This window comes from Microbacterium sp. NPDC087591, assembly GCF_044743625.1.
Classification (GTDB): domain Bacteria; phylum Actinomycetota; class Actinomycetes; order Actinomycetales; family Microbacteriaceae; genus Microbacterium.
In genome coordinates, this window is the sequence record NZ_JBIUWU010000004.1 from 114,542 (window position 1) to 170,011 (window position 55,470).

The following is a 55,470-nucleotide window of genomic DNA, read 5'->3' on the forward strand; positions in this document are numbered from 1 at the left end:
CTCGCGCACGCCGGCATCCCCCTGCTCGTGTGGAATCGCACGGGTGCGCGCACGGAGCCGCTGCGCGCCGCCGGTGCGGACGTGGCCGCGTCGATCGAGGACGTGTTCCGCCGCACATCCACGCTGTTCCTGATGCTCGTCAACGAGCGCGTCACCGATGAGGTGCTCGGTCGCGGGACGGATGCCTTCGCCGAACGGGTCGCTGGGCACCTGATCGTCTCCACCGGCTCGACCTCGCCGGAGTACTCGCGTGGCCTCGCGGCCGACATCCGCACTGCGGGTGGGAGATTCGTCGAGTCTCCTGTGTCCGGGTCGCGGATTCCGGCGGAGGCGGGCCGGCTCGTCGCACTCGTCGGGGGCGCCGCAGACGACGCCGCGGAGGTCGCGCCGTTGCTCGAGCCTCTGACGAAGACCGTCATCCACTGCGGTCCGGTCGGTCACGGGCTGCTCATGAAGCTGGCCGTGAACCACTATCTCGTCATCAGCATCGCCGGTCGCGCGGAGGCCGTGCACTTCGCCGATGGGCACGGCCTCGATCTCGACGTGCTGAGCGAGGCGCTGAACTCCGGTCAGCTCGCCAGCGACATCACCCGCGCCAAGCTGCCCAAGCTCTCCGCGCGGGAGTTCAGCGTGCAGGCGGCAACCGAGGACGGCCTGGCCAACGCGCGCCTCGTCTCAGAGGCCGCGCGGGCGCAGGGGGTCGCGAGTCCGCTGCTCGACGTCGCCGAGGAGCTGTATCGCGAGGCCGTCGACCTCGGCAACGCGCGCATCGACATGAGCTCGGTGATCGACGCTGTCGCGGCGCGGGATGCGGCAGGGCACACGGGGTCGTGAGGGTCGAAGGCCGCGCAGCGCTCTGCTCCGGGCGTCGCGAATGGTCGCATCCGCAGCCCTGAAGCGGCGTTCCGCGACGCCTCCCAGACCGTGGGTGGTCGCGAACGGTCGCCTCCGCAGGCTGGTGGCGACCATTCGCGACCACTGCGACACCTGCGCGAGGGAGGATGGATGCATGACGTCCCACCCGTACGACTCCCGCCCGTGGCTCAGCTCCTATGCGGAGGGGGTCCCCGCGGAGATCGAGCAGCCGACACAGACCCTGCCCGAGATGATGGCGGCGAGCGTGCGCACGTTCGGGCGACGCCCCGCTCTCGAGTTCTTCGGCGCCGTCACCACCTATCGGGAGCTCGGCGAGCAGATCGAGCGTGCGGCTGAGGGGTTGCGGCGCCTGGGCGTCGGCGCGGGGGACCGGGTCGCGCTCGTGCTGCCGAACTGCCCGCAGCACGTCGTGGCCTTCTACGCGACGCTGCGCCTGGGGGCGATCGTGGTCGAACACAATCCGCTCTACACCGCCCGCGAGCTGCGGCATCAGTTCGAGGATCACGGCGCTCGGGTCGCCATCGTGTGGGACAAGGTCGCCGATACGGTCTCCGGCTTCCCGTCCGACCTCACCGTCGAGCACATCGTGAGCGTCGACCTCACGGCCGCGATGCCGCTGTCGAAGCGTCTGCTGCTGCGCCTGCCGGTGCCGAAGGCCCGCGAGTCGCGCGCCAAGCTGACCGCTGCTCCGAAGGCGCGGCATCTGGTCGCCTGGAAGAAGCTGGTCGATCACCGCAGGCTCTCGCGCCGCATCCCCGGGCCGACGCTGAGCGACACCGCGCTGCTGCAGTACACGAGCGGCACCACCGGGGTGCCCAAGGGCGCGATCCTGACCCACGCGAACCTGCGCGCCAACGCGATGCAGGGGCGCGCCTGGGTGCCGGGACTGGTCGACGGACAGGAGACGTTCTACGGGGTGCTGCCGCTGTTCCACGCCTACGGCATGACCCTCTGCCTCACCTTCGCGATGAGCATCGGCGCGAAACTGGTGCTGTTCCCGACGTTCGACCTGGGGCTGGTCACCGCTGCGGCGCGGACGAGTCCGCCGACGTTCCTCCCGGCGGTGCCGCCCATCTACGACCAGCTCGCCCGCGCGGCCGCCCGCGGAACCATCGACCTCTCGACCGTCCGGTTCGCGATCTCGGGCGCGATGAGCCTTCCGGTCGCGACGGTGCAGCGCTGGGAGGAGGCGACCGGTGGCCTGCTCGTCGAGGGGTACGGCATGACCGAGAGTTCGCCGGTGGCGCTCGGCAATCCGATCGGGCGGACCCGTCGTCCCGGCACCGTCGGCGTGCCATTCCCAAGCACCGAGATCCGCGTCGTCGATCCGGATGACACCGACATCGACCTGCCGACCGGGGAGCGCGGTGAGCTGCTCATCCGCGGTCCGCAGGTGTTCCAGGGCTACTGGGGGCGGCGCGGTGAGACCGCCGATGTGCTGCTCGCCGACGGATGGCTGCGCACGGGGGACATCGCCGAGGTGTCGGAGGACGGGTTCGTGACGATCGTCGACCGGCTCAAGGAGCTCATCATCACCGGGGGCTTCAACGTGTCGCCGAGCGAGGTGGAGGACGCGCTGGAGGCGCATCCCGACGTCGTCGCTGCGGCCGTCGTCGGGCTGCCGCGATCCAGCGGAGGCGAGGAGGTCGCCGCAGCCGTCGTGCTGCGCGACGGAGCCGAACTCGACGTGAGTGCGCTGCGCGACTTCTGTCGCACCCGGCTCACGCCCTACAAGGTGCCCAAGCGCATCGTCGCGGTCGACGACCTTCCCCGCTCGCTGATCGGCAAGGTCCTGCGGAGGCAGGTGCGGGAGCGGATGCTGGACGGGGAGTGACCTGGTCTGCGGCGCAGGACTCCCGTGGGCGCGAACGGTCGCATCCACGTCCATGAGGCGACCACCTGCGCCCCCTGCCCGAACGCAGTGGGCGCGAATGGTCGCATCCGCAGCGTCGAAGCGGCCATCTGCGACGTCTGCGAGACCAGGGGGAGGAGCCAGAGACCAGGGGGAGGAGCCACCGCGCAGGGAATACTTCACGCCGCCTGTGCCTTACCTCCCACTGTGAGTCTTTACGAGCCCGCCGTCTTCGGCGCCCTGCAGCTGTCCAACCGCGTCGTCATGGCGCCGCTGACCCGCACGCGTGCCGACGCCGACGGTGTGCCGACCGATGTGATGGTCGAGTACTACCGGCAGCGCGCCGGCGTGGGCCTGATCATCACCGAGGGAACGTGGCCCGCTGCCGAGGGCAAGTCGTACCCGGGACAGCCGGGCATCGTCACGCCCGCGCAGATCGAGGGATGGCGGCGCATCGCGGATGCGGTGCACGCAGCCGGCGGCACCGTCGTGATGCAGCTCATGCACGGCGGACGCGTCGGTCACCCGGCGATCTCGGGGGAGCCGCGGGTCGTGGCACCCAGCGCTCTCGCCGCGCCGGGGCAGACCCGCACACCCGAGGGCAAGGCCGACCTGCCCGTCGCGCACGCCCTGACCGCCGAGGAGATCCCCGCCGTGATCGAGCAGTTCGCGCAGGCCGCGCGCAACGCGATCGCCGCCGGACTCGACGGTGTCGAGGTGCACGGCGCGAACGGCTACCTCGTGCACGAGTTCCTGTCGCCGGTGTCGAACGTCCGCGACGACCAGTACGGCGGATCGCCCGAGAACCGCGCGCGCTTCGCGATCGAGGTCACCACGGCGGTCGCCGAGGCCGTGGGGGCGGACCGCACCGGCATCCGCCTCTCGCCGCAGCACAACATCCAAGGCGTGCTCGAAGAGGATGACGCGGATGTCCGCGCGACCTACTCCGCTGTCGCCGAAGGACTCGCCCCGCTCGGCCTCGCGTTCGTCGACGTGCTCCAGGCCGCGCCGACCGGCGAGCTCGTGCAGCACATCCGTCGTACCGCCGGAGCGCCCCTGATCGTCAACACCGGGTTCGCCGTGCCGACCTCCCGTGTCGAGGCGGAGGAGCTCGTTGAGGAGGGCTGGGCGGATGCAGTCGCCGCCGGGCGTCCGGTCATCGCCAACCCCGACCTGGTCGAGCGCTGGCTGCAGGATGCGGAGCTCAACGAGCCCCGCCCCGAGCTGTTCTACGGCTTCACCGCCGAGGGCTACACCGACTACCCGTTCCTCGAGACGGTGCGCGCGGGGGCCTGAGCGCGCGAGGGCCTGAGCTCTCAGCGGGCCGGAGCGCTCAGCGTCGCACGCGGGCGCGGGTCTTCGCGACGCTTCCGAGCGTCGCCCGCACGGGAGTGCCGAGATAGAGACCCAGTGACGCGCCGGAGGCGAGCCCGACGCCGATGATCGCGGCGTAGATGAGCGAGCTGCCGGCGCCGACGACATCCGAGGCGGAACCGTCGGTGTGCACCATCTCGAGCAATCCCTGGAACACCGCGACACCGGGAACCAGGGGCACGATCGCCGCGGTCGTCACGGCCACCGACGGCACATGCAAGTTGTGCGCGATCAGTACGCCGATGAAGCTCGCCAGCAGGGCGCCGATCGCGCTCGCCGCAGCCGGGTGCAGGTTCAGAGCGGTCGCGAGCGTGTAGCCGGCGATCGTGATGGCACTCAGCAGCGCGCTCACCAGGATGATCCGGATACCGGCGCCGTTGAACACGGCGACGGCGACCGCGATGATGATCGCGCCCGCGAACACGCTCGGCAGCGGGCCGAAGGGTGCCGGATCATCCGGCAGTTCCATCGTGAAGCCGAGCACGGTGCCCAGCTCGAGCCCGACCAGGATGCCGATCACCACGCCCAGGGTCTGCATCGTGAGGTCGAGGATGCGGCCCCCGGCGGTCAGCGCGAACCCGTCGATCGCATCCTGCGCCGCACCGACCACGGTGAGCCCCGCGAGCATCAGCACGATGCCCGAGGCGACGATGATCGAGGGCCGGATGTCGACGAACGGTTCGATCCCCGCCGCCCCCAGCGCCGACACGGCGACCGCGACGACGGTGGTGACGAACCCTCCGGCGATCTGGCTGAAGAACAGCGGCACGCGCAGGCGCGCGAGCCCTGCCTGGGTGAGCGCGGCGGCGAGGGCGGCGACGAAGGTCAGGCCCACGATGAGCGGCGAGGCGCCGAGCAGGATGCTCACCCCGACCGCGAGCATGGCGCGCGCGACCACGACGACCGGCTGCTGGTAGCGGAACGGCACGCGGCGGATGACCCGGAACGCGGTGCGGGCGGACTCCAGGTCGAGGCCGCCGCGGATGTCCGAGACCAGCGCCTGCACACGCTGCAGCTTCGCGTGATCCGGCGCCGCCACACGCACCACGCGCACCAGCGTCTCCGGCCACACCTCGCCGCTGAGGTGGAACGACACCGTGATCGAGTTGTACGTGACGTCGACCTGCACGCCGCGGAGCCCGTAGGCATCGCACACGCGCGTGATGGCGAGGGTGACCTCGTGCGCGGAGGCGCCGACCGCGAACATCGACTCGCCGATGCGGGTCGACAGATCCAGCACCTTGGGCACCATGCCCTCGTCGATCACGGGCATCACTTCGGTGAGTGCGACGGACGAGGGGTCGCTGTGCACGATCCTGCCGAGGGAGGCGAGCAGTCGCCGCGGGGACTTCGGGGACATGCTTCCATTGTCTCCCGCGCGTGCTGTCCCGCGTCGGCGCGCGCCGAGTGCACGGGTTCCTGTCCACTGCACGGGGTATCCGCGCGGGGAGGCCGTGCACTCGACGCGAAGTCGTGCACTCGACGGCGCGGGGGCGCGGGCTACCGCGCGAGTGCGGCGAGCTCGGCGCGGTTGCGGGCGCCGGTCTTGCGCAGCAGTTTCGACACGTGGAACTTGACCGTGTGCGGGCTCACGCGCAGCGCGGTGGCGATCTCGGCGTTGCGCGCGCCGGTGCTCAGGTGCCGCAGGATCTCGCGCTCGCGGTCGCTGAGATCCACATCCTCCTCGACCGAGTGCGTGGATGCCGACGGCGGATCCAGCGGCAGGGCGATGGTCAGGTCGCTGCCCCAACCGAACGTGGAGGCGACGCGGAACGTGCCGTCGTTCGCGCTGACCTGTTCCGCGATGCGTCGCAGGGCGTCGTCGTGCGCGTGCAGGTCGCCGCGACCGTCATCCCGGATGCCGATCAGCAGGTTCAGGCCGTCGCAGTCCCACTGGATGCGCACGCGGCGCGCGTCGTCGGCATCCGCGAAGGCCAGCACGGCATTGCGCACGATGGCGCGCGCCGACAGAGCGACCGCGCCGGGGAGTGCGCGTCCGTTGGCCGGCGGCTCCACGAACTGCACGTCGAGCTGCCCGAACCGCACGAGCGGGCGCAGGTCGGTCTTCAACCGCTCGAACGCCCCCACCACGGGTTCGAGGAAGTCGTTCTCGCGCACATCCGATGCCGTGCGCAGGTCGACCAGCGCGGCCGCCGCCACGTCGATCGCGGTCTGCCGCGCGGCCTGATCGCTCAGGCGCGTCGAGCGCAGCACAGCGAGCAGCGACTCGAGAGTGACCGCGTGCCGGTCGGACTGCTCGGCGAGGAGCCGCGCCTGCTCTGACGTGCGCACGCGGGCGGCCTGGGACGTGACGGTGGTGACCATGCCGTGAGACTAGCCGATCGGGCAGTGCTAGCCGAACGGCTAGTTCTTCCAGACGTTCGGCGGAGTCCACGGCGCGGCTGTCGTCTCGATAATCGGAGGATGAGCACCGCCACCCTCCTCGCCGCCGACGCGCTGCGCACCGTGCAGAGCGAGGTGGATGCCGCCCTGCGCTCCCTCGCCGATACCGACTCCGCGGCCATCTCCGCGCTCGCGGATGCCGTGCGCGGCGCCGACCGGGTGTTCCTCCTGGGCGCCGGTCGGTCCGGGCTCGCGCTGCGGATGACGGCGATGCGGCTCATGCACCTCGGGCTCACCGCGTTCGTCGTGGGAGACACCACGACGCCCGCGATCGCACGCGGAGACCTGCTGCTCACCGCGACCGGCTCCGGCACGACGACCGGCATCGTCCGCGCGGCGACCACCGCGCACGGGCTCGGTGCCGCCGTCGCGACGATCACCACCGCGCCCGGATCACCGGTCGCCGCGCTGTCGTCCGTGGTCGTGACCGTGCCAGCCGCCGGCAAGCTCGATCGTTCCGGCGCGGCATCCGCCCAGTACGCCGGCAGCCTCTTCGAGCAGACCGTCGTGCTGCTCGGCGACGCCCTGTTCCATGCTCTCTGGCAGCGCAGCGGCCTCTCCGCCGACGAGCTGTGGCCGCGCCACTCGAACCTCGAATGACCCTGGCTGCCTCGAACGACCCCGCCTCCCTCGAACGGCCCGGCCTCCCTCGAACGGCCCGGCCTCCCTCGAACGGCCCGGCCTCCCTCGAACGACCCCGCCTGCCTCGAACGACCCCGCCTCCCTCGAATGACCCCGCCTCCCTCGAACGACCCGGCCTCCCGGCCGACCCCACATGAAAGCAGGAACATGAAGATCCAGTTCGCCATCGACACCCTCACCACCGCCGCGGCGCTCGACCTCGCCGCCGCTGCGGCCCCGCACGTCGACATCCTCGAGCTCGGCACTCCGCTCATCAAGAGCGAGGGTCTGTCGGTCGTCACTGCGATGAAGGCCGCCCACCCCGACAAGGTCGTGTTCGCCGACCTGAAGACCATGGATGCCGGAGAGCTCGAGGCCGAGATCGCCTTCGCCGCCGGCGCCGACCTCGTCACGGTGCTGGGCTCCGCCGACGACAGCACGATCACCGGCGCCGTGAAGGCGGCGACCACGCACGGCAAGGGCATCGTCGTCGACCTGATCGGCGTCGCCGACAAGGCAGCGCGGGCGAAGGAGGTCGTCGCCCTGGGCGCGGTCTTCGTCGAGATGCACGCCGGACTCGACGAGCAGGCGAAGGAGGGCTACTCGCTCGACGGTCTGCTCGAGGCCGGTCGTGCCGCGGGCGTGCCGTTCTCGGTGGCCGGAGGCGTCAACGCCTCATCGATCGCCGCCGTCCGTGACTCGGGTGCGCAGATCGCCGTCGCGGGTGGGGCCATCTACGGCGCGCCGGATGTCGGTGCCGCGGCCGCCGGTCTGCGGGCAGCCCTGGTCTGACGTTCGACCTCACGACGCCGCCCGCCGGACTCTCGGCGGGCGGCGTCGTCGTCGGTGGCGTCGGTGCCGAGTGCACGGGGTGCTGCCGAGTGCACGGGGTGTCGGCGTCGGGCGGTCGTGCACTCGACGCCAGGTCGTGCACTCGACGCCCGGTCGCGCGAGGTCATTGCTCAATGTATCGCTCGCGGAATACTGCATCCGGGCTCCGTGCGGCAACCCCCTCGCTCCGGCTCGGGTGCAGACCTATGGTCAACGGTGGAGCCGCGGATGCTTCGGGAGGGTGCGGCATCCGCGTGGGTTCCGCCCGCCGGTGGTCCGCCGTCGTCCTCAGGGGGCGACTCGGGCCATCGGCGGTTGCCGGTCGTGGTTGTCCTGGCCGATCCCGGCCGCCCTAGGTCGCGCGACATGCAGGAGATCTCGCGACTTGCAGGGAGGTTTCGCGGGATTCATCCTGCATCCCGCGCTTTCTCCTGCATCCCGCGCTTTCTCCTGCATGTCGCGCGATGGCCCGCGATGGCCCGCGATGGCCCGAGATGGTCCGCGATGCTCCGCGACGGTGCGGCCGGACGGGTCAGTCCGCGTCGTTGCTCAACCCCAGGTCGGGGTCGACGTTCGCCTCGTCACCCTGCTCGAGCGGGTCGAGGCCGTCGCTGTCGTCGTCGGCGCCGTCATCGGCGGTGAAGACCTTCTCGTCATCCGGCGCCTCTGCGGCGGCGTCGAACGGGCCCTGGTCTTCGGGGTAGGAGCGGGGGTCGGACATGGTGTCGCCTTTCTGGGGGGATGCCGCACCGATCGGATGCGGCACCGATCGACGACGGCCGATCGGATGCTCAGCTTCACGCACCAGCCGCAGACCCGCGCGCCCGTTGACAACGTGCGCGTCCCGTGGTCACAGTGCCAGGGGCCGACCCCGCTCACTCCGCGCAGGTCTCGAACACGTACGCCGGGTCGTCCGGCGTGACCAGGTCGCGGTCGCGCAGCACCATCGACGCCGGTGACTCCGCATCCGCGCACATCTCCGCGAAGCTCCGCGGCAGCTCGTCGCTGTACTCGATGTCGATCACATGCTCGCCGTAGACCTCGGCGTAGACGTCGCACTCTGCGAAGACGGCGCACTCCTCTGTCACTGCGAAGTCGAAGCCCGCCTGCTCGTGCAGCTTCACGGCGTCTTCGGCGGCGTTCTTCTGACCGGCCGCGAGACCGGCACCGTGGGCGGCGTCGACGAACAGTGCGGCGAGGGCGAGGTTGTCGTCCAGCGAGAGAGCGTCGTCCGACCGGGTGTAGGAGTCGAGGTTGTCGAACTCGACGGCGGCGAACCCGTCATCCGCGCAGCCTTCGATCCAGGGGATGATCTGAGCGGCGATGCGCTCGCGGCGGTCGGCGGTCGACGTGTCGAGCAGCGCCTCGTCCGGCCAGTCCGGGTCGAAGACGGTCTCGCCGTCGTGCTGCAGCAGCAGATCGGCATCCCAGGTGTCGAGTTCGCCCGGCTGCGTCTGGAACCCGTTCACGTAGCAGATCGAGTAGACGTCGGCTGCGGGCTCCGCCGACCGATCGCGGCCGACGATGCCGACCTCGGCTGCCGGGTCGTAGGCTCCGCCGAGCTGATAGTCGGGCACGGCACCAGCGGGCGGCAGCCCCCAGTCTCCGTCGGCGGACGAGTCAGCGGGGGCGTCCGGGGTATGCCCGGAGTGCGTGACCGTCGCCGCCCCGGAGGTGCAGCCGGTGAGCGCGAGCAGGGTGATGAGCACGGCGACGCTGCCGCGTGCGCCAGGACGGTCTCGTGCGGGCATCGTTCGAGCATACGGCTGCGGTGGCGGCGCAGGTGGTGTCATCGGGCCGCGGGCACCGGTCCGCCCGGGGCGGGCGCAGGCACGTCTGCGGCCTCGACGGGGTTGCGGCGGATGCCGATCCACGACACCACGCCGCCGAGCACGAGCAGAACGGCGGTGACGATGGCGGCGTTGTGGAAGCCGCCGAGATCGAGCGACCCGCCCACGATGGTCGACAGCATCGCGACCACGAGCAGACCGGCGACACGGGAGACGGCGTTGTTCACGGCCGAGGCGATGCCGGAGTGCTTCTCGTCGATCGCACCGAGGATCGCCGCGGTGAGCGGGGCGACGGTGAGCGAGAGGCCGAGACCCATCACGATCATCGCCGGCAGCACCTGCCACCAGTACGAGAACTCGGTCGACACGAACAGCAGGAGCAGCGCGCCCGCCGCCATCAGCAGGGGGCCGACGGTCATGAAGATGCGGGGGCCGAAACGTCCGGCCCACTGGCCGGCGCGGGAGCTGAGCAGGATCATCAGGATCGTCATCGGCAGGCTCGCCAGGCCCGCGGCGGTCGCCGAGAGGCCGGCGCCCTGCTGCAGGTAGACGCCGATCACGAAGCCGCTGAGCGACAGCGCGGCGTAGACGAACAGGGTCGCCAGGTTCCCCCAGCCGAAGTCGCGCACGCGGAACAGCCAGAGCGGCATGAGCGGCTCGGCCGCACCCCGCTGGCGCAGCAGGAACCAGATGAACAGTGCGGCGCCGACTATGCCGGGGATCCAGATCGCGGGGGAGCCCCAGCCGAGGTTGGGCTGCTCGATGAGCGCGAACACGACCGCACCGAGCCCGATCGCGCACAGGGCGCCGCTCCACCAGTCCACCCGCACTCCCCGCGGATGCTCTGGCAGCCGGAGCCGGGCGAGCAGCAGCAGGGTCACGCCGATCGGGATGACGTTGATCAGGAAGACGAAGCGCCAGGAGAGGTAGTCGACGAACAGTCCGCCCAGGAGCGGTCCCACCAGCTGAGCGCCGGTGGTGAACGCCGTCCACACGCCGATCGCCCTGGCCTGCACACCGGCGCGCATGGTGGCGGTGATCAGGGCGAGCGAGCTCGGCACCAGCAGCGCACCGGCCGCCCCCTGCGCGGCGCGCGCGATGATCAGCATGAGCGGATCGATCGAGGCCGCCACCGCGACCGAGGCGATGCCGAACGCGATCAGCCCCACCCGCATCACGACCACCCGGCCGAAGGCGTCGGAGACCGATCCGGCGAGCAGGATCAGCGCGCTCAGCGTGATCAGGTACGAGTCCACGACCCACTGCTGGGTGGTGATGCCGCCGCCGAGTTCTTCGCTGATCGCGGGAAGGGCGACGGTGACCACCGTGCCGTCGAGGAACGTCACGAACGAGGCGAGCACGGCGATCGAGATCACGAGCCGCTGGAGAGGGGCGAAGGAGGCCACAGCCCGACCCTACTCTCGGCCGGCGACCTCGGGGGCGGAAGGGGCGCTGCTCACGCTGAGGTCGCCGCCGTGCTCTGCCGGTAGAGCTCCCTCAGGCCGTCGATCCCTGCGCGGGCGAAGACCCTCCGCTGTCGCTCGGCGCCCGTGCCGTCGGAGCGGATGCGCGCCATCCGCTCTTCCACGAACGCGCGGTCGTCCGACTCGTCCAACGCGGGTCCGACGGCTTCCAGCAGCAGGTTCGCCGCTGTCGCCGTGTCGACGACCTCGTCGGAGGCGGGGCACAGGATCCGTGCTCCCATCCCATGGCGTGCGGCCGTCCACAGCGATGCGTCGACGGCGTCGAGGTCGACGCTCGACCACGAGGGTGCGTCGGTGAGGGCGATCGCCCGCACCAGCGCCGCGGCGAGCACGCTGTCCTCGGGCGCGAGCTGCGCATCGAAGACCCGCACCTCGACGGTCGGGAACCGCTCCGAGAGTCGGACGGCCCACGACAGGGAGGCGGGTTCGCCGATGGCCCCGAGCGCGACGAGCTGGTCGATGTGCGCCCGATAGTCGTCGATGTCGCGGAACGCCGGGGGACACCACGATGACGGGAGGCGCCGGATCAGGATGCTGCGCCAGCTGTCGAAGCCCGAGTCGAGGCCGTCGGCGAACGGGCTGTTCCCGCTGAGGGCGAGCAGAAGAGGAAGCCAGCCCCGGATGCGGTTGAGCACCCGCACGCGTTCCTCGTCGTCCGGCACTTCCACGTGCACGTGCAGTCCGTTGACCTCATGGCCCCTGGTGATGTGGTTCAACAGCGCGGCGACCTCGTCGTAGTGCGGTGAGGCCGAGACCTCGACGGTCCCGGTGGTCGCGAAGGGTGTGCCGGTGGACGCGGCGACGGCGCCGCCGTCTGCCGCGTGGCGGGCGATCGCGCCACGCAGGCTGCGCAACTGGGCGATGGCGTCGGCGCGGTCGCTCGACGGATCCGTCGCGCACTCGACCTGACAGGTGAGGTACTCGGGCGTCACGCGTCCGGCGGTCGGGGAGGTCTCCATGCGGCGCCGCGCCTCCGCATCGATCGAGGTCGGCACGAGCGCCCCGCCATCGAGGAGGATGAACTCCTCTTCGATCCCGAACCGCGCCATCAGGGGCGCCTAGTGGTTCCGGAGCGCGGAGATCAGGTCCGCCTTGCGCAGGCGGCTGTATCCGGTCAGGCCCAGCTCCTTCGCGCGGGTGCGCAGGTCGGCGACCGTCCAGTCCTCGTAGTCGCCGTGCTCGCCGCCGCGCCGGCCGATCGTGCTGCGGCCCTCCTTGGCAGCGGCATTGGAGATGCGCGCGGCCTTCTCCTTCGAGGCTCCGTCCTGGCGGAGTTCCTCGTACAGCTCCGGATCCTTGAGCGAACTGTTCCGGTTTCCTGGCATCTTCTCGGCCTCTCTCGCATCTCGGAGGTGTCCACGTCAACCCCCTCCCAGGATCGGACAGGCGCGATTAGCGTGATGAACCGCAATCGGGGTGCCCAGCCCCGGAAGAAGGGAAGACCGATGAACATCCTCCTCATCATCGTCATCGTCATCGCCGTGATCCTCGCGATCACCGGCGGACTGGTCCAGTCGCTGCAGTTCCTGCTCTGGGTCGGACTGGTCCTGCTGGCGATCGCTGTGATCGCGTGGTTGATCCGGAGCATCTCCGGCAGCCGCAAGGTCTGACCTCAGCTGTGGGTCCGCCGGATGGCGGGCCCCCTCCTGAATCGAGACTCAAGGAGTGAGACCCGCCATCGGCGAAGGTCTCACTCCTTGAATGCGTCTCGGACGTTCTCGCCCGCCTTCTCGGCGGCATCCTTCACATCCTGGCCGGCCTGCTTCGCGGAGGCCTTGACCTGATCCGCTCGGCCTTCGGCCTCGAGCTTCTCGTTGTCGGTGACCTTCCCGACGTTCTCCTTGACCTTGCCCGCTGCCTTCTCGGCGGCGTTCTTGATGTCATCTGCAGCGCTCATGGCGTGTTCCTCTCGTCGAAGCGTCGATGGGACTGCCACCATCGCATCCCCCTCCCGACCCGGCCACGGGATTGACAACCGGCGCTCGCCGTGACACTGCACCGGTGGGACCGGGCGGGGGAGACAGGGATCGATCGCGTCCCACGCCGATCCGGCCCGCCGCTGCGCGCCCGAACGCGCCGTGGCTGCCGTGTGCACAGCACATTCATGTCCCCCTTGTGTGGGTTGTCGACCCATGGCTGCCCGGCGACGGGGATGTCCACACTGAGCTATCGCACACAACAGGACGGAACGGAGTGTCATGGAGACGTTTGAGGTGGCAGTGGTGGGAATGGGCGCGCTGGGCAGCGCGGCCGCGTATCACCTGGCTCGCCGTGGAGCGCGGGTCGTCGCCTTCGAGCAGTACGAGCTCGGCCACGTGCGCGGCGCCTCCCACGACACCTCGCGCATCGTGCGCACTTCCTACGGCGCTCCCGAGTATGTGCGTCTCGCCCAGTCCGCCTACCGCGACTGGGACGACCTCCAGCAGGAATCCGGTGAGCGGCTGCTGACGATCACGGGCGGCGTGATCTTCATCCCGACCGACGGCCCGTACTCCGCCGCCGACTTCACCGCGGCGCTCACGGAGTGCGAGGTGCCGCACGAGCTCCTCACTCCCGCCGAGGTGCACGCCCGCTGGCCGCAGTTCCGCATCCCCGAGAACGTCGAGACCGTCTACACACCTGACTCCGGCATCGCCCACGCCTCTCGCACCGTCGCGACCCTGCAGCTGCGCGCCAGGGCCCTGGGCGCCGACATCCGCGACCGCACCGCCGTCGAGGCGCTGGAGCCGGACGGCGACGGCGTGATCGTCCGCACCGCGAACGGCGCGGTCCGCGCGCAGAAGGTGATCGTCGCCGCCGACGCCTGGACCAACACGCTGCTCGAGCCGCTCGGCGCCGCGATCCCGCTCGACATCATGCAGGAGCAGGTCACGTACTTCCGTCCGGAGGATCCGGAGCCGCTCGGAGCCGACCGCCTCCCGGTATGGATCTGGGAGGACGACGAGTGCTACTACGGCTTCCCCACGTTCGGCGAGCCGACGGTCAAGGCCGCGCGCGACGTCTCGGAGAACCGCATGACGCCGGCCGAGCGCACCTTCGTCCCCTCGCGGAAGCTGGCCGACGAACTGGGCGAGTTCGTGCGCGGCGTGCTCCCGGACGCGGGGCCCGAGCTGCGCACCGTGACCTGCCAGTATGCGCTGACGCCCGACCGCCGGTTCGTGCTCGGACCGCTCTCGGAGCACCCCGACATCATCGTCGCGCTGTCGGCGGGGCACGGCTTCAAGTTCACCCCCGCGTTCGGGCGGATCCTGTCCGAGCTCGCGCTGGACGGCGAGACCTCCGACGACATCTCCGCGTTCGCCGCCCCCGCTCCGACCCGCTGATCCGCCCCGGCTTCCCGACAGCCGCCGATATGGAGGTTTCACCCATGACGCACCTGGTTCGCTGGGTCGACACACCGTTATCGGTGGGCTGGCGTCTCGATAGCGTGACGAGCATGTCACCGAAGACGGGCTGCTGAATGGCGCGCTACATCCTCACGCGGGTCCTGTCCTCCCTGTTCGTGCTGCTCGTGCTGTCGGTTCTCGTGTTCTCGATGGTCCGGATCATCCCGGGCGACCCGCTCGCGGCGTTCGCGGATCCGGCCAACCCGGACCCCGCGGCCCTGGACGCCCTGCGGCACGAACTCGGACTCGACCAGCCCGCCATCACGCAGTACTTCGTCTGGCTGGGCGGGGTGCTCCGCGGTGACTTCGGCGCCGCGATCACCGTGCCGGGCCAGGTGTCGGACATGATCGCGACCCGCCTGCCGCTCAGCCTCACGCTGGCCGTGATGGCGACCCTGTTCGGCGTCATCCTGGGGCTGCCGGCCGGTATCCTCGCCGCGACCCGCTGGCGCCGTCCGAGCGACCACATCGTGCGCGGCACCTCGTTCGTGCTCCTCGCCACCCCGCCGTTCGTGCTCGGCGCCGTGCTGATCCTGGTGAACTCGCTCACCCTGAAGCTGCCGCTGGTGGGGTACTCGGGTGCGGCGGGCAACCCGCTCAGGGCGATCGGGGTGCTGATCCTGCCCGCTCTGCTGATCGGGATCGTGCTGGCGGCGATCATCGCCCGCTACACGCGCGGCACGCTGCTCGACACGCTGGGTCAGGACTTCGTCCGCACGGCCAGGGCGAAGGGGGCTTCCCCGTCGCGGCTGGTCGGTCGGCACGCGCTGCGCAACGCCCTGATCCCGGTCACCACCGTCGTCGGCATCGAGCTGGCGGCGCTGGTCGGCGGCACCGTCGTGATCGAGCAGGTGTTCTCGCTCCCCGGAATGGGGCAGCTGCTGCTCACCGGCATCCGCAGCTCGGACTACCCGATCATCCAGGCGACCGTCCTGCTGATCGGTGCGGTCTACGTCGGCATCAACTTCATCGTCGATCTGCTGTATCCCCTGATCGACCCCCGAGTGAGGGTTCACACGCGATGACTGTCACCCGCGAACTCGCCCTGGCCACGACCGCCGGTCGCCGTCGTCGTCGTGCACGCCTCGGTCCGTCGTTCTGGGCCGGCGCCGGCATCCTCGCCGGCGTGCTCCTGCTGGCGGGATGGATGACGCTGTGGCCGCCGTACGATCCGCTCGGCACGGCCGGCCCGCCGATGTCCGGCCCCTCGGCGACGAACTGGCTCGGAACCGACAACCTCGGCCGCGACACGTTCACCCGTCTCGCGCTCGCCGCCCGCACCAGCCTCATCATCTCGGGCGCCGGCGCCCTGCTCGGCGCGATCGTGGGCACCACGCTGGGGCTCATCGCCGGCTACGTCGGCGGATGGGTGGATGCGGTCATCATGCGCATCGTCGACGCCCTGCTGGCCCTGCCGGCGATCCTGGTCGCCCTGGTCGTCGGCGTCGTGATCGGCAATGGCGCGGGCCCTCTGATCCTGGCGCTCGGTCTGGTGTTCGCCCCCGGCTTCGCCCGGGTGATGCGCGCTCCGGTCATCGCGATGCGCGACCGCGACTTCGTGCTGGCCGCCCGCCTCTCCGGCGTGCGCGGCCCGCGGATCGTCGTGGAGCACCTGCTCCCGAACGTGCTCACCCCGCTGTTCGTGCAGTTCGCGTCCGTCGCCTCGCAGATCGTGCTGATCGAGGCGGCGCTGAGCTACCTCGGCCAGGGCGTGCAGGCTCCTGAGCCCTCCGCCGGCCGCATGATCAGCGAGTTCACCCGATTCATGCAGGTGCAGCCGCTCCTGATCATCCTGCCGTCGCTGGTCATCATCCTGCTCTCCGCCGCGTGGAACCTGCTCGCGGACGGACTGCAGGACTGGCTCGCCCCGCGGCGGGAACCCGCCTTCTCGCTCGGTCGGAAACGGACGGACCGGGCGCGGAAGAACAGCACCACCCGAGAGAACAGCGTCACCCGAGAGAACAGCGTTACCCACACAGAAGAGAGTCAGCTATGAAGAAGCCATACCTCTACGGCGCGGCGGTCGTCGTCGGCGCCTTGGCGCTCACCGGTTGCACGTCCGGGGGCGAGACCCCGAGCAACGGCGCGGAGGGCGAGCCCGTCGCCGGCGGCACCCTGACCTGGGGTGTTCCCGCCGAGCCCTCCGCCGGTGGTCTCGACCCGATGGTCGCCTCTGCGATCGCCGCCGAGATCGTCGACTCCATCGCGTACGACACCCTGCTCACCCGCGAGAGCGACGGCACCGTGAACCCCGCGCTCGCCACCGAGTGGTCGCAGCCCGACGAGCTCACCTGGGTGTTCGAGCTGCGCGACGACGTCACCTTCGCCGACGGCACCCCGTTCGACGCCTCCGATGTCGTGTACTCCTTCGAGACCCGCAAGGACGGCGGCACCAACGCCACCTACCTCGTCAACATGGAGAGCGTCGAGGCCACGGGAGACCACGAGGTCACGTTCCACTTCAGCCAGCCGGACGGCACGTTCCTCGATGCCGTCTCGGCGCGTCAGACCTTCTTCATCGTGAGTGAGGACGGATACGGCAAGGCGTCGGAGGAGGAGCGCCAGACGCAGACCTTCGGCACCGGTGCCTTCCAGGTGTCCGAGTGGTCGCAGGGCGTCAGCATCACCCTCGACAAGAACGAGAACTACTGGGGTGAGGAGCCGAACCTCGACTCGATCGTCTTCGAGCTGTACCCCGACGAGAGCACGCTGCTCGCCGCCGTCCAGCAGGGCAGCGTGCAGGCCGCGTCGTTCATCGACGGCAGCCTCGCCGGGCAGGCCGAGTCGGCCGGATTCACCCTCGGCGACCCGCCCTTCCGCCAGAACCTCGCGATCTACATCAATCCCGAGGCCGGCCCCCTCGCCGACATCGACGTGCGCCGTGCCTTCTCGCTCGCGCTCGACCGTCAGGCGCTGGTCGACACCGCGATGCTCGGAAACGCCGGTATCTCGTTCGTGCCGCCGGCCGGCGACCCCGGTGCCCCGGATGCCGGCGACCTGCCGTACTACACGCGCGACGTCGACGAGGCGAAGAAGCTGCTGGCCGCTGCCGGTCAGCCGAACCCCGAGATCACGCTCAGCTACATGGGCGATGTGGCGCAGTCGCACCACCCGGTCTACGAGATGATGCAGCAGCAGCTCGCCGAGGCGGGCATCACGCTGAACCTCAAGGCGACCCCGCTGTCGGAGATCGCGCCGATCTTCACCACGGGCGAGTCCTGGACCGACCTGGTCGCGATCCCCGGAAGCCCCCGTGCGTCCGCGGCGTTCTACCTGCAGCCCGTGCTGCTCGAGGGCGGCGTCTACAACCACTGGGACGGCAACCCCGACGCCGACAAGGCACGCGACCTGCTCACGAAGGCGATGGCGGCGCCGTCGCCCGAGGAGTACAACGAGCTCATCGGCCAGCTGGCCGAGGAGGCGGCCTCGCAGGTGCTCGAGATCGTCCCGGCCGCGGTGCCGGTGTACTTCGAGGTCTGGGACGCGAACAAGCTGCACGGCTATGAGAGCGACCCGTTCTACTCCCGCTACAAGCTCGACTCGGCCTGGCTGACCGAGTGATCCCTCGCCCCGGCGTCCCCGTCATGGACATCCCCTCACGGTGGGGGATGGGCGGGGACGCCGGGGCCGACAGACAGGAAAGAGCGCGCATGACCGACGCCACCGACGCCCTCTGCGTCGAAGACCTCAGCATCGCCTACGGCAGTGCACCGCCGTCCGTCACCGAGGTGTCGCTCCGCGTGCGTGCGGGGGAGATCGTCGGCGTCATCGGGGAGTCGGGCAGCGGCAAGTCCAGTGTCGCCCTGGCGATGATGGGACTGCTGCCCGACTCCGCGACGGTCACCGCGCAGACGATGACCGTCGCGGGGTCGGAGATGAAGGATGCCGCCGAACGCGACTGGGCCGGAGTGCGCGGCGTGCGCGCCTCGATGGTCTTCCAGGAGCCGATGTCCGCGCTGAACCCGTGCATGCGGATCGGTGCGCAGATCGCCGAGGTGCTCCTCATCCACGGCATCGCCGACAAGAAGGCGGCGCGCGCCAAGGCGCTCGACATCCTCAGGCTCGTGCGCATGCCGGACGCTGAGAAGCGCATGGCCTACTACCCGCACCAGCTCTCGGGCGGTCAGCGGCAGCGTGTGGTCATCGCGATCGCCGTGGCCGCGAATCCGACGCTGCTGGTCGCCGACGAGCCGACCACGGCCCTCGACGTGACGGTGCAGGCGCAGATCCTCGATCTGATCCGCACCCTGCGCGACGAGACCGGGATGGGAGTGCTGTTCATCAGCCACGACCTCGGCGTGATCGGTCAGCTCTGCGAGCGCATCGCGGTCATGTACCGCGGGCGCATCGTGGAGTCCGGCACGACGCAGCGCGTGCTGGAGGATCCGCAGCATCCGTACACGAAGGCCCTGCTGGAGAGCATCCCTCGTCCGTCGGTGCCCGTCCGTTCCGCGCTGGCGGTCATCCCGGCCGACAACGACTTCGACGCGGTCCCGGCCGTCCTGGAGGAGGCATCGTGAGTGAGGGCATCGGGAATGAGGTTCCCATGGACGGCGGAGTCGGGGCGGATGACGTGCTGCGCGTGAAGAACGTGACGCAGCGATTCGGTCACGGCGACAACGCCATGGTCGCGCTGGACGATGTGAGTCTGCACGTCCGGCGCGGCGAGACGCTGGGGCTGGTGGGGGAGTCCGGCTCGGGCAAGAGCACGCTCGCCAGGGCGATCCTGCTGATGCGCAGGCCCACGTCCGGCACGATCGAGTTCGACGGCGCAGACGTCACCGGGCTGCGCGGCTCGGCGCTGCGCCGGCACCGCCGCCGCGTGCAGATGGTGTTCCAGGACCCCAACGACTCGCTCGACCCGCGCTTCGCGATCGGCCGCTCGGTCGCTGAACCGCTGGTCGCGGCCGGCATGGCGCCCAGGGACCGCACGTTGCGCGTGTACGAGTCGCTCGAGCAGGTGGGCATCCCGGCGGATGCCGTGAACCGCTTCCCGCACGAGTTCTCGGGCGGTCAGCGGCAGCGCATCGCGATCGCACGGGCCATGGCCGCCGATCCCGAGTTCATCGTGCTCGACGAGCCGACCTCCGCTCTCGACGTCTCGGTGCAGGCGCAGGTGCTGAACCTGCTCGTGCGCCTGCAGGAGCGCACGGGCGTGACCTATCTGTTCATCACCCACAACCTCGCGGTCGTGCACCACATCGCGCATCGGGTGGCCGTGATGCATCAGGGCAAGGTCGTCGAGCAGGGCACCGGCGAGCAGGTCATGAACGCGCCGCGGCACTCCTATACGCGCACGCTGCTGGAGTCGATGCCGGTGCTCTACCGCTCGTAGAGGCTCGGGGATTCGTCCGAAACGCAGACCGTTCCGGTCGAGCGCGGTGTGTCGCCTCTCGACGGGCATCGTCTCCGCCTCGCGCGGGCCGAGGCGTCAGCGCGCCTGCAGCCGGTCGCGCAGCTCGTCGAGCCGCACGGCGATGCCGATGCGGAACATCCGCTCGTCGTCGCGCCACGACGCCCCCAGCACGTGGTCGAGCCGGTCGAGCCGCTGCAGGATCGTGTTGGTGTGGAAGTTCAGCGCACGGGCCGTGCGCGTGGGGCTGGCGTTGTTGCGCACGAAGGCGCGCAGCGTGCCGAGCAGATCGGCCCCGCGTTCCTCGTCGTAGCGACGGACGGCGCCGATCGTGTCGCGCAGGAACGCGCTGAGCGCCCGCACGTCGGTGTCGAGGATGGCCGAGTAGGGCAGGAAGTCGTCGACCTGGGCGGTGACATCGGTGAGTTCGAGGGCCGTGATCAGGCGGGCCGTGCGCATCGCGGTCTGGAACGCCTCGGGCAGCGCCCCTGAGGCCGGGCGGGGCACCACGACGGAGACCGGATGCTGGATCGCGGAGGCGACATGCGTGCGCAGGCGCTCGACGTCGACCGCACTGCGCTCCGCGTTGTAGGCCGCGACCACGAAGCCGCGGTACTCGCCCACGAGCGAGCGGTCGTCGAGCTGTCGGCTCAGCTCCCGCAGTGCCCCGGTGTGCTGGTCGCCGGGGACCGAGAGCAGGATCAGCGAGTCGAGCACCTGCAGGTCGACGCCCAGTCGGCGCGCGCGTCGCTCGACGTCGGTACGGCGCTCCGGCACATCATCGAGCAGGTCGGCGACCAGCTCGCTGCGAATGCGCAGGTCGGCGCCGGATGCGGCCTCCTGCTGCAGCTCGAGCAGGGCGCCCACCTGTGCCGCACGCTCGATCGTGCGCAGGTCGACGGCGCCGAGCTCGAAGTCGCCGTCGCCGAGCAGCAGCGCGCCGAAATGGCGACTGCCGGCGGACAGGGCGGCGACGGCGCGCACGCCGCCCTCGGGCACCGCGACGCAGTAGCCGGAGCGACGGCTCTCGGCGATCGCCTCGCGCACGGGCTCCGGCAGCGTCAGCATGCTCGGAGCCAGGGGCAGACCGGCTGCGGCGATGATCTGCTCCTGCGCGTCGATGATCGCGACCGCTCTGCCGAGCGCCGAGGCGAGAGTCTCGGCGACGGGGCCGAATCCTCCGCCGGCGAGCACGGCCTGCACGAGTTCCCGGTGCACGGTGTTCGCACGGTCGCGCTCGACGAGGTGCGCCGTGAGGCTCGCCAGGGTGGTGCGGCTCTCGTCCTCCGACTCCTGCAGGTCGCGGAGCGTCTGCGTGGTCTGCAGGATGATCGAGGCGTGGTCGGCGACCGCGGTGAGCAGCGCGACCTGGTCGGGGCTGAAGCTGCGCGCCTCGCGGTTGGCGACGAACAGCACGCCCAGCACGTCGTCCGAGGTCACCATCGGCACCCCGAGGAGCGACACCAGCCCTTCGGACGACACCGCGTCGTCGATCCCCGAATCGTGGCGCTCCTTCGCATACTCCGAGTAGTCCGACACCCACTGCGGCATGCGCGACTCGACCACCACGCTCGCCAGACCCCGACCGGGCGGAACGCGCAGCGTCTGGAACGACGCGCTGACGGAACCGCTGGTCTCGCGCACTCGCAGTTCACGCGTGTCGGGGTCGAACTCCGACAGGTAGGCCAGGTCGACACCCATCATGGTGTGGGCCCGCTGCACGAGCCGGGCGAGCACGGCATCGCTGTCGCGCAGCTCCGCGAGCTCGCGGGCGCTGGAGAACAGGGCCGAGAGCTCGTGCTCGCGCCGGCGCAGTCGCGAGAGCTCACGCTGCGAGCGGTGCACGAGCTCGGCGATCTCGGCCGCGTCCCCCTCCGAGGCACCCAGCTGAGCGAGGGCATCGCTGACCGCGGTGGGGCCGACCAGATCGCTGTCGTGGGCGGCATCGAGCAGGGTGGCGATCGCGTCGGATGCGCGGCTCATGAGAGCTCCTTCGGCGTTCGGGGGCGCGGGAGAGCGTAGGTCTTCAGTGTCGAGCATGGGGGAGATCACGCAGGTGTGTCAATCGCATACACCGGCCTCCGTTCGCTGAGTGATCCGCCCATCGTCGGCGACGGACGCCGCTTCTAGTGTCGTCCTAGAACCGCGGCGCCGAGGATCCGGCGACCGCCCGTCAAGGAAGGTCGCCGATGACGATCAACAGCCGAATCTCAGGTCTGCGCGACCACACCCCGGACGAGCGCCTGACCCTCGTCGCCGGCGGAGCGGGACTCGCTGCGACGGCCCTGGAAGCGCTGCAGCCGCACGCCGGCCTGTCGCTGGCGCAGGCCGACCACATGATCGAGAACGTCGTCGGGCTCATCGGCATCCCGGTCGGCGTCGCCACCAACTTCACGGTCGACGGTGTCGACCGGCTGATCCCGATGGCCACCGAGGAGCCCAGCGTCGTGGCCGCCGCGTCCAACGCGGCCCGGATGGCGCGGGTGCACGGCGGCTTCACCACTTCCTACACCGGCGATGTGATGATCGCCCAGATCCAGGTGCTCGATGCGGTCGACCCGCACGGCACCCGCTTCGCCCTGCTGGAGGCCCGCGAGGAGCTGCTCGCCCTCGCCAACGAGCAGGATCCGGTGCTCGTCTCGCTCGGCGGCGGCGCCTTCGACATCTCGGTGCGCGTTCTCCCCACCCGGGTCGGCGCCCAGGTGATCGTGCACCTGCACGTCGACGTGCGCGACGCGATGGGCGCGAACGCCGTGAACACCATGGCCGAGGCCATCGCTCCCCGCATCGCCGAGCTCGCCGACACCCGCACGCTGCTGCGCATCCTCACCAACAAGGCCGAGCTGCGGCTCACCCGCGCCCGCGCCGTGTTCGACGCCGAGCTGCTGGGCGGCGCGCAGGTGGTGTCCGACATCGTCGCGGCCAGCGCCTTCGCCGAGGCCGACCCGTACCGCGCGGCCACGCACAACAAGGGCATCATGAACGGCATCACGGCCGTCGTGCTCGCCACGGGCAACGACACCAGAGCCGTGGAGTCCGGATGCCACTCGCACGCCGCGCGCCTGGGTGGATACTCGGCGCTGTCGCAGTTCGAGCAGGATGCCGCAGGCAACCTCGTCGGCACCCTCGAGGTCCCGCTCGCCGTGGGGCTCGTGGGAGGAGCGACCAGAGCGCACCCCACCGCGCAGGCCGCGGTGCGCCTGCTGGGTGTGGAGACCGCGCGCGAGCTGGCGAGCATCGTCGCGGCCGTCGGCCTCGCACAGAACCTCGCCGCATGCCGGGCGCTCGCCGCGGAGGGCATCCAGCGTGGACACATGACCCTGCACGCACGCACGATCGCCGCGAGCGCCGGAGCCGAGGTCGACGAGATCGGCGAGGTCGCGGCGCGCATCGTGGCCGAGCGGCGCATCCGCGTCGAGTTCGCGCGAGAGGTGCTGGCCGAGCTGCGCGCGGAGAAGACCGGCGCATGACCTCGAAGCCGTCGCCCCGCGTGCAGCCGGAACCCGGGCTGCCCGCGCGCGTCACCGTGTACGAGGTCGGGCCGCGCGACGGGCTGCAGGCCGAGACCGACATCATCCCCGCCGGCGTCAAAGCCGAGCTCTGCCGCCGACTGTACGCCGCGGGGTCGCGCGACCTCGAGGTGACGAGCTTCGTACCGCCGACCTGGATCCCGCAGCTCGCGGATGCCGCCGAGGTCGTGGCGGCGGTCGAGGTGCCGGAGGGTGCGCGCGCCGTCGCCTTGGTGCCGAACCTGCGCGGACTCCAGCGCGCGATCGATGCGGGCATCCGCGAGGTCGCGGTCGTGGTCAGCGCCACGGAATCGTTCGCGAAGGCGAACCTCAACACCACCAGGACCGGGGCGATCGACCGGGCGACCGAGGTCATCGCGGCGGCCACGGCCGAGAGCATCCCCGTCCGCGGCTACGTGTCGATGGCGTTCGGCGACCCCTGGGAGGGCCAGGTCGACACGGCAGCGGTGACCTCCGCGGCCACCGCGCTGCACGACGCCGGCGCCAGGACCATCGCCCTGGGAGACACGATCGGCGTCGCCACTCCCGGCCTCACGACCCGCGTCGTGACCGAGACCCTCGCCGCCGGCATCCCGCTCTCCGGCGTCGCCCTGCACCTGCACGACACCTACGGCCAGTCGCTCGCGAACGTGCACGCCGCGCTGCTGCTGGGCGTCGCCGAGTTCGACGCCTCGGTCGGCGGCCTGGGTCGCTGCCCCTACGCCAAGGGCGCAACCGGTAACCTCGCGACGGAGGACCTGGTGTGGATGCTGCACGGCCTGGGTATCGAGACCGGCCTCGACCTCGGCGCCCTGGCGGCGACGACCGAATGGCTCGCGCGGGTCCGCGGGATCCGCGCGCCGTCGAACGTGGCGCGGGCGCTCGCCGCCGCAGGACTCGACACCCCCGACACCGCACAGGAGGCCGCGACACCATGACCGATCTCACGCTCCCCGCTCCGGGGTCGCTCGCCGGGGTCACGGTGCTGGACCTGTCGCGCGTGCTCGCCGGCCCCTACGCCGCCCAGATGCTCGCCGATCTCGGAGCCACGGTCATCAAGATCGAGAATCCGCGCGACCCCGACGTGTCGCGCGGCTTCCCGCCCTACCTGACGCACGGCGACGAGGAGTTCAGCGCTTACTACGCGCAGTACAACCGCGGAAAGCTCGGCGTCGGCCTCGACCTCGCCAGCCCGGAGGGCGTGGAAGTGCTCAAGGACCTGGTGCGCTCGGCCGATGTGCTGGTGGAGAACTTCCGTCCCGGCACCATGGCGAAGCTCGGCGTGGGGTGGGACGTGCTGCACGAGATCAACCCGCGCCTGGTCTACACCGCGATCTCCGGCTACGGCCACACGGGCTCCCGCACGCGCCGCCCTGCCTTCGACAACACCGCGCAGGCCGCCGGTGGACTGTGGTCGATGAACGGCTACCCCGACCAGCCGCCGGTGCGCGTGGGCGTCACGATCGGCGACGTGTCCGCGACCCTGTTCGCGGTGATCGGCACGCTCGCAGCACTCCGCCACGCGGAGTCGACCGGCGAGGGGCAGCTGGTCGACGTCGCACAGGTGGACAGCATCCTGGCCCTGACCGAGACCGCCGTCGTGGACTACACGGTGACGGGCACGGTCGCCACGCCGGCCGGCAACGAGCACGCCTGGGTGCGCCCGTACGAGCTGTTCGACTGCGCGGACGGCCAGGTGTTCTTCGGCGCGTACACCGACAAGCTCTGGAACGCGAGCTGCGATCTGTTCGGCACTCCCGAGCACAAGCAAGACCCCGAGATCGACACCATGCGCAAGCGGTTCGACGCCGAGGTCTACGAGCGCAGGGTCAAGCCCATCGTGACCGCCTGGCTGGCCGATCGCACCAAGGCCGAGCTGGAGGAGCTCGCCGGCGACGTCGTGCCGCTGACAGCGGTGAAGACGATCGCCGAGGTCGTCGACGACCCCGGCACCGCCGAGCGCGACATGATCGTGACGGCCGACTACGGCGATCTGGGCGTGCTGCGCATGTTCGGGCAGCCGATCAAGCTCTCGGCGACGCCCGCCACTCCCGGCCGCACCGCGAACCGGCTGGCCGAGCACGCGGACCAGGTGCTCGCCGACCTCGCCGGCTACGACGCCGCGCGCATCGCCGAGCTGCGCGCCGCTGGCGTGCTGCCGTGAGCGCCGACGTGAGCGTCGTGCGCACCGAGACCGTTCTCGCCTCGGTCGTCGAGGGCTACCGCGGCACCTTCGCCGCGCAGGAGCCGGCTCGTGAGGTCGGCGCCGTGCTGCCCGCCGGTTGGGAGGGTGTGCTCTTCGGGTTCGCGGTGCCGCTGGCGGATCTGCGCCCGGATGGAACGCCCGCCCGCGACGGCATCATTCCCGAGATCGATCTGCCGCGACGGATGTACGCGGGCGAGACCACCGAGTTCCTGCGCCCGCTGCACATCGGCGACGAGGTGGTGCAGACCACGCGGCTCGGGTCCGTTGTCGAGAAGCACGGCTCGCGTGGACGACTGGTCTTCGTCGATGTGGAGCGCGAGTACGCGGTCGACGGGGAGCCGGCGATCCGCAGCGTGTGGCACGACGTGTTCCTGGAGGCGGCCGACCCCGATGCCCCGGTGCGGTCGCCGCGCACGGATGCGGATGCCGTCGCCGCTGCCGACTGGTCCGACGAGGTCGCCCTCGATGCCCGGCAGCTGTTCCGCTTCTCCGCGCTGACCTTCAACACGCACCTGATCCACTACGACCGCGCCTGGGCGCGCGATGTCGAGGGCCTGCCCGATCTGCTCGTGCACGGCCCGCTCACCCGTATCCTGCTCATGGACGCCGCGCGCAGACAGCACCCGCAGCGCGAGGCGGCGCGACTCGACGTGCGTGCGATCGCGCCGATCCTGGTCGATCGCTCCGTCCGCGTCGTGGGGCGCGACGAGGGGGATCGCACCGTGGTCACCGCGCTGGATGCCGCCGACGTCGTGCTCGCCACGGCCGACATCACCTGGAGGGACTCATGAGGCACACCCCGGACTACGTGTTCGACGACGTCGAGGGCATCCGCGCGCTCGTGCGCGAGAACCCGTGGGGCACGATCGTCAGCTTCGTGCCCGGCGCGGGTCTCGTCGCCTCGCACTACCCGCTGCTGCTCGAGGAGGATGCCGATGGCATCGTGCTCGTGAGCCATGTCGGTCGTCCGGATGAGCGGCTGCACGAGCTCGGTGCGCACGAGGTGATGGTGATCGTCTACGGGCCGCAGGGGTACGTCTCACCCAGCTGGTACGACACCTCGCCCGCCGTGCCGACCTGGAACTTCGCGGTCGCGCACCTGCACGGCACCCCCGAGATCCTGTCCGACGACGAGAACCTGCGGGTGCTGGACCGGCTGGTCGCGCACTTCGAGAGCCCGCTGCCGGAGCCCTATCTGATGCACCAGACCCTGGAGAACACCGCGTACGCGGAGCGGATCGTGCACGGCACGGTCGGGTTCCGACTGCGGGTCGACCGATTCGAAGCGAAAGAGAAGATGAGTCAGGACAAGCCGGCCGAAGTGGTCGACCGCGTGATCGCCGCACTCGGGGAACCGGGTCCGTACGAGAATCCGCAGCTCGCGGCGCGCATGGCGCGCGTGCACGGACGGGAGACCCGGGCATGACCGCCTTCGTGGGCGTCGCCGACATGGTGACCTGGATCGCGACGCACGGTGCCGAACGGATCATGGCCGAGATGGCCGACACGATCGAGTCCGACTTCCGTCGCTGGGAGTCGTTCGACAAGAGCGAGCGGGTGGCCAACCACACCCCGTTCGGCGTGATCGAGCTGATGCCGATCAGCGATCCCGACCTCTACGCGTTCAAGTACGTCAACGGGCATCCGTTCAACCCGGCGCGCGGCTTCCAGACCGTCACGGCGTTCGGGGTGCTCGCCGACGTGCACAACGGCTACCCGGTGTTCCTGGCCGAGATGACCGTGCTCACCGCACTGCGCACCGCCGCCACGTCGGCGATGGTCGCCCGTGCGCTCGCGCGACCGGATTCCGAGGTGATGGCCATGATCGGCGCGGGCAGTCAGGCGGAGTTCCAGGCGCTCGCGTTCCGCGCGGTGCTCGGCATCCGGCGGCTGCGCGTGTTCGACGTCGACGAGGCGGCCTCCGCCAAGCTGGTGCGTAACCTCGTGCCGCGCGGCTTCGAGGTCGTCGTGTGCTCCTCGGCGTCCGAGGCGACGGCCGGCGCCGACATCGTCACCACGTGCACCGCCGACAAGGCGGTCGCGCAGGTGCTGACGGATGCCGATGTGGCCCCCGGCATGCACATCAACACGATCGGCGGCGACTGCCCCGGCAAGACCGAGCTCGATCCCCGCATCCTCGACCGGGGGCCGGTGTTCGTCGAGTACACCCCGCAGACGCGCGTGGAAGGCGAGATCCAGAACGTCGCTCCCGACTTCCCGGTCACGGAGTTCTGGCGGGTGCTCACGGGCGCAGCGCCCGGTCGCACCTCCGCGGAGCAGGTCACGATCTTCGACTCGGTGGGCTTCGCGATCGAGGACTACTCGGCGCTGCGGCACCTGCGCGACAGCGTCGCCGGCACCGACCTCTCCCGCGAGATCGATCTGGTCGCCGCCCCCGAGGACCCCAAGGACCTGTTCGGGTTCACCACGGTCCCCGTCCCCGCCGCCTGAACACCCCGCCGCCTGAACACCCCGCGTCCGAACGGAACACCATGAGTCACGCCTCCGCCCTGACCCTGCAGTACGTCCGGCCGTACGACGGCGCCGAGCCCGTCGACGTGGCCGTGCGCGACGGGCTGATCGCCGCGATCACCCCGGCGGGCACGACTCCTGCCGAGGGGGAGGCGGTCGACGGCGCCGGCCGCTGGATCGGCCCGGGGTTCTGGGACGCGCACGTGCACTTCACGCAGCACGTCATCCGCCGTCGTCGCGTCGATCTCACCGAGACGCGCAGCGCCGCCGATGTGCTCGACGTCGTGCGTCGGGCGCGCGCAGAGGGATGGCCCCTGGTCGACGGGGTGCTGATGGGCTACGGCTTCCGCGACGGGCTCTGGCCCGTGCCCGCGTCGGCCGCCGCCCTCGACGCCGCGGTGTCGGATGTGCCGGTGGTGCTCGTCAGCGGCGATCTGCACTGCGGATGGATGAACCACGCGGCCCAGGCGCGCTTCGGCGTCGAGCTCGACGACACGGGGCTGCTGCGCGAGGGTCCGTGGATCGCGCTGCTGCACTCCTTCGACGAGGCCAAGGGGCTGTCGCTGTCGGCGTACCGGGAGGCGGCGGATGCGGCGGCGGCCCGCGGCGTGGTCGGCGTGGTCGAGTACGAGAACACCGACAACGTCACCGAGTGGTCGGAGCGGACCGCGCAGGGGCTCGACACGCTCCGCGTCGACATCGCCGTGTGGCCCGACCGGCTGGAGGGGGCGATCGCGCACGGCCTGCGCACGGGCGACATCGTCGACGAGCGCGGGCTGATCGAGTTCGGTCGTCTGAAGGTCGTCGTCGACGGCTCGCTCAACACCCGCACCGCCTGGTGCTGGGACCCGTACCCCGGCATGGATCCGAGCCACCCGCACGCGTGCGGGCTGGAGAGCGTTCCGATCGAGGAGCTGCGACGTCTGCTCGGCATCGCCCGTGCAGGGGGAGTGGAGGCCGCGGTGCACGCGATCGGCGACCGCGCGAACACCGAGGTGCTCGACACCTTCGAGGCGCTCGACATGCGCGGCGTGATCGAGCACGCGCAGCTCGTGCGGGAAGAGGACTTCGCCCGCTTCGCCGCCCTCGGGCTGATCGCCAGCGTGCAGCCCGAGCATGCGATGGACGACCGTGACGTCGCCGACCACCACTGGGCGGGTCGCACGGCGCGGGCGTTCGCGTTCGGCTCGCTGCACCGGGCCGGTGCCGCCCTGCGACTCGGCTCCGACGCTCCGGTCGCGCCGCTGGACCCCTGGGTCTCGCTGAGCGCGGCGACGGCGCGCAGCCGCGGAGACCGCGATGCCTGGCACCCCGAGCAGCGCCTGCCGCTGGACGTCGCGCTGGCGGCATCCGTGCGCAGCAGCCTCGCGGTCGGGCAGCCCGCCGACCTCGTGCTCAGCGACGCAGACCCCTACGCCGCCGACCGCGACGCGCTGCGCGGGATGCCGGTGGCGGCGACGTTGCTCGCCGGCCGCTTCACCTGGCGACGGCTCTGAGGAGCGCACTCTTGGTACGACACGAACGGGTGGGAGATCCGGGATGACCAGCACGCTGTTCACGAACGCCAAGGTGTTCACGGGAGAGTCGGAGACGAGCTTCGCCTCCGCCTTCCGCATCACCGATGGCCTGATCGACTGGGTGGGCGACGCGGGGGAGGTGGCGGACGAAGCCGGCATCGACCTGGGCGGGCGCACGGTGCTGCCCGGGCTCATCGACAGCCACACGCACCCGGCGCTGATCGCCGGGACCGCGCCGGCGGCGGAGTGCTTCCCGCCCGCCGTGACGTCGGCGGACGACCTGGTCGCGGTGCTGCGCGCCCAGGCCGACGGCCTCGCCGACCCCGAGGCCTGGGTGCTCGGCCGCGGATTCGACGACACCAAGTTCCCCGGGCGCCGCATGCCGACCGCGGCAGATCTCGACCGGGTGAGCACCACGCGGCCGGTGCTGGTGTGGCGCTGCGACGCGCACTCCGCGGTGTGCAACACCCGCGCGCTCGAGATCGCCGGCATCACGGCGGACACGGTCGATCCGGAGGGGTCGCGGTTCGAGCGGGACGCGGACGGACGGCCGAACGGTGTGCTCACCGAGATCGCCGCGGTCAATGCGGTGGCCGCCTTCATCCCCGCTCCCTCGCGTGACGCGCAGATCGATGCCGTGGTCGCCCTCGGCGCGGAGCTCGCCTCCCGAGGCATCGTTGCCGTGTGCGACCTGCTCTCGGATCGGATCGACGACCCGGTGGCGACGTTCCGCGCGGCGGTCGAGCGCGGCCTGCGCACCCGCGTCGCGCTGTATCCGGGATGGGACCCCGCCGCCCCGCTCGCTGACCTCGTCGAGGGCGACCGCGAGGGCCAGATCCGCGTCGCCGGCGTGAAGGTGGTGCTCGACGGCGCCTACTCCAACCGCACCGCGTGGGTGCACGAGGCGTATCCGGAATCCTGTGATCACGGTCTGCGCCTGGTCGACGACGCCGACGTGCTCGCCGCGGCCGACTGGGCGCGCCGCAACCACGTGCAGCTCGCGGTGCACGCGATGGGCGACCGCGCGCTCGACCGCGTGGTCGAGCTCTTCGCCGACGCAGAGCCGTGGCTCGACGGCATCCCCTCGGTGCGCATCGAGCACGCGACGATCGTGAGCGACGACTATCTCGCCCGCCTCCGCTCCGCCCGCATGCGCTTCGGCATCGCCACGCACACCGTGTTCTTCTTCGCCGAGTACGACGGATACGAGAAGGCGCTGCGTGCCGAGCAGGTGCCGGATGCGTATCCGATCGCGCGTCTGTACGCGGGTCTCGACCCGCTCGCGCTGTCGTCCGACCGCCCGGCGACGGCCTGGAGCGGAGCGGATGACGTGATGCTCTCGGTCGAGGCCGCCGTGCGGCGCCGCACCTACAACGGCATCGACTTCGGGCCGGAGGCGGCGATCACGGTGCCGCAGGCGCTGCTGCTGTACACCGGTCGCGCGCGACTGCTCTCACCGCTGGAGGGGGTCGGCCAGCTGGCGCCGGGCTTCGACGGCAGCTTCGCGGTGCTCGACCGCGACGTGTTCACGGTGCCGGAGGACGAGATCGCCGCCGTGCGGGTCGCTGAGACCTGGATCCGCGGGGAGCGGTTCTCATGACCCGCTTCGCTGCGGCGGCGCAGGCCCTGCCCGACCGGCTCATCGCGGTGCGGAGGGAACTGCACGGCGCCGTGGAGGTCGGCATCGACCTGCCGGTGACGCAGCGGATCATCCTGCGGGAGCTCGCGGACCTCGGCCTGGAGATCTCGGTGGGCACGGCGCTCTCGTCGGTGACCGCCGTGCTCCGGGGCGGTCGCCCCGGTCCGGTGGTGCTGCTGCGCGGCGACATGGACGGACTGCCCATCGTCGAGGCATCCGGACTCGACTTCGCGGCGCGGGGCGCGGCGATGCACGCGTGCGGGCACGATCTGCACATGGCGGGTCTGCTCGGGGCGGCACGGCTGCTCGCCGGACAGCGCGACGAGCTCCCCGGCACGGTGATCTTCATGTTCCAGCCCGGTGAGGAGGGACAGGCGGGTGCGCGCCTCATGATCGACGAGGGCGTGCTCGACGCCGCGGGTGAGCGACCGGTCGCCGCCTTCGCGATCCACGTCGACAGCGCGGTGCCGGCCGGGCAGCTCGTGGTGCGCGAAGGCGCGATGATGGCCAGCGCCAACGCCCTGCAGATGGTCGTGCGCGGCAGCGGAGGCCATGCCGCCTTCCCGCACCTCGCGATCGACCCCGTGCCCGTGGCCGCGCAGCTCATCCTGGCGGTGCAGACCTTCGCCGCGCGGCGCCTTCCGGCCACGGACCAGGCCGTGATCTCGATCACCCGGCTGTCGAGCGACTCCGAGGCGAGCAACATCCTGGCGGCGAGCGTGAGCCTGGAGGCGAACATCCGCACGCTCTCGACCGCGACACTCGATGTCGTGCGCGACGAGCTGCCTGCCCTGCTGCGCGGCATCGCCGAGGCGAACGGGTGCTCGCTCGACACGACCTTCATCGCGTCGTATCCGGTGACCTACAACGATCCGGCGGAGACGCGCGAGGTGATCGCCGTGCTCGACGACCTGGTGGGGACCGAGCGGGTCACCCGGCGGGAGGCGCCCTACATGGCGTCGGAGGACTTCTCCTATGTGCTGCAGGAGGTGCCGGGCACCCTGGTGTTCCTCGGCGCCGCCGCCGAGCGGTCCGTGCCGCTGCACTCCGACGACGCGATCTTCGACGACGGCGTGCTCGGGCTGCAGGCCGCCGTGCTCGCCGAACTCGCCTGGCGGCGCCTCGCGCGCGGCTGACCCGGCGCGTCCGGATCGGTGGGTGGGATCACGACGGTCTCGCCCATCGACGTGGGAGGCGCTGCGGACTAGCCTGGCGACAGGCGGGTGATCCGGCCCGCGTTCATTCGGCGGAAGCCGACGAGGGAAGCGGTGTGCGATGGACTCGATGATGATGGATGAGATGTCGAAGAGCATGAAGGCGATGCCCGACATGGCGGCGATGGACATGTCGGTCATGCAGGCGTGCATGGACGCGTGCGCCGCCTGCGAGCAGGCCTGCACGGTCTGTTCGACGCAGATGATGGACTGTTCTCCGGCCTGCATGAACTGCGCCGACATGGCGAACACCATGATGCGCTCCATGATGCGGATGCAGGGGATGACGCCCGCGTCGATGATGGCGATGCTGGACGCCTGCATCGCCATGTGCCAGACCTGCATGGACGAGTGCATGATGCACGCCGATGACAGCGACGTGTGCCGGATGTGCGCTCAGGCCTGCCAGGCGTGCATGGACGCGTGCATGGCGATGAGGTCGATGATGATGGCGTCGGCCTGAGCCGACACGATCAGAGCGACGCGATCAGACCACGGCTCTCAGATCGCGGCGACGTTGAACTGCGTGCGCCCGACCGCGAGCACGCCGTAGCGGATGTGCAGTGCCACCGGCGTGCCGGGGGCGGCCTCGAGCGCGGCGCCGGCACTGTTCCAGAGCGCATGCGCGTCGCCGTCGAGCGTGCGCACCACGAGTTCGCCGCCCGCGGCATCCGCGGACTCGACGATCCCGTCAACCCACTCGGCCGGGGTGGCCGAGGCGATCCGCGCCTGGATGAGGTGCAGCGCGTGTCCGGGGGCGAAGGAAGAGCATCCGTCTCCCTGTGCGCACATGCAGGCCGAACGCTCGCGCACCGAGGTGGGTGAGAGGCGATTCAGCGGCGTGGACACGGGGTCTCCTTCGTGAGCGGATGTTCCGGCAAGACTAGGTCGGCCCCGTGTCGAGGGGAACCCGGGGCGACACGAGACGAAACAAAACCCCGGGCGTGTCGGGTGTAAGCTCACCGGGTGCTGTTTTCGATGAGCGCCCGCGTGGCGCAGAGGGGAGCCGCAGGCGCACTCCGCGCCGGCGGCAGAGGCTGACGACCAGCCGGAGGCGGAACACCCGTCTCCGGAGTCGCGTCGTACCCGGTGTCCGTTCGGATGCCGTCCTCTCCCTGTCATCCCGCTCGCCCGTGTCGGCGGGCGCCGTACGAAAGCACTCATCCCATGCGTCCCCTCGACGAGCGCGCCATCCGCGCCTCCTTCCGCAACGCCTCCCGCAAAGAGGCCTCCGACCTGAACCTGCCCGCGGGCTTCCGCGACATCGACTTCAGCCGACTGGACTACCTCGGCTGGTCGGACCCCAAGTCGCCTCGACGCGCCTACGTGCTCGTCGAGGTCGACGACACCCTCGCCGGTGTCCTGCTGCAGCAGGCCGAGCAGCGTGTGATCGCCCGAGCCCAGTGCTCGTGGTGCGATGACGTGACGCTGCGCAACGACGTGCAGCTGTTCACCGCGCGCAAGGGCGGCGCGGCTGGACGCAAGGGCGACACCGTGGGCACCCTGGTGTGCGCCAACTTCGAGTGCTCGGCGAACGTGCGACGGCTGCCGCCGCTGGCCTACCCGGGCTTCGACCGGGAAGCCGCACGCGACCAGCGCATCCTGCGCCTCGGCGAGCACGTGCGGGCGTTCGTCCGCGCGCTCGACGCCTGAACCGGGAGCGACCATCTGCGTCCTCCGCGCCCGACACGCCGACAGGCTCAGAGACCCGAAGGTCCCTGAGCCTGTCGAAGGGGTGAGTCCGTCGAAGAGCCTCAGTCTGCGGCGACGATCTCGATGGCCGTCACGGTCTCCTCGTGGTCGCACGCCTCGCCGACCCAGAGCCGGATCCGTCCTGGTTCCACCCGACGGATGCCATCGACGCCGGTGAACGCGAGGCGCTCGGTGGGCACGTCGAACTCCACGCGCTGCTCCTCGCCCGGCGCCAGGCGCACGCGCTGGAATGCGACCAGCTGCGCCACGGGCCGAGCCACACTCGCGACCTCGTCGTGCGCGTAGAGCTGCACGACGTCCGTCCCCTCACGCGTGCCGGAGTTGCGCACGACCACCGAGACACGGAACACCTCGCCCGCCGTCACCGCGGCGTCGGCGGTGAGGTGCTCGTGCGTGAACGTCGTGTACCCGAGACCGAAGCCGAACGGACGCACCGGCGTCGGATCGACGCTGGTCACGTCGGTACGCCCGCCGAGCGCGGGATGCAGGTACGAATACGGTTGCGCCCCCGCCGACCGCGGCAGCGACACGGGCAGGCGGCCCGACGGTGACACCTCACCGCTCAGCACCGCGGCGATCGCCGGTCCGCCCTCCTCGCCGGGGAAGAACGACTGGAGCACCGCGGCGGGGACCGGCCGCTCCTGCTGCACGGCTGCTTCCGGCGCGGCGGGAGAGTTGACCGACCCGAGCCCTGCGGTCGCTCCCGCTGTCGTCTCGCGGTGCGGGAGCGCCCAGTCCAGGGCGTACGGTCGGCCCGTGAGGGCCACGACCACGACCGGCGTTCCGGTCGCGACCACGGCCTCGACCAGCTCGCGCTGCACGCCGGGCAGCTCCAGCGAGTCGACGTCGTTCCCCTCGCCGACCGTGCCGCGTCCGAACAGGCCGGCGCGGTCGCCGATCACGACGATCGCGACGTCGGCGGCTGCGGCCTCCGCGACCGCGGCAGGGAACCCGCTGCGATCCTCGCCCTCGACAGCGCAGCCGGTGGCCGTGGTGATCGTGGCCGAGGGGAGCGCGGCGCTGAGTCCGTCGAGCACGCTCGGCAGGGCGATGCCTGCGGGCACATCCGGGTGGTGTGCCAGCACGTGGTTGACGAACGAGTAGCAGCCCATGAGCGCCTCGGCACTGTCGGCGTTCGGCCCGATCACGGCGATGCGCGGCGCGGCGGACGGATCGAGCGGCAGCACTCCGTCGTTGCTCACGAGCACGATCGACTCCTCGGCCAGACGGCGGGCGAGTGCGCGATGCGTGGGGGAGTCCAGGTCGACCTCGTCGGGCGCGGAGGAGTCGGCGGCCGTGAAGTCCGCGTCGAGCAGGCCCAGTTCCTCCTTCTGCGCGAGCACGCGTCCGACCGCGCGGTCCAGGATGCCCTGGTCGAGCGACCCGTCGCGCACCTGCGCGGCGAGCGTCGTGTAGGCGTCGGGCGACGGCAGCTCGACGTCGATCCCGGCCGTGATCGCGAGAGCCGCGGCCTGTGCCGAGTCCGCGGCGACATGGTGCATGCTCTGCAGGAAGTCGACGGCGAAGTAGTCCGAGACCACGACCCCGTCGAATCCCCAGCGTTCGCGCAGCACCTCGTCGAGGTAGTACGGGTCGGCGGCGACGGGCACCCCGTCGATGTCGGTGTACGAGTTCATGACGCTGCGCACTCCGCCCTCGCGCACGGCCATCTCGAACGGCGGCAGCAGGACGTCCTCGATCTCGCGGCGCCCGGCGGACACCGGGGCGTGATTGCGTCCGGCGCGCGAGGCCGAGTACCCCACGAAGTGCTTGAGGGTCGCGTGCACGCCCTCGGACTGCATCCCGCGTACGTACGCGGTGCCCACGGTGCCGACCACGAGCGGGTCCTCCGCGATGCACTCGTCGACGCGGCCCCATCGGGGATCGCGGATGACATCGAGCACCGGCGCCAGCCCCTGGTGGATCCCGAGCTCCCGCATCGACGAGCCGATCGCGCGCCCCACCTCTTCCACCAGGTCGGGGTCGAACGACGCCCCCCAGGCCAGCGGGGTGGGGAACGTGGCCGCCTTCCACGCGGCGAGTCCGGTGAGGCACTCCTCGTGCACCAGGGCAGGGATGCCCAGGCGGGTCTCCCGCTGCAGGCGCGCCTGCTCGCTCCAGAGCCACCGCGCGCGCTCGATCGGATCGACCGGACGTGTGCCGTACACGCGGGTCAGGTGTCCGATCCCGTGCGCCGTCGCCTCCTCGTAGCGGGTCGACGTCTTCTTCTCGCCGGCCATCGGGGCGACCAGATCGTCGCCCTGATCGACCCAGAAGCCGACCAGCTGGGACTGCTTCTCCTCCAGCGTCATCTGCGCCAGGAGGCCCTCGACGCGAGCGGAGAAGCGGGGTCGGAGTGTGGGAGACACATCCATCTCTTTCTGTGGGGATTCGACGGACATGTTCAACCCTTGACGGCGCCGGTCAGGCCGCCGACGATCCGACGCTCGAACAGGCTGAAGAAGATCAGCGCGGGGATCATCGACAGCGAGGTGAACGCCAGCACCTTCGCGGTGTCGACCGAGTACTGCGAGGCGAACGACTGCACGCCCAGCGGCAGTGTGAACGCGGACGCATCGTTGAGCACGAACAGGGGCAGCAGATACCCGTTCCAACTGCCGATGAAGGCCAGGATGCCGGTCGTGATCACTCCCGGGATCGACAGGGGCAGCACCATCCGCCAGAAGAAGCCCAACCGACTGCATCCGTCGATGAACGCCGCCTCCTGGATCTCGTCGGGGATGGCGCGCAGGAACGGGACCAGGATGATGATCGTGGTCGGCAGCGCGAACGCGATCTGCGGCAGGATGACTCCGCCGAGCGAGTTCATCAGGCCCAGGTTGCGCACCACGATATAGAGCGGGGTGATCGCGACCGTCAGCGGGAACATGAGCCCCGCGGCGAAGAACGCGTACAGGACTCCGCGCCCCGCGAACTTGTAGCGCGCGAGCACGTAGGCGGCCATCAGCCCGAGCGCCACCACGCCGATCGTGGTGGCGAGGGCGACGATCGTGGAGTTGAGCACCTGTCGCCAGAACACGCCGCCGGTGATGACGTCGAGGTAGTTCGTCAGGATCCAGGGCTGGGGCAGACCGGACGGATCGGTCGTGATCTGGGCGTTCGTGCGGAACCCGCCGATGATGATGTACGCGATCGGTGCGAGCATGAGCCCGACCACGATCAGTGCGACGAAGTACACCGTGGGGTTGGCCCAGGGCAGTCGCGCCCGTGCAGGGCGCTCCGGCCGGCCGGGCCGTGCCGGCCGTTGCGTGACGAGTAGCGAGGTGGCGGTCATGCCCTGGTCCTCTTCTTCCGTGCGGGGGCGCCGGTCAGGGCGCCGTCGGTGTCGCGCTTGAGCACGGCGCGCTGATAGATCAGCGCCACCACGAGCGAGATCAGGAACAGCACCACCGCGACGGCGTTGCCGTATCCGAAGTTGCCGGCATTGCGCCCCTCGGAGACCATGTAGGTCGCCATGGTCGAGGTGCCGGCAGTGGAGGCGATGTACTGCCCCCAGATGATGTAGACGAGGTCGAACAGCTGCAGCGAGCCGATGATCGACAGGAACGCCCAGATGCGCAGCGTCGGAGCGAGCAGCGGCAGCGTGATCCGCCACTGGATCTGCCAGTACGACGCCCCGTCGATCGCGGCGGCTTCGTGCAGCTCCTCGGGAATGCCCTGGAGACCCGCGAGGAAGAGGATGACGGCGAAGCCGACGTACTTCCAGGTGATGATCACCATCAGCGTCCAGATGGCGATGTCGGGGTTCGACAGCCAGTCGTTCGCGAGGAAGCCCAGGCCCATGTTCTTCAGCAGGTCGTTGAACGCCCCGCTGGTCTGCAGCATCAGGCTCCAGCCCGTGCCCACCACGACCTCGGAGATGACGTAGGGGATGAAGATCAGCACCCGGATGAGCGACTGCCCTCGCATCCGTCTGTTGAGGAGGAGGGCCAGCAGGATCGCCGCCGGCCCCTGCAGCACGAGCGAGAACACCAGGATGAAGCCGTTGTGCGCGAGCGCATCGTGGAACAGCGGGTCCTGCAGGATCGTCAGGTAGTTCTTCAGACCCACGAAGTCGGTGGGCGGGCCGTAGCCCTGCCAGCTGAAGAAGCCGTAGTAGGCCGCCATCAGCACCGGGAAGATGACGAAGGCGAGGAAGACCAGGAGGGCGGGCCCGGCCAGAAGGATCACTTCCAGCCGGGCGGCCGCCTTATGCCTTGGCTGCGGCATCCTGGACGGCCTTGACGATGTCCTCCGGGGTTCCCTGACCGGCGAGCATGTTGACCACGGCGACGTTGAGCGCGTTGCCGACGTTCTGTCCGTACACGGTGTCGAGCCACTGCGAGGCGTACGGTGCCGCGTTGTAGGCCTCGAGGATCGACTTCAGGTAGGGCTCGGTCACGGCCTCCTGGGCGACGGTGTTCACGGGCGGAGCGTTGAAGGCCTTGTAGTAGGCCGTCTGCACCTCGGACGTGCCGAGGTAGTTCAGGAAGTCGACGCAGGCGTCCGGCGCATCGACCGAACACGAGTAGCCGTCGACGCCGCCCATCATCGAGCCGGGCTCGCCTTCGCCGCCCTCGACCTCGGGGAACGGGAACCAGGCCAGGTCGGCCAGCGGCTTCTGGTCGGGCGTCAGCGAACCGATCACGCCCGGGTCCCAGGCGCCCATGAGCTCCATGGCGGCCTGGTGGTTGGCGATGAGTCCGGCCGAGCTGCCGGCACCCTGCTGCGCGGTGGTGGTGAGGAAGCCGTCGTTGAACGGCTCGGTCGCCGCGAACGCCTGCAGGTCCTCTCCGGCGCGCACCCAGCAGTCGTCGTCGAAGTTCATCTCGTCGGCGGCCTTGGCGAGCGTGTCGTTGCTGCACTCGCGCAGGGCGAGCCAGTAGTACCAGTGCGCCGCCGGCCAGGCATCCTTGGCGCCGAGGGCGATCGGATCGGTCCCGGCCGCCTTCAGCTTCTCGGTCGCGGTCTCCAGCTCGTCGAGCGTGGTCGGGTTCTCGGTGATGCCTGCCGCGTCGAACAGGTCCTGGCTGTAGAACAGGCCACCGGGGAGCACAGCCACCGGCATCGCGTAACGCTTGCCGTCGAGACTGTTGGCGGAGAACGCCGCGTCGGGGATCTCTTCGGCGGCAGGTCCGCTGATGACGTCGGTCAGGTCCTTGAGCTGCCCGGCCTTCACCATCGCCGCCATCTTGCCGCCACCGCGCTGCAGGAAGATGTCGGGTGCGTCGCCCGAGTTGAGTGCGGTCTGGAGCTTGCCGTCGAGATCCTCGTTCTGGATCGACTGGATGTCGATCGTGACCCCGGGGTTCGCCTTCTCGAAGTCCGCGACGGTGTCTTCCCAGAACTTGACTCCCGGCCCGGTCGTGGAGTTGTGCCAGAGAGTCATGGAAGACCCCCCGCCGTCATCAGGGGTGCTGGCTGTGCACCCGCTCAGCGCGAGTGCCCCGACGGCTGCGAGTGCGGCCGCGGAGACCAAGGAACGCCGTGTGCTGTTCATGTGATCGTTCTCCTCATCGAGAGTTGTGCGCCGCATCGGTGCGGGCGCCGCGGCAGCAAGGTGAGACCGCGTCGGGATGCAGTCTGCTGCCGTCGACGAAAGTCGTCAAACGTTTTCGAAAACAGTTTCCATATTGAGGACACTCGCGGATACGCTGAGCAACCATGAGCGGGAGAACCACGATCCACGACGTCGCGCAGGCCGCGGGCGTCTCGGTGTCGACGGTCTCGAAGGCGGTCAACGGTCGCTACGGGATCGCGGATGCCACGGTCAAGCGCGTGCTCGATGTCGTGCAGGAGCTCGGGTACGAATCGAGCCTGGTCGCCAGCAGCATGAGGGCCAGGCGCACGGGGGTGATCGGGGTGCTCCTGGCCGATTTCGAGCCGTTCAGCGCCGAGATCCTCAAGGGCGTCGGTGCGGCGGTGCACGACTCGGCCGTCGATCTGCTGGCGTACAGCGGATCACGGCACGGCCAGGGGGAGGGGTGGGAGCGCCGATCCCTCAGCAGGCTCTCCGGCACGCTCATCGATGCGGCGATCATGGTCACCCCCACCGTCGTGGGGGCGTCGACCGAGATCCCTGTCGTCGCGATCGATCCGCACACGGGTCGCGCCGATCTGCCGACCGTGGAGTCCGACAGCTTCGGGGGCGCGCTGACGGCCACCCGGCATCTGCTCGAGCTCGGGCACCGCCGGATCAGCTTCCTGGGCGGACGGCCCGACCTCCGCTCCGCCGGGCTCCGCGACGCCGGCTACCGGCGGGCGCTCTCCGACGCCGGCATCCCGGTCGACCCCGACCTGATCCGGGCGGGGCGCTACGAGCTCGAGACCACCAGGGATTCGGCGCGGCTCCTGCTGGCGGCACCGTCGCGCCCGACCGCGGTCTTCGCGGCGAACGATCTGTCGGCCATCGCGGTGATCGAGGTCGCGCACGAGCTGGGACTGCGCGTGCCGGAAGACCTCTCCGTGATCGGCTTCGACGACGTGCCAGAGGCCTCCCGCCGGGCCCTGCCACTCACGACGATCCAGCAGCCCATGCGCCGGCTGGGCAGCGTCGCGGCCGAGATGGTGTTCACGCTCCTCGCCGGGCAGCCGGTCGAGGAGATGCACGTGACGCTGCCGACGCGTCTGGTCGTGCGGGCGACGACCGCTGCGCCCTCGCCCGCGCGAGGATGACGCGAGGATGACGCGAGGAGCGCCTTCGCGTTCAGACGTCGCACATGGTCGCTACGTGCGTGCTGAGGGGACCATCTGCGACCACTCCCGCACGCGAGGCGTCGCACTTAGTCGCTTCGTGCGCCCCGAGGCGACCAGCTGCGCCCACTCGAGGACTTCTTCACGCGAGGCGTCGCATATTGTCGCTACGTGCGTGCTGAGGGGACCATGTGCGACCACTCCCGCACGCGAGGCGTCGCACTTCGTCGCTACGTGCGCCCCGAGGCGACCAGCTGCGACCACTCCGGCTCGTGCCGTGCTCGGGCTCGCGCCGGGCTCAGGCGCGCGTGCTCCGGCGTGCCGTGCTCAGGCGCCGGCGACCGTGCGCACGTGTGACAGTGCCGGATCGGCGAGCGCGGACGACAGCCGTGCGAACTCGTCGAAGCTGCGGCGCCCCGGCCAGTCCGCGGGCAGCATCGACGGCGGAAGGCCGGGATCGACATAGGGCAGCACCCGCCAGTTGTCGATCAGCTGCACATACGCCGCGAACGGTTCCTCGGGAAGGGCATCGAGCGAGCGCTGGAACGCCAGGTGTTCGGTGCGCAGCGCCTCGAGATCCCACCAGCCGGCGGCCGCATCGACCAGCGGGACGGCCGTCTGCGGTGCACCGGCCTGGAACAGGGTGACCCAGCGGCGTGCATCCAGCTCGTCGAGGAGCAGCTCGACCTCGCCCTGCAGGTGTCCCGGACACATCCACAGTGCCGGTGAGACGGTGCCGGCCCCGATCCACTGCAGCCGTCGCCGCAGCTGATGGCGCACGCTGCGTGCGCTCTCCGGGATCGAGAACGAGATCAGGCACCACGGATCCTGATCCTGCATCTCGCGCATCGCGAAGATGCGTCGGTCGCCACGCTCCAGCATCGGCACGGCGGCAGGGTTCAGACGGTAGCCGATCGCGTCGTCGCGGTCGGCGAGCAGCAGCCCCTTCTGCTTCAGGCGCGTGATGCCCGTGCGGGCCTGCGCGGTCGGGATGCCGAGGTCGCCCGCGAGCGCGACCAGGTCGGCCGCGGAGATCCAGCCGCCGAGCGGCCGCAAGAACAGTCCGATCACCGTGCGCAGCAGCGAGGCGGTGCTGCCCGGGCGCGCATCGATGTCATCGAGCACCTCGGATGTCGCCGGTGCGTCGACGGCCCTGCGTGCTTCCGCGGTCATGCGTGCAGGGCGTCCCTGATGGCGAGCACGCCCGTCACGGTCTCCACGTGCGAGGTGCTCAGAGGCGAGAGCCCCAGGCGGATGCCGTCGGGAAAGCGGAAGTCGGGGATGATCCCGTCCGCCCACAGCCGCTGCGTCACGGCGCGGAAATCCGGGTGCCCGACCGTGACGTGCCCGCCGCGGAGGTCCGACGCGCGCGGACTCAGCAGCCGCACGCCCACCGGCGCGAGCACTTCGTCGTAGGCCTCGACCGCGAGGTCGGTGAGGGAGACCGACTTGGCGCGGATCTGCGCGATCGACGACTGCTCGATCAGGTCGAGCATCCCCTGCATCGCGAGCATCGACGTGACCGGCGGTGTGCCGCTGAGCAGCTGACGGATGTCGTCGGCCGGCACGTACTCCGGGCCCATCGCGAAGATGTCGGCGGCGCTCCACCATCCCTGGATGGGCTGGCGCAGCACCCCCTGCAGGTCGCGGCGCAGGTAGGCGAAGGCGGGGGAACCGGGACCGCCGTTCAGGTACTTGTAGGTGCAGCCGACCGCCATGTCGACGCCCCACTCGTCGAGCTGCATCGGCAGCACGCCGACGGAGTGGCACAGGTCCCACATCATGAGGGCGCCTGCTTCGTGCACCGCATCCGTGATCGCCGGCATATCCGCCAGCGCGCCCGAGCGGTAGTCCACGTGGCTGAGCGAGACCAGGGCGGTGCGCTCGGAGACCACGGCGGCGACATCGTCGATCGTGACGCCGCGCACCGGGTCCGGTTCGAGCCAGCGCACGGTCATGCCGGTCTCGGCGGCGACGCCGTCGACCAGGAAACGGTCGGTGGGGAAGTTGCCGGCCTCCATCACGATCTCGGTGCGGGCGTCGGGCCCTGAGCCTGACGAACGGCGAAGGGCGGCACGCAGCAGCTTGTAGATCAACACGCTGGTGGAATCGGCGACCACGGTCTGTCCGGCGGCGGCGCCGAGGGCCACCCGGCCGATCCGATCGCCGAGCTCCATGGGCAGCGCCATCCACTGTTCGTCCCACGACCGGATCAGTCGGGTGCCCCAGTCCTCGCGCACGAACGCGGCGAGCTTCTCCGGGGTGTCGCGCAGCGGTCGACCGAGGGAGTTGCCGTCGAGGTAGGCGGTGACTCCCGGCGCGTCGGCGAAGGCCGCGAGATGCGCATGCAGCGGGTCGGCGGCGTCGAGGGCGCGGGCGCGGTCGAGCAGGCGGGTGTCGATGGGGTCGGTCATGTCACACCTTCAGATCGGCGGGGGTGAGCGGGCGGGCGAGCAGGGGGTCGGCGGTCGCGCCGGGGAGGAGGAGCAGGAGCGTGGACGGATCGCGGGGGTCGCACGGCGCGAGCGCGCGCAGGAGCGCGGCATCATCGAGGCCGGCGTCTCGGAGTGCCCGGAGCTCGGCGCCGTTGACGCCCACCGGTGTGGGGCCGTTGCCCATGTCGGTGCCGTAGAGCACGGTGCCGCCGGCCGCGTGGAAGCGTCGGACGTTGTGGAGGGCGATGGTCAGGTCCGCTCCGCTGTGGATCGCGAGCGTCGAGATCCACGAGGCGGATGCCGCCTGCGCGGCGATCTCGTCGTCGCTGAGGCGCTCGGTGAACGGGGCATGCGCGAGGCGACGCGCACCGAGACGGGCGACGCGCTGGGCTTCGCCCCGGCCCTCGGCATGGGCTGTGACATCGAGGTCGCTCGCGGCGGCGAGCTCGACGATCACGCGGAACAGTGCGTCGTCGAACACCGGGCCGGCGCTGCGGTTGCTCGCGACCTTGATGCAGGAGGCTCCGGCATCCGCCATCTCGGCGACGGCTCGTGCGGCTGACGCGGCATCGGCGATCTCGCGGACCGAGCCGTCCGGGGCCCAGTCGCGGTCGGACGGGTAGCCGCCCACCGGGGTCAGAAATGCTCCGGCGAAGTCGATCCGCACCGGGTGCGGTGTTCGCAACTCCTCAAGAACAGAGGTTCTGGGGGTGGAAGTCGTCCCAGAACCCGCGCCGGGCGAGTTCTTTGAGGAGTTGTGAACCGCCAGCTGCGCCACGACCTCCGGATTCGCGCCCAGATCGACCACCCGGCCGAGGGTCGAGCTGGTCAGCCGGGTGTGATCGACGAGCTGCAGGTGCACGTGGTGGTCGGTGAACCCGCCGACGATCGCGCCGTCGAGTCGGGGCGTGTCGGCGGGGGCGGGGCCGTCGCGCAGCAACAGGCGCCCGTCGACGAGGTCGATGACGCCCTCGCGCCATCCCTCGCCGTCGAAGAACGTCGCAGCGAACATCAGCCGCCGATCTCCGTGCGCACCGTGTACAGCTCGGGGAAGAAGGTGAGGTCGAGGGCGCGCTGCAGGAAGCCGACGCCGCTCGAACCGCCGGTGCCGACCTTCATGCCGATCGTGCGGGCCACGGTCTTCAGGTGCCGGAAGCGCCAGAACTGGAAGTTGTCCTCGAGGTCGACCAGGTCCTCGCACGCCTCGTAGAGATCCCAGTTCTCCTGGTGGTTCTGGTAGATCTCGCGGATCGCCGGCACGAGCGAGGGCGTCTCCCGGTAGGGCTCGCGCACGTCGCGATCGAGGATCTCGGCGGGGATCGGGAGCCCGCGACGAGAGGCGTAGCGTAGGAACTCGTCGTAGAGCGTGGGCTTCTCCCACTCGGCCGTCAGCAGTGCGAGGTTGGCGGGGTGGTCGCGGAAGACGCTCAGCATCTTCTCGTTCTTGTTGCCCAGCGCGAACTCCACCGCGCGGTACTGCACGGATTGGAAGCCGGAGGAGCTGCCGAGCGCACCGCGGAACTGCGCGTACTCGGTGGGGGTGAGAGTCGCGAGGATCGCCCACTGCTGCGTCATCACGTCCTGGATGCGCTTGACGCGCGCGACGCGCTTCAGCGCCTCGCGCAGGTCGTCGCTCGCCAACAGCTCGCGGGCGGAGGACAGCTCGTGCAGCAACTGCTTGAGCCAGAGCTCGGTGGTCTGGTGCTGGATGATGAACAGCAGCTCATCGTGGTGCTCGGGGACGCTGACCGGGTTCTGCGCGGTGAGCAGCTGGTCGAGCGACAGGTAGGACCCGTAGGTCATGCGCCCCGACATGTCGGTGACGATGCCGGCTTCGAGTGCGCGCTCGTTCTGCTGCTCGGTGCTCATGACTCGAACATATCACTTTCGTGGCGAGCGTCACAGTAGTGTTATGTCCCGCTGATGCTTCCTCACGTATGACCGCTCACGGCGGGCTCGCGTCATCTCGGAGACCGTGCCGATCACTGTGCCGGTCAGAGCGTGGATCGCGAACCCCGCGCCGAACAGCACCACACCGGCCACCACGACGACCAGTGGCAGCAGCGGTCCGAAGACCAGCACGGTGAAGATCGCGCCGTTGTCCATGCGATCAACCTAGGGTGCGAACCCGGACGATTCCTCAGAGCGGGGGTGTGCGCGGCGGTGGGGTGCGTCGAGTCCCCGGTGCGCCCACGGCTTCGAACCCCGCGGCGAGGCGCAGCAGTGTCGCGTCGTCGTATGCCCGTCCGGCGAACGTCAGCCCGATCGGCATGCCGATGTCGGGCATCACCCCCATCGGCACCGTGACCGTGGGGATGCCGAGGTGGCGTATCGCGAGGTTGCCGTTCGCGATCCAGACGCCGTTGCGCCAGCCGAGGTCGGCCGCTTCCACGTTCACGTCCATGTCGGCCGGCCCCACGTCGGCGACCGCGGGGAACACCACGGCATCGAGCCGCAGCCCGTCCATCCACACCTCGAGGTCGCGATGGCGGGTCTCCTCCAGTCCGCGCAGCCCGTCTTCGAGCTCGGGCATGTCCCTGAACGAGGTGTCGGGGTGGCGGCGCACCCAGTCCGGATACTCCGCGATGTCGTCCTCGAACCCCGTGTAGCGGTCGGGCAGCGCGCCGTCCGGGTGCGGGAAGATCGTGGCTCCGTCGACCTCCGCGAGCGAGTGCAGTGCCGGGTCGCCGTTCGCCCGCAGGAAGTCCTCCCACGCCCACGCCGAGAGATCGACGATCTCGCGGTGCAGGTACTCGCGCGACACCAGGCCGCGATTCGCGATGGTGGGGGCGCCGGGGCGATCGCCCTCGTAGTTCGACACCACGGGGAAGTCGACCTCGATCACGGTCGCCCCGGCCGCTTCGAGGTCGCGCCGCGCGGCCTCCCAGCGCTCCACGATCGACGGCCGTGTCTCGATGCGCTGACCGGTCGGTCCGCCGATGCCCGGATGCTCCGCAGTCCCCGCATCCGGATCCGCGTTGATGTACATGCGGGGGATGCCGATGCGGGCGCCGGCGAGGGCGCTCGCCGCGTCGGTCCCGAGCGCCGGATACGACTCCGGACGGACGGCGGATGCGGTCGGCAGCGCGACCCAGGGCTGCGCGCGCCAGAAGTCGCCGCGGGTCTCGGCATCATCGGCCACGATCACGTCGAGCACCTCGAGCAGGTCGGCCATCGTGCGGGTGTGCGGCACGACCACGTCCATGGTCGGCACGAGCGGCCAGTTGCCGCGCGTCGAGATCACTCCGCGCGAGGGCGTGTAGGCGCACAGGGCGTTGTTGGTGGCAGGGCCGCGCCCCGATGACCAGGTCTCCTCGCCGAGGCCGAAGGCCGCGAAGCTCGCCGCTGTCGCCGTGCCGGAGCCGTTCGAGGATCCGGACGCGAAGGGCGCGGTGAGCCAGTCCGGCGAGTACGGGCTCTCGGCCCGGCCGTAGACGCCGCGCTGCATGCCGCCGTTCGCCATCGGAGGCATGTTCGTCAGGCCGAGGCAGATCGCCCCGCCCGCCCGCAGCCGAGCGATCGTGAAGGCGTCGCGCTGCGCGATGAGTCCAGCGAAGGCCGGACTGCCGGCCGCGGCCGTGAGCCCGTGCACCAGGTAGCTGTCCTTCGCGGTGTAAGGGATGCCGTCGAGCGGACCGAGGGTCTCGCCGCGGGTGCGCCGGGCGTCCGACGCCGCCGCCTCGGTGCGGGCCTCCGGGTTCGCGACGACCATGGCGTTCAGTGCGGTCGGTGTGTCGGGGGTGTCGTAGGCCGCGGTGCGGGCCAGATACGCGTCGACCAGCTCGACCGCCGTCGTCTCGCCCGACTCGAGGGCCGCGCGCAGTTCGGCGATGGAGGCCTCGGTCACCTCGAACATCAGGCGCCCTTCGACCCGTCGCTGCGCTCCTCGCTCGGCAACCGCGCGGGCTGCTGCTGCGTGATGCAGTGGATGCCGCCACCCCGGTCGAACAACGGGCGCGCGTCGACCGTCACCACACGGCGTCCGGGATAGGCGTCGGCGAGGATCTCGCGCGCCACGGCATCCGCCCTCTCCTCGCCGAAGCCGCAGGCCACGACCCCGTCGTTCGTGACGAGGTGGTTGACGTAGCTCCAGTCCACGGGTCCCTCCTCGTCGCGCAGGGTGGCGGGGGCGGGGAGGTCGATGATCTCGAAGCGGCGGCCGGCGGCATCCGTCTGCTCCGACAGGAATGCGCGCAGGTCGCGAGTGACGACGTGGTCGGGGTGATCGGGGTTCTCCTGGTCGTGGAGCAGCAGTCGCCCGGGTGACACGATCGTGGCGACGATGTCGACGTGGCCGTTCGTGCCGAAGTCGTCATAGTCGCGGGTGAGCCCGCGCGGCAGCCAGATGGCCGTGGTCGCCCCGATCGTGCGCGCCATCTCGGCCTCGACGCGCTGACGGTCGGCGTAGGGGTTGCGGCGCGGATCGAGCTGCACCGTCTCGGTGAGCAGCACGGTTCCCTCGCCGTCGACGTGGATGCCCCCGCCCTCGTTCACGAGCGTCGAGCTCACGAGCTCGGCCCCGACGGCCTCGGCGATGATGCGCGCGTGCTGGGCCGCCTTGCGCCACTCCGCCCAGTCCGGCGCGCCCCAGCCGTTGAAGATCCAATCCACCGCGCCGAGCACTCCGGGGCGCTCGTCGTCGGTCACGAACGTCGGGCCGGCGTCGCGCATCCAGAACTCGTCGACCGGCGCTTCGACGATCTCGATGCTGCTGCTCAGCATGCGCCGGGCCCTGACGAGCTCGCTCGGATCGACCAGCATCGTCACCGGTTCGAACTCCGCGACCGCGTGGGCGACGGCGGTCCAGGTGGCGTAGCCCTCTTCGCGGGCGGCATCCGTGTCGCCGAGGGTCTCGCCCTCCGCGGGGAACGCCATCCAGGTGCGCTCATGACGTGCGGTCTCCGCGGGCATGCGCCAGCTCATGGGGATCTCCTCGCTGCCGAACAGGCTCTATTGAACATGCGATCAACAGGTGTTACGGTAGCCCGTGATGAAGACCACGTCAACAGGTACCGCTCCTCGCCGCATGTCGCCCGAGGAGCGTGATCGCGCGATCTTCGAGGGAGCCATCGGACTCGCCCGAGAGAGCGGACTCGAGAGCATGACCGTCCGCGCGGTGGCGCAGCGCGTCGGGGTGACGCCCGCTCTGGTCGCGCACTACCGCCCCGTCATGGATGACTTTCTCGCCGAGGTCTTCGGCGAGATCGTCGGCGCAGAGCGCGATGAGGTCATGGCCGGATTCGACCCAGAGCGCGGGGTGCGCGAAGACCTGTTCCGCATGGTCGAGACCCTGCTCGACGGGAGTCGCGACGATGTCACGCTCGTCTGGGTGCAGGCCTGGGCTCTCGGCGTGCGCAACGAGACGCTCGCCGCGCGGGTGCGCACCGAGATGGACCTCTGGCAGAGCGCGATCGAGGAGCACCTGGCGCGCGCCGTCGCGTCGGGTGAGATCGCCGCATCGCGCACCGACACCGCAGCCTGGATGCTGCTCGCCATGATCGACGGGATGAACGCGCACTCCCTCGTCACGTGGGCGCCGCACGATCGCGCGGACCTCGCGCGCCGGGTGCTCTCCGTCGCCCTCGATCATCCCGATGACCCCGCCCCCTCACGCGATGCGCCCCGCGCATCCCTCTCGTCCTGACAGTAAGGAAACGCCCATGGATGCTGTGCGCATGCACGCGGCCTCGCCCGAATCGACCGCGATCGTCGACGCCGTGCTCGACTACTCGCGGCGCCGCATGCTCGCCGCCGACGTGCCGCTGGACAAGCCGCAGACCGAGGCTGAGCTGCACCGCCTGGTCGGTCCCACGATCACCGATGCGGGCCTCGGTGCGCCACGCGCGCTGAGCGTGTTCGAGCACATCCTGGCGCCCGCCTGTCTGACCACGAGCCACCCGCTGTACCTGTCATTCATCCCGACCGCACCGACCATGGCGGCGATCGCGTTCGACCTGGTGGTCTCGGCATCCGGGCTCTACGGCGGCAGCTGGCTCGAAGGCGCGGGCGCCGTGCACGCCGAGAACGAGGTGCTGTCATGGCTGGCGCGGGAGTTCGGGCTGCCCGAGAGCGCGGGCGGGGTGTTCGTGCAGGGTGGCACGATCGGCAACCTCTCGGCGCTGGTCGCGGCGCGCGAGGCGGCCAAGGCGCGCCTGATCGCCCAGGGCAAGGAACTGCCGCGGCGGTGGAAGATCGTCTGCAGCGTGGAGGCGCACTCCTCGAACAAGTCGGCCGCGAAGGTCATGGACGCCGACGTGCTGCTGGTGCCGGCGGGCGACGACGGTGTGCTGCGCGCCGACGCCGTGCGCGAGGCGCTGAGCGAGCACGGCGACGAGATCTGCGCGGTCGTGGCGACCGGCGGCTCGACGAACTTCGGCATCGTGGATGACATCCAGGCCATCGCCGCGCTCAAGGACGAGTTCGACTTCTGGTTGCACATCGACGGCGCCTACGGCCTCACCGCGATGCTCGCGCCCGAGACCAGGCACATCTTCGCCGGCGTCGAGCGCGCCGATTCGGTGATCGTCGATCCGCACAAGTGGCTGTTCGCCCCGTTCGACTGCTGCGCGCTGATCTACCGCGACCCCGACAGCGGCCGTCGGGCGCACACGCAGCACGCCGAATACCTCGACACTCTCACGGACGCCGACGAGTTCAGCCCCTCGGACTACTCGATCCAGCTCACCCGCCGCCCGCGCGGTCTGCCGATGTGGTTCTCGGTCGCGACCTACGGGGTGACCGCCTATCGCGATGCGGTGAGCGCCACGATCGCGCTGACCAAGAAGATCGCGGCCGAGATCTCGCGTCGTCCCGAGCTGCGGCTGGTGCGCGACCCGCAGCTGTCGGTCGTGGTCTTCGAGCGCGACGGCTGGGAGCGCGCCGACTACGACCGCTGGTCGGCTGCGCTGCTGGATTCGCAGCGGGCCTTCGTGGTGCCCAGCTCGCACGGCGGACGCCCGAACACGCGCTTCGCGATCCTCAATCCGCTCACCACCTTCGACGACCTGGTCGGCATCCTCGACACGATGAAGTAGTCGGCCCCTGCAGACCCGCCGGGCGTGGGCGATCGAGCGTAGGCGATCGACCCGGCGTAGGTGAGTTCCGGCGGATTCGGCCTACGCCCGTGTTTTCGCCTACCTCCGGATGGGCGGGTGCAGGGGGGAGGGCGGGGGCAGGGCGGGGGCGCAGCGGCCCAGTGCGGATGCGGGTCAGCGGCTGGTGTGTGCGTCCAGGAAGTCGATCGTCTTCTGCAGAGCCGTCTGTGCATCGGGCATGTCGAGGTGGAACTGGTACTCGTGGGGGAGTTCCGGCTGGTGCGGCGCGGGCCAGAACAGGGTCGTCACGTCGACGCCGAGCTCGTCCAGGCGCTGGGCCATCGGGATGGACTGCAGCCAGGTGAGGCCGTCGCCGTTGCCGCCCGAGATATAGGTGGCCGGGAAGTCCTTCGTCACCCAGTCGACGGTCGACATGGTCGCGCCCGTCGCGTTCTCGGCCCAGGTCTTCGTGCCCGAGTAGGCCCACATCGCCGACTTGAGGCCCCAGCCGGCGACGCCGTCGAGCTGGGCGAGGGCCGCGAGGTCATACACGCCGCAGTTGAGCACTGTTGCGGCCAGCTGGTCGGCCCCGATCGAGGGTGAGATGTCCATGATCGTGGCGTACTCGGGGTTCGTGATGAGCGTGGCCATCTGGCTGGCGAGCTGCGCTCCGGCCGAGTCTCCCGCGAGCACGATCTGCGTGGGGTCGACGCCCAGCTCCGCGGCATGCGCGTCGATGTAGGCGAGGGCATCGTTGAGCTGGTGCACCGCGAGCGGGTACACGCCCTCCGGCCCGATCGTGTAGTTCAGGCCGATCGTCGTGTAGCCCTCGGCAGCGAGGATGCGCAGATAGGGGTCGACGTTCTCCTTCGCTCCCGAGATCCACGCGCCCCCGTGGATCCACACGATCGTGGGCAGCGGACCGCTGGCGGATGCCGGGGTGAAGGCATCCATCGTGGTGTCGGCACCGTCATCCGCGTAGGCGACGTCGAGCTGCTCGGTGAGTGGCGTGTCGGGAACGTGCTTGTCCATCTCGGCGGCGGTCTCGTCGCCGCCCTTCGTGAACACCGCGCGGATGATCATGGCCGAGGGCCACGGGGTCAGCGAACCGACTATCGCCACGACCGCCGTGACGCCGACGACGCAGGCGATGGCGATCCTGGTGCGGCGCCAGGGTCGGCGGACCTTCCTCGTGCTGTCCGGATCTGCGTCGTTCTCGCGCGCGGTCATGTCGCCCCTCTCCGCGCCTCAGTGTGCCAGTATTCCGGTCGTCGAGTGAACTGGTGGTCGCGTTCGGCTGACGAATCGCGGAACGCGTGACGGATTCCGGAGACATCGACGGTGATCCGTCCGCAGAATGTCATCGGCTCCGTGATCTGTCGCCCCCGGAGCGGCTGACTCCCGGCTCCGGTCAGCGCGTCAGCCCGGTGATGAGGCGCTGCAGTCCGTAGTCGAAGGCGTGGTCGACGTCGCCGCCGAGGCGGAACGCGCCGGACAGCTCCATCTGCAGGAAGCCCGTCGCCCATGCCGTGAAGAGACGGGCGGCGTCCAGGGCGTCGTCCTCGCCGACCACGGCGGATGCGGCGCGGATGAGCGGTGCCGCCGAGCGCTCGAGAGCATCATGCGGGGAGGCAGCCGTGAACATGATCCGGAACCCCTCCGGGTGGTCCTGCGCGAAAGACCGATACGCGTGCGCGAGGTCCGCGAGGTCGTCGCCCGCCGCCTCGAGCCGGGTGGTGAGCGCGTCGATGGATGCCGTAGCGACGGCGGCGTGCAGGGCATCGCGGTCTCGGACGCGCTTGTAGAGCGAGGGTGCGCGCACCCCGACGCGTTCGGCCACCGCCTGCATCGTGAGCCCGGCGGGACCGGCGGTCTCCAGGATCTCGCGCCCTGCCGCGACGATCGCCTCGGTGGATGTGCGTTCAGGTGTCGGCATGCGGCTCTCCTCGATGGCTATTGACAATAGCCATGATAGCTACGTATCGTAGCCATCGCAATCATTCCGAGAGGACCCGCCATGAAGCTCGCACCGCATCTGCACCGGCTCGGCAACGACATCGTCGCCTCCTACCTCGTCGACCTGCCGGACGGCATCACCCTGATCGACGCCGGCCTACCGGGGCACTGGCGCGATCTGCAGCTCGAGCTCGAGGAGATCGGGCGTCCGCTGTCCGACATCCGCGGACTCGTGTTGACCCACGGCGACGGTGACCACATCGGCTTCGCGGAGCGCCTGCGCACGGAGGTCGGGGTGCCGGTGTTCATCCACGCCGCGGATGCCCACCGTGTGCGCACGGGGGAGAAACCCAAGACCCCGATGGGACCCGCGCGTCTGGGTCCGACGCTCGGGTTCTTCGCCTACGGCATCCGCAAGAACGCCCTGCGCACCCACCACGTGACCGCGGTGACCGAAGTGGCAGACGGGGATGTGCTCGACCTGCCCGGAGCGCCGGTCGTGATCGGGATGCCGGGACACTCGCCCGGCAGCATCGCGGTGCACGTCCCGATCGCCGACGCGGTGTTCGTGGGTGACGCGCTGACCACCCGGCATGTGCTCACCGGTCGTACGGGGGCTCAGCCCGCGCCGTTCACCGACGAGCCGAAGGAGGCGCTGGCGTCTCTCGACCGCCTGGCCGACGTCTCGGCGTCGTGGGTGCTGCCCGGACACGGTGCGCCCTGGCACGGATCGCCCGCCGACATCGCCGCGGCCGTGCGGGCAGCGGGATCGCGGCCTGCGGCGAAGTGAACGCGGACGGATCGCGGAGCACATGACGAATCACGGACTGATTCCCTGAATACGTCTGTGATCCGTCATCGGTTCCGTCATCCGTCGCCCGGTTCGCCGCCCCCGAGCGGATGCCCGGACCGAGCGGATGCCCGGACCGGCCGCTCTGCGGAACACCCGTCAGCGGGTGGCGAGTACCGTGGCGGAGTCGCTGATCGTGATCTGCGGCGGGTAGAGGCCCATGACCTGCACGGCGGCGGCATGGTTCTCTGCCGTCGACCCCGCGCAGGCGTCCGCGGCGATGGTCACGTGAGCGCCGGCATCCGCTGCCGCCAGGGCCGTGGAGATCACGCAGCAGTCCGTCGAGACGCCGGTGAGCACGACGTGCGCACCGCGTCCGAGGACCGCCTCGATCTCGGGGCCCCACTTGCCGAAGGTCGGCAGGTCGAGCGTGGGACGCGCGGACAGATCAGCGGCCTCGGGCACGAGAGCGAACAGCGCGTCGCCCGGCGGCTGGTCGGCGAACGGCCAGGCGGCGAAGTAGTCGCCCCACGACGTCGAGCGGTCGGCGGTCGGCATCCAGCGCGTCACGAGCACGCGCTCGCCGAAGGAGGCGGCCAGCGCACGGATGCGCGGCATCGCCTCGGCGAAGAACGGCGAGCCCCACGCGGAATCGGGCGACGCGAAGATCGCCTGCGGATCGATCACGACCAGCCACGCGGCATCCGCTGCCTGCTCTTCCGCGGCATCCGCTGCCTGCTCTTCCTGGGGCGCTGAGCTCGCCGACGGGTCCGTCACGCCCGCTCCTGCCGACGGATCTTCCCCGCCCGCGCGACGTACGTCACCACGAACGACAGCACGAGGGCGAAGAACACACCGAGGTTGGCATACGCCCACTGGCCGTCCTTGCCGCCGATCAGGAACAGCAGGTACCCCTGCCAGTTGTTCCAGGCGGCGTCCTCGGCGAAGTTGTTCACGACCAGGCCCCAGCCGATGGCGCTGGTGACGACCATGGTGCCGATCGACGTCCAGTCCCACGCGCCGTAGCGGCCGTTCTCGTCGAACAGCGCGTCGTCGTCGTAGTCCTTCTTGCGGCGCAGGATGTCGGCGATCAGGATGCCGGCCCAGGAGGCCAGCGGGACTCCGAGGGTGATCAGGAAGCTCTGGAACGGGCCGAGGAAGTCCGTTGCGAAGAAGACGACGACGATCGTGCCGATCGTGAGGATCACGCCGTCGATCGCGGCCGCCGAGGGGCGGGGGACGCGGATGCCGAGGCTGAGCAGCGTCAGACCCGACGAGTAGATGCCCAGGACGGCGCCGGAGACCAGCGCCAGCACGGCAGTGAGCAGGAACGGCACGAGCACCCACACCGGCAGGATCGTCGCGAGCGCCCCTACGGGGTCTGCCTGCACGGCATTGAACAGGTCGTCGTTGGAGCCGGCGAGCAGCAGACCGAAGACCACCAGGATGATCGGGGCGATCGAGCCGCCGATCGTGTTCCACGCGACGATCGCCCCGTCGGACGCGGTGCGCTTCTGGTAGCGGGACCAGTCGGCGGCGATGTTGATCCAGCCGAGCCCGAAACCGGTCATGACCATCACCAGGGCGCCGATGACCTGGCCGATGCCGCCGTCCGGGCGTGCCAGGACGGCCGCGATGTCGATGCTGGGGGCGGCGAGGATGATGTACAGCACCGTCACGATGCCGGTGACCCAGGTGAGCACCGACTGCAGCTTCATGATCGTGTGATACCCGAGCACGGATGCTGCGACGATGAGTGCCGCGACGATCACGGTCGCGGTGATCTTCAGAGCGATGCTGTCGCCGTCGCCGCCGAGCTGCGTGATGACGGTCGCAGTGGCGAGCACGGCGAGGATCGCGAGGAAGGTCTCCCATCCGATCGAGGTCAGCCACGACACGATGCCCGGCACCTTCTGCCCGTGCACCCCGAACGCGGCACGCGACAGGACCATGGTCGGTGCGGATCCGCGCTTGCCGGCGATCGCGATCAGTCCGCACAGCAGGAACGACACCACGATGCCGATGACGGACACGATCGTCGCCTGCCAGAACGAGATGCCGAAGCCCAGCACGAACGACCCGTACGACATGCCGAACACCGAGACGTTCGCCGCGAACCACGGCCAGAAGAGGTCGCGCGGCTTCGCGGTGCGGTCGGATTCGGGGATGATCTCGATGCCCGCACGCTCGATGAGGGCCGGCTTGATGTCCGTCATGGCAACATCCTGGCACTGCCGGGGGTATCTGCGGCGCGTCCGGGGTCAGAAATCGCGGACGGGGCTCCGGTCATCCGGCTTCGCGCTCGTTCTGGGTGTCGGGCGC

Annotated in this window: 51 protein-coding genes and 1 pseudogene (1 of these 52 running past the window's edge); 27 read left to right on the plus strand and 25 right to left on the minus strand. The window is 70.4% G+C overall.

Translation table 11 applies throughout. The features are described 5' to 3' along the window. The 3 genes from ACIOVG_RS18270 to ACIOVG_RS18280 all read left to right on the plus strand — a co-directional run. On the plus strand, window positions 1–834 hold the 3' portion of the coding sequence (locus ACIOVG_RS18270) for an NAD(P)-dependent oxidoreductase (RefSeq protein ID WP_400876738.1). 60 nt of this gene lie to the left of the window's left edge; only the last 834 of its 894 coding nucleotides appear in the window; the start codon falls outside the window, past its left edge; its stop codon occupies window positions 832–834. Between the two features lie 175 nt (window positions 835–1,009). After that, window positions 1,010–2,710: a long-chain-fatty-acid--CoA ligase gene (locus tag ACIOVG_RS18275; RefSeq protein ID WP_400876741.1), complete on the plus strand. Its 1,701-nt coding sequence runs from the start codon at window positions 1,010–1,012 to the stop codon at window positions 2,708–2,710. Window positions 2,711–2,935: 225 nt separating this feature from the next. Continuing rightward, complete coding sequence (locus ACIOVG_RS18280) at window positions 2,936–4,024, plus strand: alkene reductase (RefSeq protein ID WP_400876744.1); 1,089 nt, start codon at window positions 2,936–2,938, stop codon at window positions 4,022–4,024. Between the two features lie 37 nt (window positions 4,025–4,061). On the opposite strand, the gene ACIOVG_RS18285 is transcribed toward ACIOVG_RS18280, so the two are convergent. Both ACIOVG_RS18285 and ACIOVG_RS18290 read right to left on the minus strand, forming a co-directional pair. Then, window positions 4,062–5,462 (minus strand): threonine/serine exporter ThrE family protein, encoded by a 1,401-nt coding sequence (locus tag ACIOVG_RS18285; protein ID WP_400876747.1) that lies wholly within the window; start codon window positions 5,460–5,462, stop codon window positions 4,062–4,064. A gap of 140 nt (window positions 5,463–5,602) precedes the next feature. Then, the gene (locus tag ACIOVG_RS18290) at window positions 5,603–6,427 is read right to left on the minus strand and encodes a LuxR C-terminal-related transcriptional regulator (protein WP_400876750.1); all 825 of its coding nucleotides are present in this window, start codon (window positions 6,425–6,427) and stop codon (window positions 5,603–5,605) included. A gap of 99 nt (window positions 6,428–6,526) precedes the next feature. Between ACIOVG_RS18290 and hxlB the strand changes: the two genes are divergently transcribed. Together hxlB and hxlA are read left to right on the plus strand one after the other, a co-directional pair. Next, window positions 6,527–7,105, plus strand: coding sequence for a 6-phospho-3-hexuloisomerase (hxlB, locus tag ACIOVG_RS18295; protein ID WP_400876753.1), 579 nt, complete (start codon window positions 6,527–6,529; stop codon window positions 7,103–7,105). A 189-nt stretch (window positions 7,106–7,294) separates the two neighbouring features. Next, window positions 7,295–7,918 (plus strand): 3-hexulose-6-phosphate synthase, encoded by a 624-nt coding sequence (hxlA, locus tag ACIOVG_RS18300; RefSeq protein WP_400876756.1) that lies wholly within the window; start codon window positions 7,295–7,297, stop codon window positions 7,916–7,918. A gap of 571 nt (window positions 7,919–8,489) precedes the next feature. On the opposite strand, the gene ACIOVG_RS18305 is transcribed toward hxlA, so the two are convergent. From ACIOVG_RS18305 to ACIOVG_RS18325, 5 genes are all read right to left on the minus strand, one after another. Next, window positions 8,490–8,678: a hypothetical protein gene (locus ACIOVG_RS18305; RefSeq protein WP_400876759.1), complete on the minus strand. Its 189-nt coding sequence runs from the start codon at window positions 8,676–8,678 to the stop codon at window positions 8,490–8,492. Window positions 8,679–8,832: 154 nt separating this feature from the next. Then, complete coding sequence (locus tag ACIOVG_RS18310; protein WP_400876762.1) at window positions 8,833–9,708, minus strand: endo alpha-1,4 polygalactosaminidase; 876 nt, start codon at window positions 9,706–9,708, stop codon at window positions 8,833–8,835. Between the two features lie 38 nt (window positions 9,709–9,746). Beyond that, window positions 9,747–11,153 carry an MFS transporter gene (locus ACIOVG_RS18315; protein ID WP_400876765.1) on the minus strand — a complete coding sequence of 469 codons (1,407 nt, stop codon included), beginning with the start codon at window positions 11,151–11,153 and terminating at the stop codon, window positions 9,747–9,749. Between the two features lie 50 nt (window positions 11,154–11,203). Continuing rightward, window positions 11,204–12,280, minus strand: a complete 1,077-nt coding sequence (locus tag ACIOVG_RS18320; protein ID WP_400876768.1) for a YbdK family carboxylate-amine ligase — start codon at window positions 12,278–12,280, stop codon at window positions 11,204–11,206. A gap of 9 nt (window positions 12,281–12,289) precedes the next feature. After that, window positions 12,290–12,556 carry a Rho termination factor N-terminal domain-containing protein gene (locus ACIOVG_RS18325; RefSeq protein WP_400876771.1) on the minus strand — a complete coding sequence of 89 codons (267 nt, stop codon included), beginning with the start codon at window positions 12,554–12,556 and terminating at the stop codon, window positions 12,290–12,292. A gap of 120 nt (window positions 12,557–12,676) precedes the next feature. On the opposite strand from ACIOVG_RS18325, the gene ACIOVG_RS18330 reads away from it, so the two are divergent. Beyond that, window positions 12,677–12,841 carry a hypothetical protein gene (locus tag ACIOVG_RS18330; RefSeq protein WP_170198021.1) on the plus strand — a complete coding sequence of 55 codons (165 nt, stop codon included), beginning with the start codon at window positions 12,677–12,679 and terminating at the stop codon, window positions 12,839–12,841. Between the two features lie 80 nt (window positions 12,842–12,921). On the opposite strand, the gene ACIOVG_RS18335 is transcribed toward ACIOVG_RS18330, so the two are convergent. Next, window positions 12,922–13,128 carry a CsbD family protein gene (locus ACIOVG_RS18335; RefSeq protein ID WP_400876774.1) on the minus strand — a complete coding sequence of 69 codons (207 nt, stop codon included), beginning with the start codon at window positions 13,126–13,128 and terminating at the stop codon, window positions 12,922–12,924. 301 nt (window positions 13,129–13,429) lie between these two features. Here ACIOVG_RS18335 and solA point away from each other — a divergent pair, with 301 nt between their 5' ends. The 6 genes from solA (at window position 13,430) to ACIOVG_RS18365 (ending at window position 19,952) form a co-directional block, all read left to right on the plus strand. Continuing rightward, window positions 13,430–14,554 carry an N-methyl-L-tryptophan oxidase gene (solA, locus tag ACIOVG_RS18340; RefSeq protein WP_400876777.1) on the plus strand — a complete coding sequence of 375 codons (1,125 nt, stop codon included), beginning with the start codon at window positions 13,430–13,432 and terminating at the stop codon, window positions 14,552–14,554. A 137-nt stretch (window positions 14,555–14,691) separates the two neighbouring features. Next, complete coding sequence (locus ACIOVG_RS18345) at window positions 14,692–15,642, plus strand: ABC transporter permease (protein WP_400876780.1); 951 nt, start codon at window positions 14,692–14,694, stop codon at window positions 15,640–15,642. Next, the gene (locus tag ACIOVG_RS18350) at window positions 15,639–16,613 is read left to right on the plus strand and encodes an ABC transporter permease (protein WP_400876783.1); all 975 of its coding nucleotides are present in this window, start codon (window positions 15,639–15,641) and stop codon (window positions 16,611–16,613) included. Before ACIOVG_RS18345 ends, ACIOVG_RS18350 begins: the two co-directional genes overlap by 4 nt. Further along, the gene (locus ACIOVG_RS18355; RefSeq protein WP_400876786.1) at window positions 16,610–18,178 is read left to right on the plus strand and encodes an ABC transporter substrate-binding protein; all 1,569 of its coding nucleotides are present in this window, start codon (window positions 16,610–16,612) and stop codon (window positions 18,176–18,178) included. Before ACIOVG_RS18350 ends, ACIOVG_RS18355 begins: the two co-directional genes overlap by 4 nt. Before the next feature lie 89 nt (window positions 18,179–18,267). Next, window positions 18,268–19,137 carry an ABC transporter ATP-binding protein gene (locus tag ACIOVG_RS18360; RefSeq protein WP_400876789.1) on the plus strand — a complete coding sequence of 290 codons (870 nt, stop codon included), beginning with the start codon at window positions 18,268–18,270 and terminating at the stop codon, window positions 19,135–19,137. Next, complete coding sequence (locus tag ACIOVG_RS18365; protein WP_400876792.1) at window positions 19,134–19,952, plus strand: ATP-binding cassette domain-containing protein; 819 nt, start codon at window positions 19,134–19,136, stop codon at window positions 19,950–19,952. Before ACIOVG_RS18360 ends, ACIOVG_RS18365 begins: the two co-directional genes overlap by 4 nt. Before the next feature lie 96 nt (window positions 19,953–20,048). On the opposite strand, the gene ACIOVG_RS18370 is transcribed toward ACIOVG_RS18365, so the two are convergent. Then, window positions 20,049–21,953, minus strand: coding sequence for a GAF domain-containing protein (locus tag ACIOVG_RS18370; RefSeq protein WP_400876795.1), 1,905 nt, complete (start codon window positions 21,951–21,953; stop codon window positions 20,049–20,051). 200 nt (window positions 21,954–22,153) lie between these two features. Between ACIOVG_RS18370 and ACIOVG_RS18375 the strand changes: the two are divergent. The 10 genes and pseudogenes from ACIOVG_RS18375 to ACIOVG_RS18420 all read left to right on the plus strand — a co-directional run. Then, window positions 22,154–23,440 (plus strand): annotated as a pseudogene (locus ACIOVG_RS18375) (hydroxymethylglutaryl-CoA reductase, degradative); the annotation flags it as partial. Continuing rightward, on the plus strand, window positions 23,437–24,417 hold the full coding sequence (locus ACIOVG_RS18380; protein ID WP_400876798.1) for a hydroxymethylglutaryl-CoA lyase: 981 nt from the start codon (window positions 23,437–23,439) through the stop codon (window positions 24,415–24,417). The pseudogene ACIOVG_RS18375 and the gene ACIOVG_RS18380, both read left to right, overlap by 4 nt. Then, window positions 24,414–25,643 (plus strand): CaiB/BaiF CoA transferase family protein, encoded by a 1,230-nt coding sequence (locus tag ACIOVG_RS18385; RefSeq protein WP_400876801.1) that lies wholly within the window; start codon window positions 24,414–24,416, stop codon window positions 25,641–25,643. The genes ACIOVG_RS18380 and ACIOVG_RS18385 overlap by 4 nt, the downstream gene beginning before the upstream one ends. After that, entirely contained in the window at window positions 25,640–26,476 is an 837-nt protein-coding gene (locus tag ACIOVG_RS18390) for a MaoC family dehydratase N-terminal domain-containing protein (protein ID WP_400876804.1), read from the plus strand. The genes ACIOVG_RS18385 and ACIOVG_RS18390 overlap by 4 nt, the downstream gene beginning before the upstream one ends. After that, window positions 26,473–27,111, plus strand: a complete 639-nt coding sequence (locus ACIOVG_RS18395) for an FMN-binding negative transcriptional regulator (protein WP_400876807.1) — start codon at window positions 26,473–26,475, stop codon at window positions 27,109–27,111. Before ACIOVG_RS18390 ends, ACIOVG_RS18395 begins: the two co-directional genes overlap by 4 nt. Continuing rightward, window positions 27,108–28,136 (plus strand): ornithine cyclodeaminase, encoded by a 1,029-nt coding sequence (locus ACIOVG_RS18400; RefSeq protein WP_400876810.1) that lies wholly within the window; start codon window positions 27,108–27,110, stop codon window positions 28,134–28,136. Before ACIOVG_RS18395 ends, ACIOVG_RS18400 begins: the two co-directional genes overlap by 4 nt. 41 nt (window positions 28,137–28,177) lie before the next feature. Further along, window positions 28,178–29,653, plus strand: coding sequence for an amidohydrolase (locus ACIOVG_RS18405; protein WP_400876813.1), 1,476 nt, complete (start codon window positions 28,178–28,180; stop codon window positions 29,651–29,653). A 43-nt stretch (window positions 29,654–29,696) separates the two neighbouring features. Then, window positions 29,697–31,274, plus strand: a complete 1,578-nt coding sequence (locus ACIOVG_RS18410; protein ID WP_400876816.1) for an amidohydrolase — start codon at window positions 29,697–29,699, stop codon at window positions 31,272–31,274. After that, entirely contained in the window at window positions 31,271–32,449 is a 1,179-nt protein-coding gene (locus ACIOVG_RS18415) for a M20 family metallopeptidase (protein WP_400876819.1), read from the plus strand. Before ACIOVG_RS18410 ends, ACIOVG_RS18415 begins: the two co-directional genes overlap by 4 nt. Window positions 32,450–32,597: 148 nt before the next feature. Further along, window positions 32,598–32,990, plus strand: coding sequence for a hypothetical protein (locus ACIOVG_RS18420; protein WP_400876822.1), 393 nt, complete (start codon window positions 32,598–32,600; stop codon window positions 32,988–32,990). Window positions 32,991–33,028: 38 nt separating this feature from the next. Here ACIOVG_RS18420 and ACIOVG_RS18425 read toward each other — a convergent pair whose 3' ends face one another. Next, window positions 33,029–33,376, minus strand: coding sequence for a hypothetical protein (locus ACIOVG_RS18425; RefSeq protein WP_400876825.1), 348 nt, complete (start codon window positions 33,374–33,376; stop codon window positions 33,029–33,031). 318 nt (window positions 33,377–33,694) lie between these two features. On the opposite strand from ACIOVG_RS18425, the gene ACIOVG_RS18430 reads away from it, so the two are divergent. Next, on the plus strand, window positions 33,695–34,180 hold the full coding sequence (locus ACIOVG_RS18430) for an FBP domain-containing protein (protein ID WP_400876828.1): 486 nt from the start codon (window positions 33,695–33,697) through the stop codon (window positions 34,178–34,180). A gap of 101 nt (window positions 34,181–34,281) precedes the next feature. Here the strand turns inward: ACIOVG_RS18430 and ACIOVG_RS18435 are convergent, their stop codons facing one another. Genes ACIOVG_RS18435 through ACIOVG_RS18450 form a run of 4 tightly spaced genes read right to left on the minus strand, consistent with a single transcriptional unit; the run spans window position 34,282 to window position 39,629 of the window. Continuing rightward, window positions 34,282–36,615 (minus strand): beta-glucosidase, encoded by a 2,334-nt coding sequence (locus ACIOVG_RS18435; protein WP_400876831.1) that lies wholly within the window; start codon window positions 36,613–36,615, stop codon window positions 34,282–34,284. 29 nt (window positions 36,616–36,644) lie between these two features. Then, window positions 36,645–37,535, minus strand: coding sequence for a carbohydrate ABC transporter permease (locus ACIOVG_RS18440; RefSeq protein WP_247631203.1), 891 nt, complete (start codon window positions 37,533–37,535; stop codon window positions 36,645–36,647). Further along, complete coding sequence (locus ACIOVG_RS18445; protein WP_247631202.1) at window positions 37,532–38,470, minus strand: carbohydrate ABC transporter permease; 939 nt, start codon at window positions 38,468–38,470, stop codon at window positions 37,532–37,534. Before ACIOVG_RS18445 ends, ACIOVG_RS18440 begins: the two co-directional genes overlap by 4 nt. Beyond that, on the minus strand, window positions 38,451–39,629 hold the full coding sequence (locus ACIOVG_RS18450; protein ID WP_400876835.1) for an extracellular solute-binding protein: 1,179 nt from the start codon (window positions 39,627–39,629) through the stop codon (window positions 38,451–38,453). Before ACIOVG_RS18450 ends, ACIOVG_RS18445 begins: the two co-directional genes overlap by 20 nt. Before the next feature lie 275 nt (window positions 39,630–39,904). Here ACIOVG_RS18450 and ACIOVG_RS18455 point away from each other — a divergent pair, with 275 nt between their 5' ends. Then, window positions 39,905–40,915 carry a LacI family DNA-binding transcriptional regulator gene (locus ACIOVG_RS18455; protein WP_400876838.1) on the plus strand — a complete coding sequence of 337 codons (1,011 nt, stop codon included), beginning with the start codon at window positions 39,905–39,907 and terminating at the stop codon, window positions 40,913–40,915. A gap of 345 nt (window positions 40,916–41,260) precedes the next feature. Here ACIOVG_RS18455 and ACIOVG_RS18460 read toward each other — a convergent pair whose 3' ends face one another. The 7 genes from ACIOVG_RS18460 to ACIOVG_RS18490 are packed head-to-tail and all read right to left on the minus strand — an operon-like array spanning window position 41,261 to window position 48,291. Continuing rightward, a complete protein-coding gene (locus ACIOVG_RS18460; protein ID WP_400876841.1) occupies window positions 41,261–42,106 on the minus strand; it encodes a PaaX family transcriptional regulator C-terminal domain-containing protein in 846 nt (281 codons plus the stop codon). Further along, window positions 42,103–43,347 carry a kynureninase gene (locus tag ACIOVG_RS18465; RefSeq protein ID WP_400876844.1) on the minus strand — a complete coding sequence of 415 codons (1,245 nt, stop codon included), beginning with the start codon at window positions 43,345–43,347 and terminating at the stop codon, window positions 42,103–42,105. The genes ACIOVG_RS18460 and ACIOVG_RS18465 overlap by 4 nt, the downstream gene beginning before the upstream one ends. 1 nt (window position 43,348) lies before the next feature. Next, window positions 43,349–44,380, minus strand: a complete 1,032-nt coding sequence (locus ACIOVG_RS18470) for a hydrolase (protein ID WP_400876847.1) — start codon at window positions 44,378–44,380, stop codon at window positions 43,349–43,351. Then, complete coding sequence (locus ACIOVG_RS18475; protein WP_400876850.1) at window positions 44,380–45,237, minus strand: tryptophan 2,3-dioxygenase; 858 nt, start codon at window positions 45,235–45,237, stop codon at window positions 44,380–44,382. Before ACIOVG_RS18475 ends, ACIOVG_RS18470 begins: the two co-directional genes overlap by 1 nt. 30 nt (window positions 45,238–45,267) lie before the next feature. Continuing rightward, entirely contained in the window at window positions 45,268–45,474 is a 207-nt protein-coding gene (locus ACIOVG_RS18480; RefSeq protein WP_400876853.1) for a hypothetical protein, read from the minus strand. Window positions 45,475–45,508: 34 nt separating this feature from the next. Further along, window positions 45,509–47,224 carry an amidase gene (locus tag ACIOVG_RS18485; protein ID WP_400876856.1) on the minus strand — a complete coding sequence of 572 codons (1,716 nt, stop codon included), beginning with the start codon at window positions 47,222–47,224 and terminating at the stop codon, window positions 45,509–45,511. Next, complete coding sequence (locus ACIOVG_RS18490) at window positions 47,224–48,291, minus strand: agmatine/peptidylarginine deiminase (RefSeq protein WP_400876859.1); 1,068 nt, start codon at window positions 48,289–48,291, stop codon at window positions 47,224–47,226. The genes ACIOVG_RS18485 and ACIOVG_RS18490 overlap by 1 nt, the downstream gene beginning before the upstream one ends. Before the next feature lie 67 nt (window positions 48,292–48,358). On the opposite strand from ACIOVG_RS18490, the gene ACIOVG_RS18495 reads away from it, so the two are divergent. Both ACIOVG_RS18495 and ACIOVG_RS18500 read left to right on the plus strand, forming a co-directional pair. Then, window positions 48,359–49,012, plus strand: a complete 654-nt coding sequence (locus ACIOVG_RS18495; protein WP_400876862.1) for a TetR/AcrR family transcriptional regulator — start codon at window positions 48,359–48,361, stop codon at window positions 49,010–49,012. A gap of 16 nt (window positions 49,013–49,028) precedes the next feature. Then, complete coding sequence (locus ACIOVG_RS18500) at window positions 49,029–50,402, plus strand: pyridoxal phosphate-dependent decarboxylase family protein (protein ID WP_400876865.1); 1,374 nt, start codon at window positions 49,029–49,031, stop codon at window positions 50,400–50,402. 174 nt (window positions 50,403–50,576) lie between these two features. Here the strand turns inward: ACIOVG_RS18500 and ACIOVG_RS18505 are convergent, their stop codons facing one another. Together ACIOVG_RS18505 and ACIOVG_RS18510 are read right to left on the minus strand one after the other, a co-directional pair. Beyond that, on the minus strand, window positions 50,577–51,632 hold the full coding sequence (locus ACIOVG_RS18505) for an alpha/beta hydrolase (RefSeq protein ID WP_400876868.1): 1,056 nt from the start codon (window positions 51,630–51,632) through the stop codon (window positions 50,577–50,579). 181 nt (window positions 51,633–51,813) lie between these two features. Further along, a complete protein-coding gene (locus ACIOVG_RS18510) occupies window positions 51,814–52,338 on the minus strand; it encodes a TetR/AcrR family transcriptional regulator (protein ID WP_400876871.1) in 525 nt (174 codons plus the stop codon). An 81-nt stretch (window positions 52,339–52,419) separates the two neighbouring features. Here ACIOVG_RS18510 and ACIOVG_RS18515 point away from each other — a divergent pair, with 81 nt between their 5' ends. Then, entirely contained in the window at window positions 52,420–53,148 is a 729-nt protein-coding gene (locus tag ACIOVG_RS18515; protein ID WP_400876874.1) for an MBL fold metallo-hydrolase, read from the plus strand. 159 nt (window positions 53,149–53,307) lie between these two features. On the opposite strand, the gene ACIOVG_RS18520 is transcribed toward ACIOVG_RS18515, so the two are convergent. Both ACIOVG_RS18520 and ACIOVG_RS18525 read right to left on the minus strand, forming a co-directional pair. After that, the gene (locus tag ACIOVG_RS18520; RefSeq protein WP_400876895.1) at window positions 53,308–53,841 is read right to left on the minus strand and encodes a cysteine hydrolase family protein; all 534 of its coding nucleotides are present in this window, start codon (window positions 53,839–53,841) and stop codon (window positions 53,308–53,310) included. An 80-nt stretch (window positions 53,842–53,921) separates the two neighbouring features. Further along, window positions 53,922–55,364, minus strand: a complete 1,443-nt coding sequence (locus ACIOVG_RS18525) for a purine-cytosine permease family protein (RefSeq protein ID WP_400876877.1) — start codon at window positions 55,362–55,364, stop codon at window positions 53,922–53,924. Window positions 55,365–55,470: the final 106 nt, after the last annotated feature.

What these genes read in the sequence shown, in the direction of transcription:
- ACIOVG_RS18275 (WP_400876741.1), top strand. Translation starts at nt 1,010, where the DNA reads ATGACGTCCCACCCGTACGACTCCCGCCCGTGGCTCAGCTCCTATGCG.
- ACIOVG_RS18285 (WP_400876747.1), bottom strand. Translation starts at nt 5,462, where the DNA reads ATGTCCCCGAAGTCCCCGCGGCGACTGCTCGCCTCCCTCGGCAGGATC.
- ACIOVG_RS18290 (WP_400876750.1), bottom strand. Translation starts at nt 6,427, where the DNA reads ATGGTCACCACCGTCACGTCCCAGGCCGCCCGCGTGCGCACGTCAGAG.
- hxlB (WP_400876753.1), top strand. Translation starts at nt 6,527, where the DNA reads ATGAGCACCGCCACCCTCCTCGCCGCCGACGCGCTGCGCACCGTGCAG.
- hxlA (WP_400876756.1), top strand. Translation starts at nt 7,295, where the DNA reads ATGAAGATCCAGTTCGCCATCGACACCCTCACCACCGCCGCGGCGCTC.
- ACIOVG_RS18305 (WP_400876759.1), bottom strand. Translation starts at nt 8,678, where the DNA reads ATGTCCGACCCCCGCTCCTACCCCGAAGACCAGGGCCCGTTCGACGCC.
- ACIOVG_RS18310 (WP_400876762.1), bottom strand. Translation starts at nt 9,708, where the DNA reads ATGCCCGCACGAGACCGTCCTGGCGCACGCGGCAGCGTCGCCGTGCTC.
- ACIOVG_RS18320 (WP_400876768.1), bottom strand. Translation starts at nt 12,280, where the DNA reads ATGGCGCGGTTCGGGATCGAAGAGGAGTTCATCCTCCTCGATGGCGGG.
- ACIOVG_RS18325 (WP_400876771.1), bottom strand. Translation starts at nt 12,556, where the DNA reads ATGCCAGGAAACCGGAACAGTTCGCTCAAGGATCCGGAGCTGTACGAG.
- ACIOVG_RS18330 (WP_170198021.1), top strand. Translation starts at nt 12,677, where the DNA reads ATGAACATCCTCCTCATCATCGTCATCGTCATCGCCGTGATCCTCGCG.
- ACIOVG_RS18335 (WP_400876774.1), bottom strand. Translation starts at nt 13,128, where the DNA reads ATGAGCGCTGCAGATGACATCAAGAACGCCGCCGAGAAGGCAGCGGGC.
- solA (WP_400876777.1), top strand. Translation starts at nt 13,430, where the DNA reads ATGGAGACGTTTGAGGTGGCAGTGGTGGGAATGGGCGCGCTGGGCAGC.
- ACIOVG_RS18345 (WP_400876780.1), top strand. Translation starts at nt 14,692, where the DNA reads ATGGCGCGCTACATCCTCACGCGGGTCCTGTCCTCCCTGTTCGTGCTG.
- ACIOVG_RS18350 (WP_400876783.1), top strand. Translation starts at nt 15,639, where the DNA reads ATGACTGTCACCCGCGAACTCGCCCTGGCCACGACCGCCGGTCGCCGT.
- ACIOVG_RS18355 (WP_400876786.1), top strand. Translation starts at nt 16,610, where the DNA reads ATGAAGAAGCCATACCTCTACGGCGCGGCGGTCGTCGTCGGCGCCTTG.
- ACIOVG_RS18360 (WP_400876789.1), top strand. Translation starts at nt 18,268, where the DNA reads ATGACCGACGCCACCGACGCCCTCTGCGTCGAAGACCTCAGCATCGCC.
- ACIOVG_RS18370 (WP_400876795.1), bottom strand. Translation starts at nt 21,953, where the DNA reads ATGAGCCGCGCATCCGACGCGATCGCCACCCTGCTCGATGCCGCCCAC.
- ACIOVG_RS18380 (WP_400876798.1), top strand. Translation starts at nt 23,437, where the DNA reads ATGACCTCGAAGCCGTCGCCCCGCGTGCAGCCGGAACCCGGGCTGCCC.
- ACIOVG_RS18385 (WP_400876801.1), top strand. Translation starts at nt 24,414, where the DNA reads ATGACCGATCTCACGCTCCCCGCTCCGGGGTCGCTCGCCGGGGTCACG.
- ACIOVG_RS18395 (WP_400876807.1), top strand. Translation starts at nt 26,473, where the DNA reads ATGAGGCACACCCCGGACTACGTGTTCGACGACGTCGAGGGCATCCGC.
- ACIOVG_RS18400 (WP_400876810.1), top strand. Translation starts at nt 27,108, where the DNA reads ATGACCGCCTTCGTGGGCGTCGCCGACATGGTGACCTGGATCGCGACG.
- ACIOVG_RS18405 (WP_400876813.1), top strand. Translation starts at nt 28,178, where the DNA reads ATGAGTCACGCCTCCGCCCTGACCCTGCAGTACGTCCGGCCGTACGAC.
- ACIOVG_RS18410 (WP_400876816.1), top strand. Translation starts at nt 29,697, where the DNA reads ATGACCAGCACGCTGTTCACGAACGCCAAGGTGTTCACGGGAGAGTCG.
- ACIOVG_RS18415 (WP_400876819.1), top strand. Translation starts at nt 31,271, where the DNA reads ATGACCCGCTTCGCTGCGGCGGCGCAGGCCCTGCCCGACCGGCTCATC.
- ACIOVG_RS18420 (WP_400876822.1), top strand. Translation starts at nt 32,598, where the DNA reads ATGATGATGGATGAGATGTCGAAGAGCATGAAGGCGATGCCCGACATG.
- ACIOVG_RS18430 (WP_400876828.1), top strand. Translation starts at nt 33,695, where the DNA reads ATGCGTCCCCTCGACGAGCGCGCCATCCGCGCCTCCTTCCGCAACGCC.
- ACIOVG_RS18435 (WP_400876831.1), bottom strand. Translation starts at nt 36,615, where the DNA reads ATGGATGTGTCTCCCACACTCCGACCCCGCTTCTCCGCTCGCGTCGAG.
- ACIOVG_RS18440 (WP_247631203.1), bottom strand. Translation starts at nt 37,535, where the DNA reads ATGACCGCCACCTCGCTACTCGTCACGCAACGGCCGGCACGGCCCGGC.
- ACIOVG_RS18445 (WP_247631202.1), bottom strand. Translation starts at nt 38,470, where the DNA reads ATGCCGCAGCCAAGGCATAAGGCGGCCGCCCGGCTGGAAGTGATCCTT.
- ACIOVG_RS18450 (WP_400876835.1), bottom strand. Translation starts at nt 39,629, where the DNA reads ATGACTCTCTGGCACAACTCCACGACCGGGCCGGGAGTCAAGTTCTGG.
- ACIOVG_RS18455 (WP_400876838.1), top strand. Translation starts at nt 39,905, where the DNA reads ATGAGCGGGAGAACCACGATCCACGACGTCGCGCAGGCCGCGGGCGTC.
- ACIOVG_RS18460 (WP_400876841.1), bottom strand. Translation starts at nt 42,106, where the DNA reads ATGACCGCGGAAGCACGCAGGGCCGTCGACGCACCGGCGACATCCGAG.
- ACIOVG_RS18465 (WP_400876844.1), bottom strand. Translation starts at nt 43,347, where the DNA reads ATGACCGACCCCATCGACACCCGCCTGCTCGACCGCGCCCGCGCCCTC.
- ACIOVG_RS18470 (WP_400876847.1), bottom strand. Translation starts at nt 44,380, where the DNA reads ATGTTCGCTGCGACGTTCTTCGACGGCGAGGGATGGCGCGAGGGCGTC.
- ACIOVG_RS18475 (WP_400876850.1), bottom strand. Translation starts at nt 45,237, where the DNA reads ATGAGCACCGAGCAGCAGAACGAGCGCGCACTCGAAGCCGGCATCGTC.
- ACIOVG_RS18480 (WP_400876853.1), bottom strand. Translation starts at nt 45,474, where the DNA reads ATGGACAACGGCGCGATCTTCACCGTGCTGGTCTTCGGACCGCTGCTG.
- ACIOVG_RS18485 (WP_400876856.1), bottom strand. Translation starts at nt 47,224, where the DNA reads ATGTTCGAGGTGACCGAGGCCTCCATCGCCGAACTGCGCGCGGCCCTC.
- ACIOVG_RS18490 (WP_400876859.1), bottom strand. Translation starts at nt 48,291, where the DNA reads ATGAGCTGGCGCATGCCCGCGGAGACCGCACGTCATGAGCGCACCTGG.
- ACIOVG_RS18495 (WP_400876862.1), top strand. Translation starts at nt 48,359, where the DNA reads ATGAAGACCACGTCAACAGGTACCGCTCCTCGCCGCATGTCGCCCGAG.
- ACIOVG_RS18500 (WP_400876865.1), top strand. Translation starts at nt 49,029, where the DNA reads ATGGATGCTGTGCGCATGCACGCGGCCTCGCCCGAATCGACCGCGATC.
- ACIOVG_RS18505 (WP_400876868.1), bottom strand. Translation starts at nt 51,632, where the DNA reads ATGACCGCGCGCGAGAACGACGCAGATCCGGACAGCACGAGGAAGGTC.
- ACIOVG_RS18510 (WP_400876871.1), bottom strand. Translation starts at nt 52,338, where the DNA reads ATGCCGACACCTGAACGCACATCCACCGAGGCGATCGTCGCGGCAGGG.
- ACIOVG_RS18515 (WP_400876874.1), top strand. Translation starts at nt 52,420, where the DNA reads ATGAAGCTCGCACCGCATCTGCACCGGCTCGGCAACGACATCGTCGCC.
- ACIOVG_RS18525 (WP_400876877.1), bottom strand. Translation starts at nt 55,364, where the DNA reads ATGACGGACATCAAGCCGGCCCTCATCGAGCGTGCGGGCATCGAGATC.